The organism is Desulfofustis glycolicus DSM 9705 (assembly GCF_900130015.1).
Lineage (GTDB): Bacteria > Desulfobacterota > Desulfobulbia > Desulfobulbales > Desulfocapsaceae > Desulfofustis > Desulfofustis glycolicus.
The window spans coordinates 1-57,671 of sequence record NZ_FQXS01000017.1; the positions used below are offsets into that span (position 1 = coordinate 1).

At 54.4% G+C, this 57,671-nt stretch carries 44 protein-coding genes and 1 tRNA gene (1 of these 45 running past the window's edge); 18 read left to right on the forward strand and 27 right to left on the reverse strand.

The features are described from left to right. Window positions 1-224: 224 nt before the first annotated feature. The 6 genes from BUC26_RS13610 to BUC26_RS13635 form a co-directional block, all read right to left on the reverse strand. Complete coding sequence (locus BUC26_RS13610; RefSeq protein WP_073376935.1) at window positions 225-1,769, reverse strand: B12-binding domain-containing radical SAM protein; 1,545 nt, start codon at window positions 1,767-1,769, stop codon at window positions 225-227. Beyond that, window positions 1,766-2,371, reverse strand: a complete 606-nt coding sequence (locus tag BUC26_RS23010) for a dCTP deaminase (RefSeq protein WP_143166010.1) — start codon at window positions 2,369-2,371, stop codon at window positions 1,766-1,768. The genes BUC26_RS13610 and BUC26_RS23010 overlap by 4 nt, the downstream gene beginning before the upstream one ends. Continuing rightward, window positions 2,361-3,854, reverse strand: a complete 1,494-nt coding sequence (locus BUC26_RS13620; protein WP_073376939.1) for a hypothetical protein — start codon at window positions 3,852-3,854, stop codon at window positions 2,361-2,363. Before BUC26_RS13620 ends, BUC26_RS23010 begins: the two co-directional genes overlap by 11 nt. A gap of 427 nt (window positions 3,855-4,281) precedes the next feature. After that, window positions 4,282-4,713 carry a hypothetical protein gene (locus BUC26_RS13625; RefSeq protein WP_143166011.1) on the reverse strand — a complete coding sequence of 144 codons (432 nt, stop codon included), beginning with the start codon at window positions 4,711-4,713 and terminating at the stop codon, window positions 4,282-4,284. A 96-nt stretch (window positions 4,714-4,809) separates the two neighbouring features. Further along, window positions 4,810-5,643 (reverse strand): EFR1 family ferrodoxin, encoded by an 834-nt coding sequence (locus tag BUC26_RS13630; RefSeq protein WP_073376943.1) that lies wholly within the window; start codon window positions 5,641-5,643, stop codon window positions 4,810-4,812. 233 nt (window positions 5,644-5,876) lie between these two features. Next, on the reverse strand, window positions 5,877-6,689 hold the full coding sequence (locus BUC26_RS13635; RefSeq protein WP_161949858.1) for a S1 family peptidase: 813 nt from the start codon (window positions 6,687-6,689) through the stop codon (window positions 5,877-5,879). Window positions 6,690-7,053: 364 nt separating this feature from the next. Between BUC26_RS13635 and BUC26_RS13640 the strand changes: the two genes are divergently transcribed. Continuing rightward, window positions 7,054-8,430, forward strand: coding sequence for an integron integrase (locus tag BUC26_RS13640; RefSeq protein WP_073376946.1), 1,377 nt, complete (start codon window positions 7,054-7,056; stop codon window positions 8,428-8,430). Between the two features lie 299 nt (window positions 8,431-8,729). Beyond that, window positions 8,730-9,587 (forward strand): ABC transporter substrate-binding protein, encoded by an 858-nt coding sequence (locus BUC26_RS13645; RefSeq protein WP_073376948.1) that lies wholly within the window; start codon window positions 8,730-8,732, stop codon window positions 9,585-9,587. 39 nt (window positions 9,588-9,626) lie between these two features. On the opposite strand, the gene BUC26_RS13650 is transcribed toward BUC26_RS13645, so the two are convergent. The 7 genes from BUC26_RS13650 to BUC26_RS13680 form a co-directional block, all read right to left on the reverse strand. Further along, complete coding sequence (locus tag BUC26_RS13650; RefSeq protein ID WP_073376950.1) at window positions 9,627-10,418, reverse strand: glycosyltransferase; 792 nt, start codon at window positions 10,416-10,418, stop codon at window positions 9,627-9,629. Continuing rightward, window positions 10,415-13,105: a PAS domain S-box protein gene (locus tag BUC26_RS13655; RefSeq protein WP_073376952.1), complete on the reverse strand. Its 2,691-nt coding sequence runs from the start codon at window positions 13,103-13,105 to the stop codon at window positions 10,415-10,417. The genes BUC26_RS13650 and BUC26_RS13655 overlap by 4 nt, the downstream gene beginning before the upstream one ends. A gap of 40 nt (window positions 13,106-13,145) precedes the next feature. Then, entirely contained in the window at window positions 13,146-14,441 is a 1,296-nt protein-coding gene (locus BUC26_RS13660) for an ABC transporter substrate-binding protein (RefSeq protein WP_073376953.1), read from the reverse strand. A 146-nt stretch (window positions 14,442-14,587) separates the two neighbouring features. After that, window positions 14,588-15,523: an aldo/keto reductase gene (locus BUC26_RS13665; RefSeq protein WP_073376955.1), complete on the reverse strand. Its 936-nt coding sequence runs from the start codon at window positions 15,521-15,523 to the stop codon at window positions 14,588-14,590. 5 nt (window positions 15,524-15,528) lie between these two features. Further along, the gene (locus BUC26_RS13670; protein ID WP_208609797.1) at window positions 15,529-16,899 is read right to left on the reverse strand and encodes an NTP/NDP exchange transporter; all 1,371 of its coding nucleotides are present in this window, start codon (window positions 16,897-16,899) and stop codon (window positions 15,529-15,531) included. Window positions 16,900-17,185: 286 nt separating this feature from the next. Then, on the reverse strand, window positions 17,186-19,534 hold the full coding sequence (locus BUC26_RS13675; RefSeq protein WP_073376956.1) for an SLC13 family permease: 2,349 nt from the start codon (window positions 19,532-19,534) through the stop codon (window positions 17,186-17,188). Between the two features lie 77 nt (window positions 19,535-19,611). Further along, on the reverse strand, window positions 19,612-20,430 hold the full coding sequence (locus tag BUC26_RS13680) for a mechanosensitive ion channel family protein (RefSeq protein ID WP_073376958.1): 819 nt from the start codon (window positions 20,428-20,430) through the stop codon (window positions 19,612-19,614). A 355-nt stretch (window positions 20,431-20,785) separates the two neighbouring features. Between BUC26_RS13680 and BUC26_RS13690 the strand changes: the two genes are divergently transcribed. From BUC26_RS13690 to lpxC, 4 genes are all read left to right on the forward strand, one after another. Further along, window positions 20,786-21,526, forward strand: a complete 741-nt coding sequence (locus BUC26_RS13690) for a sulfite exporter TauE/SafE family protein (protein WP_073376962.1) — start codon at window positions 20,786-20,788, stop codon at window positions 21,524-21,526. A 199-nt stretch (window positions 21,527-21,725) separates the two neighbouring features. Next, window positions 21,726-21,923, forward strand: coding sequence for a rhodanese-like domain-containing protein (locus BUC26_RS13695; protein ID WP_073376964.1), 198 nt, complete (start codon window positions 21,726-21,728; stop codon window positions 21,921-21,923). A 175-nt stretch (window positions 21,924-22,098) separates the two neighbouring features. Next, window positions 22,099-23,238: a cysteine desulfurase family protein gene (locus BUC26_RS13700; RefSeq protein WP_073376966.1), complete on the forward strand. Its 1,140-nt coding sequence runs from the start codon at window positions 22,099-22,101 to the stop codon at window positions 23,236-23,238. A 205-nt stretch (window positions 23,239-23,443) separates the two neighbouring features. Continuing rightward, on the forward strand, window positions 23,444-24,775 hold the full coding sequence (gene lpxC, locus BUC26_RS13705) for a UDP-3-O-acyl-N-acetylglucosamine deacetylase (protein WP_073376968.1): 1,332 nt from the start codon (window positions 23,444-23,446) through the stop codon (window positions 24,773-24,775). Between the two features lie 211 nt (window positions 24,776-24,986). Here lpxC and BUC26_RS13710 read toward each other — a convergent pair whose 3' ends face one another. The 4 genes from BUC26_RS13710 to BUC26_RS13725 all read right to left on the reverse strand — a co-directional run bounded on the left by BUC26_RS13710 (window position 24,987) and on the right by BUC26_RS13725 (window position 29,500). Continuing rightward, the gene (locus BUC26_RS13710; protein WP_073376970.1) at window positions 24,987-25,358 is read right to left on the reverse strand and encodes a cyclophilin-like fold protein; all 372 of its coding nucleotides are present in this window, start codon (window positions 25,356-25,358) and stop codon (window positions 24,987-24,989) included. A 289-nt stretch (window positions 25,359-25,647) separates the two neighbouring features. Continuing rightward, window positions 25,648-26,403, reverse strand: a complete 756-nt coding sequence (locus BUC26_RS13715) for an SdiA-regulated domain-containing protein (protein ID WP_073376979.1) — start codon at window positions 26,401-26,403, stop codon at window positions 25,648-25,650. 316 nt (window positions 26,404-26,719) lie between these two features. Next, window positions 26,720-28,930 carry a catalase/peroxidase HPI gene (gene katG / locus BUC26_RS13720; RefSeq protein WP_073376981.1) on the reverse strand — a complete coding sequence of 737 codons (2,211 nt, stop codon included), beginning with the start codon at window positions 28,928-28,930 and terminating at the stop codon, window positions 26,720-26,722. A 105-nt stretch (window positions 28,931-29,035) separates the two neighbouring features. Continuing rightward, window positions 29,036-29,500 (reverse strand): Fur family transcriptional regulator, encoded by a 465-nt coding sequence (locus BUC26_RS13725; protein ID WP_084540672.1) that lies wholly within the window; start codon window positions 29,498-29,500, stop codon window positions 29,036-29,038. Window positions 29,501-29,857: 357 nt separating this feature from the next. On the opposite strand from BUC26_RS13725, the gene BUC26_RS13730 reads away from it, so the two are divergent. Then, window positions 29,858-30,454 (forward strand): NUDIX hydrolase, encoded by a 597-nt coding sequence (locus tag BUC26_RS13730; protein ID WP_073376983.1) that lies wholly within the window; start codon window positions 29,858-29,860, stop codon window positions 30,452-30,454. 97 nt (window positions 30,455-30,551) lie between these two features. On the opposite strand, the gene BUC26_RS13735 is transcribed toward BUC26_RS13730, so the two are convergent. Further along, a complete protein-coding gene (locus BUC26_RS13735) occupies window positions 30,552-31,643 on the reverse strand; it encodes an AI-2E family transporter (protein WP_073376985.1) in 1,092 nt (363 codons plus the stop codon). Between the two features lie 307 nt (window positions 31,644-31,950). Here BUC26_RS13735 and BUC26_RS13740 point away from each other — a divergent pair, with 307 nt between their 5' ends. The 7 genes from BUC26_RS13740 to BUC26_RS13770 all read left to right on the forward strand — a co-directional run bounded on the left by BUC26_RS13740 (window position 31,951) and on the right by BUC26_RS13770 (window position 38,832). After that, window positions 31,951-32,658, forward strand: a complete 708-nt coding sequence (locus BUC26_RS13740) for a FadR/GntR family transcriptional regulator (RefSeq protein ID WP_073376987.1) — start codon at window positions 31,951-31,953, stop codon at window positions 32,656-32,658. A 136-nt stretch (window positions 32,659-32,794) separates the two neighbouring features. Further along, a complete protein-coding gene (locus BUC26_RS13745; RefSeq protein ID WP_161949859.1) occupies window positions 32,795-33,970 on the forward strand; it encodes a TRAP transporter substrate-binding protein in 1,176 nt (391 codons plus the stop codon). An 82-nt stretch (window positions 33,971-34,052) separates the two neighbouring features. Continuing rightward, window positions 34,053-34,904 carry an MBL fold metallo-hydrolase gene (locus tag BUC26_RS13750; protein WP_073376991.1) on the forward strand — a complete coding sequence of 284 codons (852 nt, stop codon included), beginning with the start codon at window positions 34,053-34,055 and terminating at the stop codon, window positions 34,902-34,904. A gap of 38 nt (window positions 34,905-34,942) precedes the next feature. Further along, complete coding sequence (locus BUC26_RS13755) at window positions 34,943-35,452, forward strand: TRAP transporter small permease subunit (RefSeq protein WP_084540674.1); 510 nt, start codon at window positions 34,943-34,945, stop codon at window positions 35,450-35,452. Continuing rightward, window positions 35,449-36,768: a TRAP transporter large permease gene (locus BUC26_RS13760; RefSeq protein ID WP_073376995.1), complete on the forward strand. Its 1,320-nt coding sequence runs from the start codon at window positions 35,449-35,451 to the stop codon at window positions 36,766-36,768. The genes BUC26_RS13755 and BUC26_RS13760 overlap by 4 nt, the downstream gene beginning before the upstream one ends. Window positions 36,769-37,358: 590 nt before the next feature. Next, the gene (locus BUC26_RS13765; protein WP_073376997.1) at window positions 37,359-37,631 is read left to right on the forward strand and encodes a hypothetical protein; all 273 of its coding nucleotides are present in this window, start codon (window positions 37,359-37,361) and stop codon (window positions 37,629-37,631) included. Further along, window positions 37,618-38,832, forward strand: a complete 1,215-nt coding sequence (locus tag BUC26_RS13770) for a heparinase II/III domain-containing protein (protein WP_073376998.1) — start codon at window positions 37,618-37,620, stop codon at window positions 38,830-38,832. Before BUC26_RS13765 ends, BUC26_RS13770 begins: the two co-directional genes overlap by 14 nt. 29 nt (window positions 38,833-38,861) lie before the next feature. Here BUC26_RS13770 and BUC26_RS13775 read toward each other — a convergent pair whose 3' ends face one another. The 3 genes from BUC26_RS13775 to BUC26_RS13785 all read right to left on the reverse strand — a co-directional run bounded on the left by BUC26_RS13775 (window position 38,862) and on the right by BUC26_RS13785 (window position 42,142). Next, a complete protein-coding gene (locus BUC26_RS13775) occupies window positions 38,862-39,581 on the reverse strand; it encodes an HAD family hydrolase (RefSeq protein WP_073377000.1) in 720 nt (239 codons plus the stop codon). A 188-nt stretch (window positions 39,582-39,769) separates the two neighbouring features. After that, window positions 39,770-41,050, reverse strand: coding sequence for a hydroxyacid-oxoacid transhydrogenase (locus tag BUC26_RS13780; protein ID WP_073377002.1), 1,281 nt, complete (start codon window positions 41,048-41,050; stop codon window positions 39,770-39,772). 204 nt (window positions 41,051-41,254) lie between these two features. After that, complete coding sequence (locus tag BUC26_RS13785; protein WP_161949860.1) at window positions 41,255-42,142, reverse strand: glycerophosphodiester phosphodiesterase; 888 nt, start codon at window positions 42,140-42,142, stop codon at window positions 41,255-41,257. 401 nt (window positions 42,143-42,543) lie between these two features. On the opposite strand from BUC26_RS13785, the gene BUC26_RS13790 reads away from it, so the two are divergent. The 3 genes from BUC26_RS13790 (at window position 42,544) to BUC26_RS13800 (ending at window position 49,606) form a co-directional block, all read left to right on the forward strand. After that, window positions 42,544-42,792, forward strand: a complete 249-nt coding sequence (locus tag BUC26_RS13790) for a hypothetical protein (protein ID WP_073377006.1) — start codon at window positions 42,544-42,546, stop codon at window positions 42,790-42,792. Between the two features lie 248 nt (window positions 42,793-43,040). After that, window positions 43,041-48,209, forward strand: a complete 5,169-nt coding sequence (locus BUC26_RS13795; RefSeq protein WP_073377008.1) for a RecQ family ATP-dependent DNA helicase — start codon at window positions 43,041-43,043, stop codon at window positions 48,207-48,209. Between the two features lie 227 nt (window positions 48,210-48,436). Further along, window positions 48,437-49,606 carry a Fic family protein gene (locus BUC26_RS13800; protein ID WP_073377010.1) on the forward strand — a complete coding sequence of 390 codons (1,170 nt, stop codon included), beginning with the start codon at window positions 48,437-48,439 and terminating at the stop codon, window positions 49,604-49,606. 139 nt (window positions 49,607-49,745) lie between these two features. Here the strand turns inward: BUC26_RS13800 and BUC26_RS13805 are convergent. From BUC26_RS13805 to BUC26_RS13825, 6 genes are all read right to left on the reverse strand, one after another. After that, window positions 49,746-49,821, reverse strand: a tRNA-Phe gene (locus BUC26_RS13805). 100 nt (window positions 49,822-49,921) lie between these two features. Then, window positions 49,922-50,788 (reverse strand): hypothetical protein, encoded by an 867-nt coding sequence (locus tag BUC26_RS13810; protein ID WP_073377012.1) that lies wholly within the window; start codon window positions 50,786-50,788, stop codon window positions 49,922-49,924. A 74-nt stretch (window positions 50,789-50,862) separates the two neighbouring features. Further along, window positions 50,863-51,708 carry a carboxylating nicotinate-nucleotide diphosphorylase gene (gene nadC / locus BUC26_RS13815; RefSeq protein ID WP_073377014.1) on the reverse strand — a complete coding sequence of 282 codons (846 nt, stop codon included), beginning with the start codon at window positions 51,706-51,708 and terminating at the stop codon, window positions 50,863-50,865. 20 nt (window positions 51,709-51,728) lie between these two features. Next, a complete protein-coding gene (locus BUC26_RS13820; protein ID WP_073377016.1) occupies window positions 51,729-54,407 on the reverse strand; it encodes a valine--tRNA ligase in 2,679 nt (892 codons plus the stop codon). Between the two features lie 32 nt (window positions 54,408-54,439). Then, window positions 54,440-54,577: a hypothetical protein gene (locus BUC26_RS23415; protein ID WP_153307082.1), complete on the reverse strand. Its 138-nt coding sequence runs from the start codon at window positions 54,575-54,577 to the stop codon at window positions 54,440-54,442. A 4-nt stretch (window positions 54,578-54,581) separates the two neighbouring features. After that, entirely contained in the window at window positions 54,582-55,679 is a 1,098-nt protein-coding gene (locus BUC26_RS13825) for a deoxyguanosinetriphosphate triphosphohydrolase (RefSeq protein ID WP_073377111.1), read from the reverse strand. Between the two features lie 278 nt (window positions 55,680-55,957). Here BUC26_RS13825 and BUC26_RS13830 point away from each other — a divergent pair, with 278 nt between their 5' ends. Further along, a protein-coding gene (locus tag BUC26_RS13830) for a DUF342 domain-containing protein (protein ID WP_073377017.1) crosses the window boundary here: on the forward strand, window positions 55,958-57,671 show its 5' portion. It continues 17 nt past the right edge of the window; 1,714 of the gene's 1,731 nt are visible here — the first part of the coding sequence; the start codon lies at window positions 55,958-55,960; its stop codon lies off the right edge, out of view.

Here is a 57,671-nt window from a genome sequence, read left to right on the forward strand (position 1 = left end):
GCGCGTATTGTGCGTCTGCCTGAATCCGTTTGTTGTCCCTGAGTTTGTCAGATTCCCAGAATTTTGTAGCGGTGGCGCGCTTATGATCCTGGGCGATGTTCCCGCGCAGCGGGGACATCGTCGTGCATCACCGGCCGGCCGTGGCATCAGCAACTAACTTTGAGCGTGGCAACCAAGCATGAGTAAGCTCAAAAAAACGCGCGTGCTCGCCAGTCCGGTGCATGCTATTGTTGGGCCATTTCAATTTGATATTGTTGAACAAATGTATTGTAAATGTCTTCCAGTTTGTCGTTAACATTGGCACTTCCTTTCTCCGCTTCCCTAACGCATGCATCAAGAAATAAAAGGTTTTCCTCGCGTAACTTGCCAAGCTTTTTGCGCAAGTTAGTACGCTTTTCATCAACTTCAATTTCACCTCTTGATTTACTTTGCAACATATTCGCGATAGATAAGGTGTTATCTTCAAATTTCTTAAAATAATAATGAATCGATGCTACAGTTGAGGATGAAAAATTCGTAACAAGCTCAAGTTCATTTATGTCAAATTTTACATATCCTTTTTGGTCTTCAAAAAATCGCCACCAAAGTTTGGTTTTTGGAACAATTCTCAATCTTTTTGTCATCCGAGCATCATGGGTCTGCAAAGAGTTCTCGGTAAGAAATGTAATGTTTTCTCGAAGTTCATTCACAGTGGTATCTGGATCAAACATTATGAATCCATAATCAACATTAAAGTCAGATAGAAGCCTTATTGCCTTAGTACTTTCCTCGACAGTATGATTTTTGGTATATCTTTTTAGCTGACTTGGGCTACCGGACTCAACGCCTAGAAAAATATCTGTAAATCCTGCTTTTTTCATGTTTGAAAGTATTGTTGACATATTTGTGTCTTTCAATATGGTTAAAACTGATTTGACACTTGTACTGATGAAAAAATTAATATTTTGACGTATTAGACCTGAGGCCTTTTTATCAATAATTTGATGACAAATTTCATAAAATCTTTCTGGATTTGGACCAATAAATTCTTCGTCTGTATAATAAACCATCCTTGGGCTATGTTTTGAAATATCAATTAAGTCTTCAATAACATAACTGATCGGCAAGGGCCGCCAATAGGAGTTGTTGTATTTATACTTTATCGTACAGAAACTACACATATTCCATGGGCAACCTCTGCTTGATTCAGCTCTCACGATACCGTTTGACTTTATAATTTCACCCAAAAAATAACGATTTGGTTTAAGTAGTTGGTTTAGGTCACAAGTTTTTCTATTTGTCTCAAAAAAAGTATTGCCCAACATGAAGAATAAGTTTGGTATATCTTGCTTTGCCAATATATTTTTTACATTCTCTTGATTTTGGTGACCGTGTTTTAGAATGATTTTGACCACGCCAACTAAGGCATCTTCTCCTTCACCAATGACACAAATAACTTCTGGAAATATTTCTAAAATTTCTTTTGAAGCAAATGTAGCGATTACACCTCCAACTATAATTATTGGTCGCGCATTGTTTTCAATTTTCCTTATAGATTCAATGATTTCTTGAAGTCTATCGAAGCTGCCATTTTTTGTCGATATGCCAATCAAACTTGGTTGTTCTTTGAGAAATTCACTACCTTTTACTTTTCGAATTTCATCATAAAACAAAGCTACATCAATATTCTCTTGATGTTGAAAGTTTAAGTTTCCGCATAATAATTCTATTGCAAGAGGCTCATTCAGTTCATTTCTGGGCGACCCTGTATCAATTAACGTAATTTTCATTCTTTATTAGAATCTAGTGTTTGATATTTTTTATAGATTAATGAGCCAATTACTGATTGCTCGCCAGAATGATTCCATGAATTTTTCCCATAGGTTTGCAAAGGTTTGTCGCCCAAGTGGAAAATTAAGACATTACAGATTGTCATACCGCGAAAAAGTCTAATTTGAGGGGAGGAGTGATGTATTATCTCTAAAGTTAATATCCCTGGTTTGCCAAAGCCAAAACCGCAAGAAATGTGTCCAGATAAAACGACAGAAACACCTAGTCGTGCCAAATTGGAGGTTCCATCGATAAAACCTGCAAACTCAGGATTCATCCCAATTTTTTCCTCTGTTGAGGCTAGGTAAACTTCGCCTTTTTTAAGAATAAAACCACCGGATGAATCAGGGTGGATTTTTTTTAATATTGGATAGGTAGATTGATCTTTAATGTCAATTAATGGAGATTTTGAGCATAAATGGTTAATTGAACTTCCAAGGTGGAATTTGACGGAGCAAGGAGCAACATTTTTTTTGTTAAAAGGAGAAATTGTTATATTTCCACTTTCAATGTGGCTAATTATTTTTTTGTCTGTCAAAAGCATTTGCGTATTAACTTTCAAACGAAACTTTTAATTTTTGTAGCAATAATGGATGGTTGACTATAAATTCAAGCAATGCTTTTTTCAAATCTTCAGCTGCGGCATTATTTATACTTATATATTGAGAAATTCTTTTGTTTATTGTTTGAAGGTATGAATCAAGATATTTACACTCGTAAATGTTTCTAGTTCTCCGAAAAGAACCAATTGTTTCACGGAGCACCCAAGGATGAAGGTCATTGAGCAGAGTTCGTGTTATTTGGTCGTGAAGAATTTGGTCAACTGCATATAGTGATGGCAGTTTAAAAGCAATTGCCCACCTAATGCCTTCATTGTTGCATTTAACAATTTCTCGAAGTGCCTCTTTTCTAAGTTCCTTATTACTTATATTAATTATCCCGCTAATCCATTTTACAATTATGCCATATCTTCCTTGTCCTTCTTGGTCAGTAATTGTGCTCACTGTGCCTGGTAAGTCGAAATTAAAGCATGACAAATCGTAGAGTTCGGTAATATTTTTCAGATCCTCAAATCTTGATGGGGATAGAGGGGGAGTAATAAGTAAATTTTTATTTAATTGTCGATTTTTTATTACCCGATATACATTATCAATTTCTTTCGACCCAATATTAAAATGATTATTTTGTAGAAATGATGAACCGAAATTGATGAGCAGCCATCGTGCTAAGAGTAAAAGAAAGCTGTCTCCATAATGTTTTCGTTCTTCTTTGATTATCTTATCAATAACGACGTTAAGGTCTTTATTCTTTTGTTTGTTTCTTGACAGCCATACAAATAGAGAAACTAGAAATTGTCTTCTAATCCAATGATTTTTAATTTTTTCAATTAATGGTGCAAGATTATCGATATTTTCTAACAGAATAGGAATGCTATGATTTTGTTTTATAATCTGCCAAGAAACCTGGGGATGATCCTCAAGTATCAAAGTTCTTAATTGCTCGCGACAAGCAAACAAAACCTTTTGTGATTTGGAGATTGATGTTGCAAAGAAAATCTTTCCTTCGGCTCCTGAATATTTAACATCATGGAAATTATCTACTATATTTGCCAGTTGTCCCTTTGAATCTATATTGCTAAAGGCATCACCTGTAATATGTGATAGCTCTCTTCTCAGTTCCCATGCACCATCATGCAAAATTGAGGGAAATAGTTTTTTGCAAATTATTGCCAATTCAGATGAACTTGGAACTTTTAAGCTGGATATGTTTTCCCATTCAATTATAGTCTTCTCTTTTAGTTCTATTGTATTGCATAGATTAAAGAACTTTTTTAACGGGCCTAAGTGATCTAAATTGAATTGGTTTTTTAAATAGTTGTCTTCTGTTTCTTCTTGAAAGGATTTAGACGAAACGTGGTCAAAAGAATTTATTGGATTTTTAGATGATTCTGAGTGTGCGCCTAAAATAACAACGTAGTCACCATAAACCTTCCCTGGGCTAAAGGCTCCTTTCGTAAAAATTATTTCAGTCTTTTTCGTTTTCACTATTAATGGAGACCCTGTAATTTCCTTTAACAATTCCTGGACTAAAATCGCCTTTTGTTGTGATTTTACGGTAAGTTTTTATGCCAAACACTACCGACAACACAAAAACTCCGAGCCCAGAAAAGAACCAAGTATAGTTATTTGATATCCAGTTAATAATTTGTTCCATCTTGTTATTTTTATGCCTCTAGGTGAAATGTGTTGTAGGCCCAACGTGGAATTCCGGCAACCGACGCTAGGCCACTGAAACTGAATCTTGTATGAATTTTCTTTTGCCGATTCGTTCCATTGCCGCGAGCTTAAGGTTGTCCGTGTTGAATGATTTGTTGCCTGTTCTATTTCTTTTTTCTTAATTTATTCAAGAACATAGAAAGTGATTTTGTGCTTAATATTAACATTAAACCAAATATGAACTCAGCTATTGTTGTTAAAAAGCCTGGGGTATACAAAAAAGATTTAGTTGGCTTCTCAACTTCATAGGCCAGCTATACATTGCTTGGATGAAAGCGATAATGTGGTACAGGATATCAGTTGATGCTCTATAAATGACAAATATTCCAATAGCAGACAGAATTATCTGCTCTAATTGTAGTAGATCAATATCACTCTCGGAGTGTTCTTGTGGATAGTCTTTTTTTGAAAAAAATGTTGTGAGTCTTTCAGCATTGGAAAATAGTGCAGCACCTGCAAGAATTTGCACTAAAACTGGTAAGATAACTCCCAAAATCAAAATTTTTAGGTTCTCTGTTTGATATTGAAGATATGAATTTGTAAGGTAAGCTAAATCATTGATTGATAATATTATGATTAAAGCACCAGATATTTTTATGAGTATGCGGGATAAGTCTCTTGTATTCATTATTTCTTCAGCCAACGCAAAAGTCAGCGGCAATTTGGGCTGGAACGAAGCGGAAGCCCCTAATTTTCCGCTGGACTGCCGGGTTATGCATTTTTATCACTTATATAAAAATAATTCTGGCTCTTTTCTATCCTGGCAGTTTTGTTGTAGTGTCTGTATAGCGGATTGAAAATTTGGTTCGTTCATTTGCCTTGCTTCTTCCGGACAGATTTTCACACATGCAAAGCATATAAGACATTGCCACCTATCTGTTTGAGTTACATCTTCAGGAGAAATTGCTCCGGTAGGACACACTTCAGCACATTGTCCGCACAGTGTGCATTTTGATGCGTCTGTTTCCGGGGTTACGGCTACAAACGATCGGGCTTCTTTTATCATATTTAAGTTTACAGGTTCGATATAGGGAGACTGGCCGGGAATTGTAATAGCTGTTAAATGCCCCGATGATTCCACGTTTTGCAGTTTCTTTCGAATCGCAGCACCAAACTCCTGCGCTTTCCGTATATCACTTTCATCAGGACGATTTGGTGCAATCGGATAAGTTTTTGAGGAATACGAATGCTCGGCAACAAAGGCTCCTCCAGCTGCTGGAATAAATTCAGCATCCACAGCTATATCATGTAATTCTTTGAGGGCATCTTCAAATGCTCTGTTTCCATATACTGCAACAAGCACAACAGGAGTCTGCGTTGCTTTTAATGAAGTTAAGTATGGTAAGATTTCCTCTGGTACACGACCGTAATATACTGGGGTTGCGAGAATAACAATATCGTCTTCACCTAATAATGGTTGACTATTACGTTGCGACCTTTTGGTTATATCAATCATTTCGATAAATTCAGGACTAATGCCCTGAGCAATACTTTCTGCAATTGTTTTTGTTGTTCCAGTTGGAGAGAAGCATACACAACGAACGGATTTGATTTTCATTTAGTTCCTCCATGTTTTAAAAGCATAACGTCCAGGATCATGGGCGCGTATCGTGCGTCTGCCTGAATCCGTTTGTTGTCCCTGAGTTTGTCAGATTCCCAGAATTTTGTAGCGGTGGCGCGCTTATGATCCTGGGCGTTGTTCCCGCGCAGCGGGGACAACATTGCAAATAACCGGTGCAAATGGAGCGCAGCGGAATTTGTATCCGTGTTAATTTGTTGGTTGGGTGATAACTATTCCTTAGTTTTGGGTAAAGGAAAACCAATGGGTTTATTTTTAATTGCCTTTTCGATTTCAGAAAAATGGTACGCAACTACGATACCTGTATTTTCTAAAATATAGTGAACAATCTTCTTTTTCGAATCATTCGTGTTTGATTTTGTGTCTTCAATTAAGGCACTCATAACTTTCGTGGGTTGATTTTTATATCCTGACACAACTCCTGCAATTTGAAGGCGCTCATGCTGCTCATAGTTTGCAAAAATTACTGGGCCACCCGAAAATCCAGGATTATTATGGCCGTCCAGATATATAATATTCCCTGAGTCAGGTCGCGTGTCTACTGCTGATAGAATGGCTTTTTTAATAAATGCAATTCGGGAGGTTGTTGGTTTGTCAAATTGAGTGGCCAAACCAAAAGGGAATCCTAAGAAGTAAACATCTTGACCAACATACATACCACCAGCTCCTATGAGAATTTCCATTTTTGGCGCTACTAATTTGTTGCCTGCTAGAGCTACAATGTCGGTCTTATCATTTTCCGGGAATATTGGAACAACTTCGATATTCCTCCATACTTCGTTAATTAGAATTCGGATAGTATCATGCTCACTAATGCCCGATACGAGATGCCGTGCCGTTATTATGTATTGACGGTCATCATCATCGATAATGAAACAACTGCCAGCATGCTCTCCAAATGCAAAAGGAAAAACCCTATTAAGTATGCCAAAAGGGATAGCTCGTTGAAGTTTCACATTCTCTGCGAAACTAAGCGTATCAAGTAATGATAAGAGAACAAAAAATATTACAACGATTTTACGCATTATAGTCCGCCTTCTCATAAAACACCCAACGCCCAGGATCAGGAGCGCGTATTGTGCGTCTGCCTGAATCCGTTTGTTGTCCCTGAGTTTGTCAGATTCCCAGAATTTTGTAGCGGTGGCGCGCTTATGATCCTGGGCGTTGTTCCCGCGCAGCGGGGACAACCAGTAATTATCCGGAAGACCGACTGACGCGGTCCTCACCGGGTCTCTCATCCTTCAATCAACTCCATCCAGAATGCAAATAGGATGGAAATCTAGATAAATAGATTGTGTTGATCAAAGCAAGCTGTTAGTTTTATACTTCTGGGTAACATTACTAGAAATCACATTATAGGCCTTATTTCCTATGGTGCCGGAGGCTGTCATGCTGGTTGTGCCTGCAGAGACAAGAGTCAGGTATGCTGAGTTTCTCACTCAAAAAGGTGTAGCTCAGATATACGGAGAAAAATGCCAGAAATGGCTTCGTTACTATCTGGATTTTTGCGAGAAATATCGGTACGAGACGGCAACCAGTCGGGGACTGGATGCCTTTCTTGTGAAGTTAACGGTGAAAAAGCAAAATGATGCGGCCAGGAAAGAAGCTCAAAGGGCAGTTCAGCTTTACCTGGATTATTTGATTACCAATAGAAGTGATAACCGTCACTCAAAGAGACCGGAAAAGCGTGATAGCGTATCCGCTGTAGGGAAGAAAACCATCGACAGGATTGGCGGTGGCGACAGAAATGCAAATGTTAAGATCGCACCCACTCCACCATCTATAACCGGCAAAGATCAAGGAAGCTCATGGAAAGCTGAATTCGCCGGTCTTGAGAATGCCATTCGGATGCGGCACTACTCCGACAATACGCTCAAGTCCTACAGGAAATATATCAGGGATTTTCAAACCTATACAAAATCACTGCATCCCGATCAATTGTCGGCTGAACACGTGAAAGCGTATCTCACTCACCTTGCCGTCAATAAAAAGGTGTCCGCCTCTACCCAGAACCTGGCCTTCAATTCCCTCCTCTTTTTCTTCAGACACGTACTGAACAGGGAATTCGGTACCATCGATGGCGTTGTGCGCGCCAAGAAAAGACCGTACATCCCGGTGGTGTTATCACGTGCGGAAATCGACAAGATATTCAAGATGATCGATGAGCGGTATCTGCTCATTGTCAAATTGTTGTACGGTTGCGGATTACGCCTGTTTGAGTGTTTATCGTTGCGTGTTCACTGCCTGAATCTTGAAGAAGGGATTCTCACCGTTCATGATGGAAAAGGGAAAAAAGATCGCAGCGTCCCCTTACCCAACAGCCTGCAAGAAGATCTGCGGAGGCAGTTGGACATGGTTCATGACCAGCACAAAAAGGATATCGCCAAGGGATATGATGGAGTTTTCCTTTTTGACGCCTATGAATGGAAAGCGAAGAATAGTGCCCGTCAATTTATCTGGCAATGGCTCTTTCCCGCCCACAAGCTCACAACGGTAAAGGAAACTGGAGAGGTGAAGCGATTCCATGTCCATGAAACCCATGTGCAAAGGGCCATCCGGCGGGCGGTGGACACGGCTTGCCTCACTAAAAGGGTCACGTCGCACACCTTCAGGCACAGCTTCGCGAGTCATCTTCTTCAAGCAAATTACGATATTCGAACCATTCAGGAGTTACTGGGACATAGCGATGTAAGGACAACCATGATTTACACTCATACAGTGAAGAGGAAGACGAAGAAGGAAGCAAAGAGCCCACTTGATTTTTAATATGTTCACTGGCGATACTGCTGTGAAAAAACTGTACTGATTCCAGATCGGTCAGCGCCGAAATCCTGACGACCTAAAAGAGCATCTCGAATGAGCGTCCGGCATGAACGTTGTTTCTGCCAGCCGGGCGAGTAGTTTGAAAATGAACCTGTTTCACCTCGATCAGGGTCAGTAATCGTCAGATTCTGTCATTTCTGCGTAACCTGTTGACGTGCTTCCGGCAACAGCTAAAGAGATGAGCAGGAATGCCTGTCTTTTCTTTGATTCGGTATCATAATCTTTTTCAGGAGACGAACAGTATGAACAGAAAGGTATGCTTTTCTCTTTTGTGGGTCGCCATTTTCGCTCTGGTTTCGACTACGGCAGCCGCACAACAGTATGCCGCTGTGTATGGGGCCGGCCTGAACAGCTTTTCCCTTGCCACCGGTAGCCCTGGAGAACTCGGCTTGCTCAAGGTTCTTGGAGAAGCCTTCGCCGACCAGGAAGACGCACAGCTCAAGTGGAAAAAGGCGGGATCCGGAGCGTCGTTGAAGCTTTTGCAGGAAAAGCAGGTTGATATGATCATGGTTCACGCTCCCGCCGCCGAAAAAAAGGCGGTCGCCGATGGGTGGGCCAGAAAAAGAACCTTGATCGGGTCTAACGAATTTTTCATCGTCGGCCCGGAAACCGACCCGGCCGGCATCGCCGACGCCCCTGACGTAGCCGACGCCTATGGCCGAATTGCCGCCGCACAGGCAAAATTTTTCTCGCGCGGCGACAACTCCGGCACCCATAAAAAAGAACTGGCCATATGGGCAAAAGCCGGCATCACGCCTGCAGGCGAATGGTATGTCGTTACCAATGATTTCATGACCGCCACGCTCAAACGCGCCAACGATGAAGGCGGCTATTTCATGACCGACAGCAGCACCTGGATTGCCGAGAAGAGCAATATGCCGGGTCTCGGTGTGCTCTTTAAAGGGGACAAGTTCATCGTCAACACCTATCATGCGCTCTGTCAGCCGGAGAATGCGACCCCGGGCGCCAACACTGCGGCACGATTCATTGACTTTGTCGCCTCAGATGCAGGCCAGACCATCATCCGCGAGTTCGGCATGGCCGAGTACGGAGAAGGACTGTACAACGACGCTGCCTACGCACAGCAGTTCGACGATTAACGAGGAGATACACCGGGCCGAAAAGCAGCCGAGCCCTCGTTACCGGCTGCTCCCATGTTTCCGTTGAGGGCGCTCATACCAATACCTGCACAGCCGGCGCGAGAACACGGCAAACGGCATGAGCGCCATGAAAAAGATCCAGCCGACAATCTGCGCATCTGAATACCAGCGCAATTTCCTGGCCGAAGTGGTGACGGGTGGGTCGGTGATGATGACGAATGTCTGTCCGCGGGTTCGTCCCCATTTCCTGAGGTCACGCGACAGCAGGACTTCTTCGGCGGCATACAGCCTGAGGTCAAAGCCGCCGACTGCCTGGAAGGCATCGCGGCGGCAAAAGAAGAAACTGCCTGCCGCGGTACGGGTGAGCAGGGATATCCGCTTCCAGAGACCGAGAGCGAAACGGCCGACACCACTGGTCTCCCCCTCGAAATGAACCACGGCGCCGCCGCCGACGCAGAGTCCGCCACGAAGCAGGTGGAGTGCTTTAGTCAGCAACGGTGGCTCGATTCGGGTGTCCGCATCGACAAAGATCAGAAATTCCGCCTTGCTAGCTGCGACTCCTGCGTTACGGGCCCGGGCGATCTGATTGACCGGCTCATACACGACGCGGTCTGCTCCACCGGCTTTCGCCACCGCAGATGTATCATCGCTTGAATGGTTATCAACCACGATGCACTCGCCGGGGAGACCCTGAGTGGCCATGGCCCGACGCACCGCGACCAGGGTAGCGGGCAGTTCCTGCGCTTCGTTGTAGGCGGGAATGATGATCGCATAAACGGGCGACTGCCTGGATGAGCGGTGGCAGTCAGCCCCATCTCTGGGGCTGGTCATGACGCAGTTCCCAACGTTTTGCCGATGACACGGGCCAGTTCCTCAACAACGTAGGGTTTTGAAAGAGCTGCCGAGAAACCGTATCGGTCGTAACAGGCGATGACCGGGTCGTTGGAATAGCCGCTCGAGACGACCACCTTTACCGACGGGTCGATCCCCCTGATCTCCCGCAGGGTTTCCTCACCGCCTTTGCCGCCGGGAATGGTCAGATCGAGGATGATCAGATCCGGCGGGCTGCCATTGGCGATTGCCTGCCTAAATCTTGCCAGGCACTCGTCCCCGTCCCGAGCGCATTCCACCTGATGACCGAGCGCCTCGAGCATTGAGGTGGTAACGTTGAGGATCATCTCATCATCGTCCATCAGCAGGATACGGGCTGGTTGTGTCTCTCCGGCCAGGAACCTGCTCTTTTCCGAGCAGGCTGCAGGTGATGTGTCGGCCGGCAGAAACAGCGTGAACACCGAACCGACACCGGGGATGGAGGTAACCGTGACGTGTCCGTCATGTTTATTGATGATGGACAGGGTAATTGCCAAGCCGAGGCCGCTGCCCTCCCGTTTGGTGGAAAAATAGGGGTCGAAGATCTTTTCGACAACGGTGGCAGGAATGCCCACGCCGGTATCGGAAATCGATATCTTGACGTAGGACCGCAATGGATCCAATGCCGGATCAGCGGCAGACGGATCGGCAACGTTTTCACAGCTAAGGTCAATAATACCGCCGCCAGGCATCGCCTGGCTGGCGTTGATGACCAGATTCTGGATCACCTGGCTGAGCTGGCCGCGGTCAGCCCTGACCATCCAAAGGCCCTCGGCGAAATGGTAACGACAGGTTGTCGTACTCCCGTGCAAAACGAATTCGGCCGAATCCCTGATCAGCTCTTTCAATGATGTCTGTTCCTTGACCGGCTCCCCGCCCTTGGCAAAGGTGAGTAACTGCTGGGTCAACGCCTGGGCGCGAATAGTCGCTTTTTTCGCAGCGGAAAGGAGGAGTCTCGTTTTCTGGGGCACCTTCACATCGAGCAACGACAGGCTGATATTACCCAGAATGGCAGTCAATATATTGTTAAAATCATGAGCTATTCCCCCTGCCAACACGCCGGTGGACTCAAGTTTCTTGACCTTGAGCGCCTCCTGTTCGAGCCGCAGTTTATCAGTAATATCATCCACCAGGCAGAGCATTCCCACCGTTTCATCGGCCACGTTGGTCAGGGGGGTGTTGTACCAGTTGCAGGTGATTATCCTGCCGGATTTGGTGATGTTGTCGTTTTGGTTGCGGGTCGACCGCCGGCTTTCCAATAGTGTACTGAAAACGGCCTCCACCTCGGCCTTTGCTGAATCGGGCAGAATCATCCGGGCAGGTGCACCGATGGCTTCGTCTCGGTTGAAGCCGAAAATCTTTTCACAACTGTGGTTCCACTCCCGGATCACAAAATCCCGGTCGAAAATAACGATGCCCAACGGCGATTGCGACACAATGTTCATCAGCCGCTCGCTACTGGCGCGCAATGCCTCTTCGGTATCGCGATGCTCGGCAATTTCCCGCTCCAGATTGGCGGTCCGCCGATCTACCAGTTCTTCCAGATGATCACGGTAATTTTCGATATGCCGGAAACTGCCGCGCAATCGTGCAGTCATTTCGTTGAACAGGTGGCCGAGCTTGCCCAGATCATCATCGCCGGTCACGCTCACCGAGGTGTCGAGATTGCCGTCCACAATTTGCTGAGCCGACATGCGCAATGCGTTGACCGGTCGGCTGATCAGGTTGGACAAGGTGATGACGGCTGCTATGCCGACAAGTACCGCAACCACGGAAATAATCGCGGAAACCAGGCGCAGGAAGGAGAGCTGTTCCTCGGTTTGCCGCCGGGACAGGTCGAGAAACCGAGATAAGGAGGAGGAAAACTCGCCGAGCGAAACCGGTACCAGACGGGCGGCTTCGCTCGCCTTCTCCTGTTCGTCGACAAACCGTAAGAAAATATCCAGATAAACACCGGTAGCCCGAGAAATACGAAACGCCTGCAGTTTCTCCGTATTGTTCGATGCACGGTTTTCCATCACCCCGGCCTGGGCAATGATCGTCGTGGCCAGCCCTTGAACCCGTTCGACCGCTTCGCCTGAGTAGCTCAGGAAGTAATCCTTCTCAGCCAACAGCAGTGAGCCGATGGTAAATTGCAGGCGCTTGGCAATGGACGAATCGGACACTGGAACATCTTCCGGATCCAGTCGCGCTCCACCCCGTTTGCCAGCCTCTACCAGGTTCTCGGTATAGGCAAAGAGCCGCTCTGATTCTTTCAGCATCCGGCTTTTCATCGCTTCCATGGCGACCAGCGAACGATTGAACTCGGTGAAATGCTCCTTGTAGTTCGTTAGCGCGGCCAGCAACGAGGTGATGGCTGCCTGCTGCTCCCCCGCAGGCACGGTGCCGTACCGTGCTTCCAGCTGTGCCCTGATGCTGCCGATGGTGTCCCTGACTACCCGCGATTGTTCAAGCGTTTCCATCCTGCGAAATAGCTGCTCGTCATGGACCATCTGGTTGAACTGGCGCTCGAGACGAGTGGTAAATGAAAAGAGCTGATCTTGCTTGGACAGGACCCGATCGACACCCCACCAATTGGTCAGGGCAAGGACGATGATCAGGAATAAAAGAGAAGAGAAAGCGATAGCGAGCTTGGCGCGAAATGACATGGATGACGGCCGTCGTGTCAGCAGTAAGCAGGTGTGCGGGTCACTGCTCGGATAGTTTGGCGGTCTCGCTCGCCAGTTCCCGCAAAATAGCCCGGTATTGGTCGGGGTACGCCAGCAGCTCGATAAAACTGTCCATGCCTTTCTCGGCAACCAGCGGCGACGAGGCCAGATCGTAGTTAAAAACCCACTCCTCGCTCTGTTGAATCGCCGTGAACAGCCGCTGCTTGAACGGTGTATAGAAATCTTGCGGGACATCGCTGCTTGGCGCCAACGCGCCCGATCCCCGGCTCATCTGCTGCTGTGGTTCGTTCTCGGAAAAATAGGTAATGACCTCCTTGGCAAATTCGTGGTTCAGGGACTCCCGGGTAAGCACAATACCATCGATCGGGCCGACCGAACTGTCGGGCAGAGTCGTGTCGATCACTGGAAAAACGAAGAAATCAAAATCCACCTCGGGTTCAAGATGGCACGGGCTGCCGGTGAACGTCTGAATCGCCCAGGTACCCATCAGTGTAGCGGCCGCCTCACCTCGGCAGACACGCTCTGCGGCTTCCGCCCAGTCGATCGAGACGGAATCGGCGTTGAAATACCCCTGCTCGACCAATTCCGACCAGATTCGGTAGGTGTTGACGACTTCGGGATCGGTATACAACGCCTCACCGGCCATCAGCGCGGCACGATAGCGCGGACCGGCAGTACGCAGGAGCAGATAATCAAACCAGAATTGCGCCGGCCAGCGCTCCCTGGCTCCCAGGGCAAAAGCGGTAATGCCCCTGCCCTGCATAACCCCGCACCATGCCAGCAACTCTGTCCAGGTAGTCGGCGGTGTCAGGTCTGCTTGTTCAGCAAGTCGCTTATTATAAAAAAATACTACGAGATGCTGGGTAATCGGCAGGAGATATTTGTTGCCGTTATAGGTGCAGGCCGCATCGGCGATCGACTTGGGGAAGCGCCGGTCGAGTCCTGTTTGCCGCCACAGGTCATCGATCGGCTCGAGTTGTCCCTGATCAACCAGGGCTTGGGTCCGGGCGCCCGCCCAATAGGTAAAGAGCTCGGGGGGACTCCCCTTATCCAGCGTGGAGTGGATCATGGTTTTGAAAGCTTCATGGTCGAGCGGATGCGCAACCAGCCGCCGATTGTGATGGCGTTCGTTGACGGTTGCCACCATGTCGTCCAGTCCGCCGCTCAGTTCCCCGGAAAAATAATGATACAGACTGATCTCCGGTATACTCTGCTGTTCCGGCGGGCTCTGTTCCCGTTCACACCCTGCCAGACAACCGGCCAGAATCGCTGACAGCGCCACACTTATCAGCAATTGGTCACACCAGTGTTTCATTGTTCCATCCTGGTTAAATCCCCCGGTCAAGACCATCCGCTCCACTGTTCAAGCGTATCAAAAAACGCTGGGACAATGAAGGGAAACCTTCGCTGACACCGCTCCCCGTCCGCATAGCGTGGCAACCGGAACAAGACGCCTCTGCTCTAGAGCGAATCGTAATAGGCGATCATTCGCCTGCGCATGGCCTGGTCCGGCAGTCGGCCGAATCCTGCTTCCATGTTGTCCTTCATGTGATGCACCTTGGAAGTGGCTGGAATCAAGCAGGTAACAGCCGGATGAGCGGCAATAAACTTGAGGAAGAACTGTGCCCAACTGCGACATCCCAACTCCTCGCTCCAGTCCGGAAGAGTTGCTCCTTTCACTTTGCGAAATAATTCACCGCGCTGAAACGGCCGATTGATCAGTGTAGCGATACCCGAATCGGCGGCAAGGGGTAACAGCCTTTGTTCGGCAACCCAATCCTCCAGGTTGTAGGTGAACTGTACAAAATCAAACGGTTCCGTTTTTAGAATGTGCTCGAGATCCTGATGAAAGCGACCGTGCGAGGTGGTGATTCCAATGTAGCGGAATCGGCCCTGCTCTTTCCAGTCACGCAGGATCGGCAGGTGGGTTCGCCAGTCGCGCAGATTGTGGATCTGCATCAGGTCCATTACGTCGACCCCGATGCGTTCTATCGACTGCCTCATCTGCTCAATTCCGCTCTGCCGACCGTCGGTCCAGACCTTGGTGGCCGCAAAAACCTCCTTCTGGTTCCCGGTAGTCCGGAGCAACTCGCCCAGCACCGATTCGGAGCGACCATACATCGGCGAAGAGTCTATCAGCCTGCCGCCGTTGTCAAAAAAGGCCTGTATGACCTCGACAAGCTGTTCCTTTTTTGCCGGATCGTTGCCGACGTCAAAGGTTCCCCAGGTCCCCATGCCCATTACAGGCAGCATTTCACCGGAAGAAGGGATGGCCCGCTGAATCAACGGGCTTTTCTGTCCCAACACCTCCATCGGCGGCAGCAACAACGAAGCTGCAAGGACGCCACTTCCCAGAAGAAATGTTCGCCTGGTGAGACATACGGAGCGCGTATTCATATCAATTATCTCCTCTGTTTTCCGCGATCAACGCCGGCGGCGAGCTGTTCCTGACGGGTGCCGAGCCGAAAGGAAATCCAGGCCCACAAGCCGGCGAGCGGGACCGCCGCTAAAGCAATGCCGGCCCCGGAAAGACCGACGGCCAGCAGTCCGGCATAGACCCAGGCGCTGACCGCGTCACCGCCGCGGTAGATCACGGTGTCTATAAAATTCTTGGCTTTATACTTTTCTTCTTTGTTCACAACCACATAAAGCATTTCCCGTCCCGGGCGCATGATCGCGTAATTACCGGCCCGGCGCAGGACCTGGACGGCAACGATGACCCATAATGCGGGAGCTATTGCCAGTACCGTAAATCCTGCCACCAGGCCGAGGGGGATAATGGCCAGGGTCCAGGCGAGACCGATGCGTCCTACAATCCGGCTGGTAAAAAAAACCTGAGTAGCCAGGGTGAGACCGTTGACGGTAAAATCCATGGCGGCAAATAACGCGGTGCGCTGGGCCGGATCCGGGAAATGATCCCGGATAATATGTGCCTGCTGGAAATAAAGAAATGTAGCCAAGGTGGTAAACAGCAGCATCAAACCGCAGATCCCCATGAGATACGGCGATTGCCAGACCAGCCGAACCCCCGCCAGGATACTGCCGCCCAGCGGCTCGCTGCCGGGGTCGGTCATATCGCTCTTTTTCTTGTGCGCATCGGTCTTCGAGCCGGCACAGGTGGATTGGCGCCAGGCTGACAGCCGGTTGATGCAGAGCACCGCCCAGCCGAGAAACAGCATGGACAACAACAATAAATTGTTCGGGCCAAGCGGCAGTACCAGCACCACCGTCAAAGCCGGCCCGGCCAGTGCACCGGCCGTACCCCCGGCGGCGATGACGCCAAAAAGACGCTTGGCCTGGATGTTGGTGAAAATGTCTGCCATAAAACTCCAGAAGACGGAGACGACGAACAGGTTGAAAACGCTTGCCCAGATAAAAAAGGCCCGCGCTACCCAGGCGTGTGTGATATCGGATCGAAACAATAGGAAGAACACCAGCAAGTTGCCGATGAAAAAGAGATAAACGAGGGAAAGAAAGCGGCGAGGGGCAAAATGCCGAGTCAGCCAACCGAAGAGCGGCACCACGGCCAGCATCACCAAAAAGGTGCCGCTGAACAGCCATTGCAGGTGCTCAACCCCTCCGGCAATACCCATTTCATCGCGCATCGGCCGGATGATATAGTAGCTGCAGAGCAACGCGAAGAAATAGCTGAAAGACCACAACAACGGCCGCCACTCTCCGGGTTCGACCGCTACCAGCCGCTGCCACCAAGTCCCTTGGCGATTGGCGGACCTGGCGTCCGTTGCGCCTCCGAGTGCAAAGATATTTTCCACAGGTTCACCTTGGTGCTATTAAACACCTCGCAGGGCCGGATATTCGAGAGTGGAAGAGAAGAAAGGAATAGGAGCAGGATTCCCTAACGCTTTCCGACGTGAGACCGGTATTCTATCCCCCTGCTTTTTGACATGACACGTTCAGGGTGATTGTCGAAAAAATGTGGTGATGATTGGATTGAATGTCAAACAGGACATCGGCAACCGGCGCGCTCTGGAGGATACCGTTCCGGCAAAGGTGGTTCCGACCGGATAGACGGTGCGGCATTCAGTAATCAAACCGTAGTCAGTAAGGCGGCCAGAGGATGGGCAACAGGACCACCGAGACGAGCAAGGCAAGAATTGTGATCGGCACCCCGACTTTCAGATAATCGACAAAGCGATAGCCCCCCGGCCCCATGACCAACAGGTGAGCGGGGTGGGACAGCGGGCTGGCAAAACTCGATGAGGCGGAGATGGCCACCGTCATCATCAGCAGGTGGGGCGAGATACCGAGGGACTCGGCGGCACTGAGGGCCACCGGGGCCATCAGCACCACCAGGGCCGCCGTCGGGATGATCTGGGTGCCGAGCACGGTTACCGTGAACAGAGCGGCAACCACCCAGCGCGGGCCGAGATCGCCGACGGCGGTGACCAGTGCGGTCGCCCCGAGTTGCGCCGCTCCGCTGTTTTCGATGGCCGCACCCAATGGCAGCATTGCCGCAATGAGAAACACCACCTTCCATTCGATGGCCCGATACGCCTCCTCCATGTTCAGACAGCCAAACAGCACCATCAGGGTGGCCCCGGTCAGGGCGGCGATGGAGATCGGCAGCAGGCCGAAAATGGCGCTGAGAATCACGCCGACCATGATGACCACGGAAATTTTGGCCTTCTCCAGGCGCGGCGCCCGGGCTGCCGCCTCGTCGAGTACGAGGAAATCGGGGTCCCGGGACAACGCTTCCAGCTTGCCCCGCTGCCCGTAAACGAGCAACGCGTCGCCAAACTGCAGGGGCAGATCCTGCAACTGGGATCGGTGAGCTTTCCCCTTACGCCAGACGGCAAGCACGCTGATGCCGTAGCGCTCCCGGAACAGCAGGTCGGCCAAGGTCTTGCCGGCCAGCGTGGTGCGCGGCGAGAGCAGGACTTCCGTTACCCCGATCTGCTGGGACTCCAATTCGGCCAGCTGGGCGGAGGACTGTTCGACAATGGCCAGGTCCTGAAGGCCTTCGAGCACCTCAAGATCGCGGGGCGAGCCCTGCAGTATGAGCAGGTCGTCCGGTTTGACGGTCTCATGGGGCGATGGCATGAACATCATCAGCTCTCCCCGGATCAAGCCGATAACGGTAAGTCCGAAAGCGTTGCCCAGCCGGCTCTCGACCAGATCGCGCTCGACCAGTACCGAGCCGGGCGGCACGCGAATCGGCAGCAACTCGGCTCGATCTCCGGCCAGGGAGCGTCGATCCGCCTCGGCAACCACCTGCAACTCGGAGAGCAGGTTGCCCCGGGATAACGCCTCAAGCCGCACCTGCTCACCCTGCAGCAGTAACTGATCGCCGGCAGCCAATCGATGCCTCCGCAGATCTCCGATATCCCGCTCGTCGGCTCCCTGCAGTTTCAATACATGGACGCCGTGTTCCCGGCGCAAACCGCTTTCCGCGAGCGTCTTGCCGATCAGCGGCGAGCCTTCGGCAACCCGGCTGACAGCCATCTCCACCACCTGCCGAACCCGCTCGCGTACCACCTCAGACGATGCCACCTGAAGGTGCTGACTGGCGTGATACCGTTTCAGGTGATCGGGACTGCCATGAACGATCAGCGTGTCACCGCCCTGCAGTAGCTCATCGGGACGGGGAGCCAGCAGCAACACCCCTTTTCTCTCCAGTGCCAGTACCGTTAAATGGAGCGCGGAACCGAGACGGCTCTCTGCAATCGTCCGGCCATCGAGCGGTGATACACTCGGGATTCTCGTCGTAAAGATATGGGTGTCGAGCTGGTATGAGGCGCCAATGGCGTCACTGCCTCCGGCCGTAACGGCGGCGCGGTTGGTGGGCAGCAGATGTCGGCCGAGCACTACCATGAAGGCAATACCGACAACCACAATCGCTGCGGTGATCGGGGTGAAATCGAAAATTGCAAAGGGTTCCAGGCCGGCATTGCGGACGGCGTCGGTCACCAGGATATTGGGCGGTGTTGAGATTCCGGTAAACGGCCCTCCGAGCAGACAACCGAGCGCCAGCGGCAGCAGCAGCCGGGATGGCGGCCGCCCGCTGCGCCGAGCCAGCTCCATGGTCGACGGCAGCAGAATGGCGGCCACGGTAACGGTGTTGATCAATGCCGACAAAAGACTGGCAGAGACCATCAATACCACCATCAGTGTGACCTCGCTGCCCCGGGCAAAGCGCTGCAGCGGTTGGCCGATCTGGTGAGCGATGCCGGTCCGCGTCAAGCCGGCCGACAGGATGAACAAGGCCCAGACCGTTACCACCGCCGGGCTGCTGAATCCGGCCAATGCCTCCGGCGCACTGACCAATCCTGTCAGGGCCAGCGTGGACAGTACCAGCAAACCCACCAGATCAACCCGCAGCCAGCCCCCGACGAAGAGGACCAAAGCCCCGGCGATAATGATCAGCAGTAGGATAATATCAGCGGTCAAGCCCGTGTCCTCCGCAGCGGATCAAGTTCCGAGAGCGGTTGTGATCGGCTGCACTCCACAGTCTCCGGAGTGTTGCATCATGCCTTATGTTCATAAAGATGAACATCCCGCTGCGGGAACGGTATCGAGACCCCCTTGCTGTCGAAGGCTTTCTTGACCGTTTCGATCAGTTCGAAGTGAACGTTCCAGAAGTCGGCGTTTGCAGCCCAGGCACGCAGGGTCAGATTGACGCTGCTGTCGGCCAGTTGCGTGACGAGCACCTGCGGCTGGGGATCGCTGAAAATACGGCTATCCTGCTTGACGAGTTCCATGATCGTCTGGCGGGCGGTATCGATATCATCGCCATAACCGATACCGAAAACCAGATCGAGCCGACGGGTCCCCTTACTGGTGTAATTTACGATATTGTCACCGGCAATTTTCGCATTGGGCACGATAATGACCTGATTGGCCGGCGAGACGAGTTGCGTCGTGAATATTTCTATCGCCTCCACCGTACCCGCCACACCGGCGCCTTCGATATAGTCACCCACCTTGAACGGTTTGAAAATGATCATCAGGATCCCGGCGGCGAAGTTGGACAGGGAGCCCTGCAGCGCCAGGCCGATGGCCAGGCCTGCGGCGGCGAGTACCGCGATGACGGAGGCGGTTTGGATACCCAGTTGGTTCAATGCGGCAATAATGACAAAGGCCAGTAAGGCCAGATAGGTCAAACTGGAGACGAAACTGACCAGCGTTACATCGACCTGTTTCTTGACCATCAACCGTTTGATCAGTCCGGTTACCCCCTTGGCCACCCAGCGTCCGACGATGAAAATGGCGATGGCGCCGACCACCTTGATACCGTAGACCGCCAGCAGTTCGTATATTGTGTCCAGCATAGTTGTCCAGTCCATACGCACCTCCTTGTTTTTATTTGATGATCGAAAGATTCGGCAGCATTGGCAAGAGGGTTATGAGAAGTCAGGCTATCTTTGCGCCGGCCGAGGATAGAGCACGATCAGGTTGGTATGGAAGAGGATAGCCCTGTCGTTCCACACCATATCGTGATAGATAATAACGGCGGCTTTATTTCCGTCAAGTTCCGCGCGGTGCTTTTCCCCAGCGTACCTGTCTGGAACGCACGTTAACATTTTTTTCGACCGGAGCGACATTACGAAACAGTTCATGTTACGAAATGTTTAGATGAGTAACGCCTGCCGGTAAAAGGAATGGAAGAGACGGGAAGTTAGACCTCTTGGCCGGAGAAACATGGACCTGACCGACTACAGTGTTATCTTGACGGCTTATATCATGGCCTCGGCGATCAAGGGGCTGACAGGGCTTGGCTTTTCCACCTCCTGCCTGCCCGTCCTGGCCCTGCATTTTGATCTGAAAATTGCCATCCCCCTGGTTCTCGTGCCATCCATCGTCAGCAATATTACGGTAATTGTCCAGGCGGGCCGTTTCCGTGAAGCGGTGTCACGGTTCTGGCCCCTGTACCTCGCCGCCGTGCCGGGTCTTCTCTTCGGCCTGGCTGTTCTGGCGACCATCAACAGTGATGTCGCCAAGGCGGTTCTCGGGCTGGTATTGATGATATACGCTCTCTGGGCCATGACCAATATGACCGTTTCTCTGCCGACCAAATGGGAACGGGCGCTGCGGGTTCCCATCGGTTTCATGACCGGCATTGTCAACGGCATGACAGGTTCCCAGGTCATGCCGGTTCTTCCCTATCTCTTGTCTCTCAATCTCGAAAAGAATGATTTTGTCCAGGCGATCAACATCTCCTTTACCTTCTCGAGCCTCGTCATGCTGCTCGGCCTGAACCAGCTCGGCTATCTCACCGCAACCACCTTTCTCATTGCCCTTGCAGGCCTGGTGCCGGTACTGCTGACCCTGACCGTGGCCGGCCGGCTGCGCCGCCGTCTCACCACGATAGTGTACCGCAGGCTCGTACTGGGACTTCTGCTTGTTATGGGAATGATACTGCTGCTCCGTAATTTTCTGTAAAAAGATGCAGCACTGCACCGTATGCCACATCGCCCCTATCTCCTCTGTGAAGGACTGCAGAGAGTCACCAGTAGCGTTACGAAAGCGGTTCCTTGCACTGCACGCCTGCAGACCATGATTATAGTATGGTCAACCGCGGTTGCTGCCCTGCATGTGGCACCCGTGTTGAACCCGAATCAATTTCACAGGGAGACATGCCATGTCCGACGTCACCATCATCAGTGCTGCCGAAGCGCACGAACATAGGCGCAGCGGCAAGGCTCTTCTGGTCTGCGCCTATGACAGCGACGACAAGTTTCGCTTATACCAACTGGAAGGAGCTATTCCGCTGAGCGATTTCACGGCACGACTCGATGCGGTCGATAAAGATCAGGAAATCATTTTCTACTGTAACTGATCGGGCGGCGGCTCAGCTGCTGGTCGAGCAGCGCACTACAGAGACAAGGGCTTTGCCAACACCAAAGCAATTGACGGCGGTGTCGATGCCTGGAAGAGCGCCGGACTCCCGATCCGTTCCTGATGATGGTACCGGAAATTCACTCTCACCCACCTCGTGCAAGGAGCTGAACACCATGAGCCGGCCCGTCTATCTCGATTACAACGGCACTACCCCCCACGCCCCGGAAGTAATCGCCGCGATGCGCCCCTTTCTGGAAAGCGATTTCGGCAATCCATCGAGTGGGCACTGGTACGGCATCCGTCCCAAGCAGGCGGTTATCGCAGCTCGAAAGCAGGTGGCTGGGCTGCTGGGCTGCGCACCATCTGAGGTGCTCTTTACCAGTGGCGGAACCGAGGCCAACAACCAGGTGATCAAAAGTATCGCCGGGGCTCGGCACACAACCGGTAGGCACTTGATCACTTCGAGTATCGAGCACCCCGCTATCCTCGAGGTGTGCCGCCACATGGAACGTCATGGTTTTGACGTCACCGTTGTCGAGGTGGACAGCGACGGGCTGGTCGATCCAGCCGACGTGGCAGCAGCCATCCGGACCGACACCATCATGATTTCTATCATGCACGCCAATAACGAAGTGGGGACTATTCAGCCGATCGCCGAGATCGCCACCCTGGCCCGCAGACACGGCATCCTGATGCATACCGATGCGGCCCAGTCGCTCGGCAAGATCCCCGCTCGGGTGGATGAACTGGGGGTCGATCTGCTGTCGATGGCCGGACACAAGCTCTACGCGCCAAAAGGGGTCGGGGCGCTCTATATCCGCAAAACCGTCGAGCCGCAGGTGTTTTGCCATGGCGCCGGCCAGGAAAACGGGCGACGGGCCGGCACGGAGAACGTGTTGGAAATCGTCGGCCTCGGTGCCGCCTGTCAGCTCGCCGGCGCCGACCTGGGCCATCATGCCGCCCACCAGCAGGCAATGCGCGACCGACTGGAGGCAGGCCTGTCCGCGAATCTTACCGAAATCCGCTTCAACGGCCACCGCACCTACCGTTTGCCCAATACCTGCAGTGTCTCCTTTTACGGCTTGGAGGCCAATCGGCTCCTCGAGGAAATCGGCCTCGACGTCGCCGCTTCGGCCGGAGCCGCCTGCCACGCCGACCGGGTGGAGATTTCCCACGTACTCACTGCCATGCAGGTCACCGAGTCATGGGCCGCCGGCACCCTACGCTTCACCACCGGGCGCTATACCACCGCCGAGGACATCGACCGTGCCCTGGCAGCCGTTGTTTCTGCTGTTCAGCGGCTACGGGGATAACCGATGGGAGCATGATCGACTCAGCAGGTCGGGAAGTACACCCGGTCGGTCCGTGCCCGGTTGCCCCTGGCACCCTCATTTCATTTCTTTATTCTCTCATTCAGGTTAGGATAGGGCATTGCGAAGTTACAGACGATGATAATCATCGCGGCGTCCGCTGAGGCAATCGCGTGGTGCCGCATACCGTTTTTTGGACACAAGGAATATGAACCCCATCTGTATCGTAGACGATCAACCGCTTATCTGTTCCACCGTAGCAAATATCCTCGAAGATGAAGGCTATCAGGCCCTTGCCTTCGCCGACGCAGAAAGCTTCTGGCAGCGGCTCGACTCCATGGAACCCGCCCTGGTGATGCTCGATATCTGGCTGCCGGGCACGGACGGACTGCAGTTGCTGCAACGGTTGCATGAACGTTTCCCCGAGCTGCCGGTCATCATGATGAGCGGCCACGCCGGCATCGAAGCGGCCGTTGCCGCCATCAAGTTCGGCGCTGCCGATTTCATGGAAAAACCGTTGCATTTAGAAGTCCTGCTGGACAAGGTCAAGTCGGTCCTGAACCAACAGCCGGTCCGGATCGATGCAAGCCTCCCGCCGGATGCGAGACGTGCCGGCGAAGCGCGCGAAATGCAGCCGATTCCCGGCGCTGTGGAACTGGTCGAATCACCGGAACCGCAGCGAACCTTGAAGGAAAACGTCGTTCTCAATGGGGTTGGACTGCTCAGCGGCAGGAAGACGGGCATCATCTTGAGCCCGCTCGGGGTGGATGAAGGGATCGTTTTTCAAACACTCGACGGTCAGACTATCCGCGGGCACATCACCTCACTGCGCAATTATCATCAACCTGCAGAGGCCAAGACTTTCTCCGCCAACTCAACGACGCTGGACAACGGCAGGCACCAGGTGCGTACCGTCGAGCACCTGATGGCGGTTCTTTCCATGTTCGGCATCACCAATGCCTTGATCAAGGTGGGCGACGAAGTACCGAACATCGACGGCTCTGCAAAAGACTTCTGCGAACTTATTACCCAAGCGGGAATCACCGAACAGCCGGCCACCACCCGCATTGCCGTCATACTCCAAAAAATCGGCTTCGGACCTGAGGGTAAACACGAAAAACACCTCTATGCGGAACCGTTCGACGGTTTTGAAATAGCGATGCGAGTCGATTATCCGCCGCCCATCGGCGAACAGCTTCTCACCTTCAATCCTACACAGAAGTCCTTCGCCGAGGAGATCGCGCCGGCCCGGTCATTCAATACCTTCGAAAATATCGACATGGCCCAGAAACTGGGTACGGTTGGCAGCGGCTACCTCAATTCCCATATCATCATGCACGACGGCAAGGTCATCAATACCGCACTCCGCTATGACGACGAGTTCGTGCGCCACAAGATTCTGGATATGATCGGTGATCTCTCTCTCCTCGGCTACCCCATCCGGGGACGTATCACCGCCAATATGACCTCGCACGGCTATAACCACGCCCTGGTGGAACGGCTCTATCAGGCTCTTAAGAACACTGCCGCGGAAGACTGAAAGGTGGCGTCACGCTTGAGCTCACGGATCCCCTCACCTCTGACCCCGGCGAGCATCCGGTTGTTCCTCTGAAGGACGCCATTTCCGCAGCGCGGTGCTCAAGAAGACGGGTAGCGGCACTCCGGAGTTCAGCTCAAATGTCAGATACTCGCCAAGCACGATAGGATCCGGTAGCTGCAGGGCGTTGACGGTGCTTCCCGGCAAGCCATTATCACACGATATCGACGGTAATTACGTCGCCGCTGCGTACCGTCCGCAGCACCGACGGGTCTCCATCGATCATTCCGACTATGTTGGCGGCACTGATCAGCCGGCACTCGTCGCCCTGAGAAACCGGAGTTGGACCGAACAACAGGGCCAGCGCGTCGCCGTCAAGCCAGAAACATACTGCTCCCTTGTCGACGACCGTTGCGGCATCAGGTTCGGGATCGGCGGAAAACGGCACGGAGAAATAAACCTCATCCCCCCAGACATTGGCCCGCCCTGAGATCGGCAATGAATCCAGCAGACGGCGTGCCGTAGGCGTGTCGCGCAGTACTGCCGTAATCGTCCCGGCAGGCCAGGAAATAGTAATCTGTGGCATACTCACCTCCGCAGTGTTCGTGACAGATCGGGTCGGCACAACTGCCACACCCTCTCCCTGATGAGTATCACAGACCGCCGGGTTGTTCAAACCCCGATCCGCAGCAGCGACTCTGCAGCGACCGGCCGAGTCGCCATCAGTCGGACCGAATCCGGCCGGTAATTGCTGCCTGCCCGGCGCAACCGCAAAACTGCTCACCTGCTTTCTGTTCTGTCGCTATACCGTTTATCCGAACCGGTATGACACCGTGGGCTGCCCGGAAAAAGTTCCCGGTTTTCGTATCGGTCAGCTACCGTTTCTCCCACGGAGCGGGGAAAAAGTAAAGGAGTTGCTCCTTATCACAGACCACCAGCATGGATCCTCCGATAAAAACAATCCCTTCGGGCTTTTTCACCGCTGAAATGTTCCATCTTTCCAGCACTTCGTAGCGATCGGGATCCAGTTTCAGCACTGCCTGCTCCTCATCACTGAGCAGCCAGAGCGCCCCGTCGTGCCAGGTAGCTGCCGAAATGTCACTGGCGGCAGCGAACGGGAGGGCAGCTCGCACCTGAAAGCTATCGTCCAGTTCGAGGATGGTCACCGGATCCTTCTCGGTGATCAGCAGAAACACCTCGCGTACAGGGTTGTAGACAATGCTCTCGTAGCCGCTATTGCGTTTGCCGTCATACGGTATCGAAAATGTCTGCTCCAACACCAGTCCGTCGGGATTGAAGCGATGCACCAGTCGATTGCTCTCATCGGCCACATAGATTTTCCCTGCGTGACTATACACCCCTTCAAAATCGCCCCCCTGAAATGGAGCCCGGGTGAGCACCGTACCGTTTGCATCGGTCTGAAAAAGAGTGCCCTTATCGCTGACGATCAGCAACGACTCCCCGTCCGGGTGCAGACAGATGTCTGACGGTTCAACAATATCGGGTGCCAGTTCGACGACGCGATCGGGGTCGGATGCGGCACATACCGACTGACAGGCGAGCAAGACGAGGGCGACCACGGTCCCGATCAGACACTGCTTCGCTATGGCGATTACTGCCCATTTGTTCATTATTGAACCGCACCCTCTCGTTTTCCCGAGCCGGCATGGCCGGCGCACGGTGATACCTCCGGCGACTGGCGAGTTGGTGACGGGAAAAGCTGCCGGTTCCGGAGAAACGATTATACCACAATGACACCGCACCATCTCAGCTCAAGCTGAAATGGTGCGGTCAACTACCGTCTGGTGAAAGTTAGCGGGGGACAGGTTAAAACCTGTCCCGCCGATTTTCATAAAATGCACTATCCGCCAACGTTTGGCACACAATGCCGCCTCGTCAGCGGATAGGCGCTCATGGTCACGCAGCCAGCTGGCAAGATGTCGCTGATCAGACCAAATCGAAGCGATCGAGGTTCATGACCTTGTCCCACGCCGCAACGAAATCCTGCACGAACTTTTCCTGTGCGTCCGCACAGCCGTAGACTTCCGCCACGGCCCGCAACTGGGAGTTGGAACCGAAGACGAGGTCAACGCGGGAGCCGGTCCACTGCAACTCACCCGTTACCCGATCCCGGCCCTCAAAGACATCTTTGTCGTCTGCGGTTGGCTGCCACGTTGTGCCCATATCGAGCAGATTGACGAAAAAGTCATTGGTCAGAGTCTCGGGCCGTTTGGTGAAGACACCGTGGGGCGACTGCCCGTGGTTGGCACCGAGAACCCGCAGACCGCCGATAAGAACGGTCATCTCTGGGGCGGTCAGCGTCAACAACTGAGCCCGATCAACCAGCAACTCCTCAGCCGAGACGGCGAATTTTGCTTTTTGGAAATTACGGAAACCATCGGCAACCGGCTCAAGGACGGCAAACGCCTCGACGTCGGTCTGTTCTTGCGACGCATCGGTTCGACCCGGCACGAACGGTACGGTTATATCATGACCGGCGTTCTTGGCGGCCTGTTCGACAGCGGCACAGCCACCCAGCACAATCAAGTCGGCAAGTGACACTTTCTTGCCGCCGGACTGCGCGCTGTTGAACTCCTGCTGGATTTTTTCAAGCGTTTGCAGCACCGTCTGCAACTGCTCCGGCTGGTTGGCCTGCCAGTTCTTGTGCGGATCCAGACGAATGCGCCCTCCATTGGCCCCACCACGAAAATCTGAGCCACGGAATGTCGAGGCGGAGGCCCAGGCTGTTGCAACCAGCTGGGAGACAGACAGCCCCGAGGCAAGAATCCTGCCCTTGAGTTCTTTAGTGTCTTGGTCGTCGATCAGCTCGTGATCGACTTCCGGAACCGGGTCCTGCCAGAGCAGGTCCTCGGTCGGAGCCTCCGGACCGAGGTACCGGGACCGGGGGCCCATGTCACGGTGAGTCAGTTTGAACCAGGCTCGGGCGAAGGCATCGGCAAACTCGTCGGGGTTTTCCAGATAGTGCCGGGCAATCGGCTCATAAATCGGGTCATAACGAAGGGAGAGATCCGCCGTGGTCATCATCGGCCGATTTTTTTTCGACGGATCGTGGGCATCGACAACCATGTCCTCCTCGTCCACGTCTTTGGCGAGCCACTGGTTGGCACCGGCGGGGCTCTTGACCAACTCCCACTCATACTTGAACAGCACCTTCAGATAACCCATATCCCAGGTGGTCGGATTCGGCTTCCAAGCACCCTCGATACCGCTGCCGATGGTGTCGCCCCCCTTACCACTTCCGAAACTGCTGCGCCAGCCGAGGCCCAGCTCTTCCATGGGGGCGGCTTCCGGTTCCGGTCCGACATGGGTCGCAGGTCCGGCGCCGTGGCACTTGCCGAAGGTGTGTCCACCGGCAACAAGAGCAACCGTCTCCTCGTCGTTCATGGCCATCCGGGCAAAAGTCTCACGAACGTCATGCCCGGAGGCGACCGGGTCCGGATTGCCGTCAGGCCCCTCCGGGTTCACGTAGATCAGTCCCATCTGCACGGCCGCCAACGGATTTTCCAGGTCACGCTCACCGCTGTAACGGCTCTTGGGTTTATCACTGGTCGCCAGCCATTCCTCTTCGGCCCCCCAGTAAATATCCTCTTCCGGCTCCCAGACATCCACCCGCCCACCGGCAAAGCCGAATGTCTTGAAGCCCATGGACTCAAGGGCGACGTTACCGGTGAGGATCATCAGATCGGCCCAGGATATCTTCTTGCCGTATTTCTGTTTGATCGGCCAGAGCAGACGGCGCGCCTTGTCCAGGTTGACGTTGTCCGGCCAGCTGTTGAGCGGTGCCAGCCGCTGTGATCCGGAACCCGCTCCGCCACGGCCGTCACCCATGCGGTAGGTTCCGGCGCTGTGCCAGGCCATACGGATAAAAAGGCCGCCGTAATGTCCCCAGTCGGCGGGCCACCAGTCCTGGGAGTCGGTCATCAGGGCATGCAGATCTTTCTTGACGGCAGCTAGGTCGAGTTTCTTGAATTCCTCGGCATAGCAAAAGTCTTCTCCCATGGGATTGGATTTGACGGATTGCTGGTGCAAAATCTTCAGGTTCAGTTGGTTCGGCCACCAGTCGCGATTTGAGGGGCCGCCACCTGCTATCTGTTTTCCCGTCCGACCCGTCACCGGGCACTTGCTATTGTCACTCATCGATTTCCTCCTGTTTGTTTTTTGGGGGGCTTTATCAGTTCTTGCATACGGTGCGACAATGCCCGCCATGGCACTGTCGCGTCGTGTCTACTCACAGGCAGCAATTTACAGATCTTCAATTCTCTCTCTGGCAATACATTCCCGGCAAACGCCCCGCACCTCGATGTGCGTCGCCTCAACCTCGCCAAAGGATTGCAGCGATTCCGGGAGCGTCAGGTTGTCCAGTTCAGAGCTAACAAAGTCACGGGTATAACCGCAGTTCTTGCAGATAAAATGATGATGCTTCTCGAGGTTTGCGTCAAATCGAGTCGCCTCACGGCTCGAACCAAGTGTCTTCACCAGCCCAAGGTCGTTGAGCAACCACAGCGTCCGATAAACGGTGTCGAGCGAGACCGTCGGCAATCGGCGTCTGATGCGCTGAAAAATGCGGTCAACATCCGGATGATCACCGGTCTGAGCAATTTCCCGGAAAATCTCCATTCGCTGATGAGTCAGTTTGATACCTGCCTCGCGACAGACTGCCTCGAAGTGGCGCATTCGCTGTTCAACTTCTTTCTTGCCAATGTTCACGTATTGTTCTTTTGTAAGAATGGTTCTTATTTGCATATTAGCTGACAATACGTCAGGAGTCAAGGCCTGTTTTTTTTTGTTTACCTACCCCAAGCAAGAAAAGGACCGCACTCCGAAACTCGGCGAGGAAACCGATCGTCTGTTCAATAAACGCACCGGTGCCATCCCGTGCGCTCCGCACAGCACAAGGCATCGTCCCGGCAGTAGGTTGACGGCGGTTTACCGCTAACCCCGGTAAGAACGCGCCTCTGTTTGAAGCTGCCGGTTCAAACCGAAAAAAGCTGAAAATATCGCCAAGACTGGTATGGTCTGAAGAGTCTTGCTGGTAAAGAAAACGCGTTTGAGTGATGAATCGTCATGAACGAACAATCCAATTTTTCCCCATGGGTGACAGACGGTGAACGGACTCTCGTTTCTACTCGGGTCTTCGATCTCCTCGCCGCAAACGTACATTGCCCTCGTTCCGGACTGCACAAAGAGTTCTACAAGCTCTCCGCCAGTCCATGGGTCAATGTCATCGCCGTTACGCCGCAGGGTCAACTACTTCTCATTCGTCAGTACCGCTTCGGCAGCGACCGCGTGGAGTTGGAAATCCCCGGTGGCATCGTCGATCCGGGTGAAGACCCTCTACAGGCAGGCCTTCGCGAACTTCGCGAGGAAACCGGTTACGGAGGCGGGACGGCCCAACTGATCGGCTGGGTGCGGCCCAACCCGGCCATTCAGGACAACATCTGCTCCACTATCTTGGTTGAACCTGTCGAAAAACTCGGCGATCCGCGCTTCGAGGACATGGAGGATATCGAGGTCTTTGCCGTCCCGGTAAACGAGGCGCTCGCCATGGCGAGCTCAGGAGAAATCCGCCACGGCCTGGTCCTCAACGCACTGACATTCTACACCATGCACCGGGGCATCACTTTTCCCGGTAAGGCCGGCAAAGAAGACTCGACACGTTGAGCCATCGCCAAACTGTTGATCGTCCCGGACGTTCACTTTGGTTCCATTCAGACCGGCAATCAGCATTTCACTGCCGCTGCAACGCGCGGTAAATCTTTCAAGCCTCTGACGCTCCCGAATCCGCTTTCACCGCATTCACGCCATCCTTTCTCGGCCAGGCGTTAATGACGTCCCGGATGAGAATGGCCAGCGGAATTGCAAAAAATACGCCCCAGAATCCCCAGATGCCGCCGAAAAACAGGACGGCAACGATAATGGCGATGGGATGCAGGTTGATCATTTCCGAGAATAAGAGCGGCACCAGAACGTTGCCGTCGAGAACCTGAATAACGCAATATGCGATGACTATCCAGGCCAGCTCGCCGCTCCAGCCAAATTGAAAAAAGGCCACCAGTGCCACCGGAAATGTCATCACGGCTGCACCGATATAGGGAACCAGCACGGAAATACCGACCAGAAATCCGAGGAGCACCGAGAAATTGAGCCCCATGAACAAGAAGGTGAGATAGGCAACCAACCATACCACCAGGATTTCCCAGAATTTGCCCCGGATGAACCGGCCCAGCTGCGCATCCACGCCCTGCCATACCCTGGCGGCCAGGCCTCGTTCCTGCGGGAGATATCGACGAGCCCAACTGAGGATCAAGCCTTTGTCCTTGAGGAAGAAAAACACTAGCAGGGGCATGAGCACGATGTAAACCACCAGGGTGATGATGCCAACCACCGACGAAAGCGTTTGCCGTAGCATGCTGTCGGCAAAATTGATGGCTTCCCGTCTAATCTGGTTCAACACGGTTTCAATCTCCGCTTCGCTTAAAAAAGCCGGGTAATGCTCTGGCAACGTAAGAATCAATCGTTGTCCCTCGGTGAGCATGGCAGGAACTTCCTGCAGGAGTTGCGTGGCCTGGCGGATTAGAATCGGTAAAAGACCGAAGAGCAGCGTCAGCAAAACAAGGAAGAAAAGAGAGAAAACAGCAATCACCGCCACCATTCTCGGAATACCGATCTTGCGCAGGCGATGAATGATGCCATCAAGCACATAGGCGATGATCGCACTGGCGATGACCGGCACCAGATGGTTGCCGGCAAAGAGGACCACGATGAGCCCGGTCAGCAGCAGCCCTGACAGGATTACAACTTGAGGGTCGGAAAAATGCTTTTTGAACCAGTCTTTGATCATCCTCGTCATCACTTCTCATACATTGCACTTTCGTCTCGAACCTGGAAGCGCATTCCCCGTTGATAACAGTCAACATATCGCATGGCAGCACCAATAATCAGTCTGTCGGTCCTCTGCCAAAGACTATGTATCGGCAGCTCGTTTTGTCCAGGGCCGGTTGTCGTCATGGTTCCCGGCAGACGGACGTCCCCAACGTGCACACTATCATTGTTAATGTCAACTTATCAGTTGACAAGCAAGGCAGGAATATACTACATTCTGAGCGGTCTGACCAGTAGACCATCTGATATGTAACCGTCATTTCAAAGAACCGGTCATGAATCTCACCCCCATCTCCCGCAAGCGCTTGTCGGAATCAGCCATCAGCCAGATCAAGGATTTCATCATCCATAACGGGCTTAGACCTGGCGCCAAGCTGCCGTCTGAACGTGAGTTGTGCAGCAAATTACAGATCAGCAGAGCATCATTGCGCGAGGCTGTTCGTATCCTGGAAATTATGGGCTTGGTAGAGGTCCTGCCTGGCAAGGGAATCTATGTCAAGGACCTGACCGGTGACCTGTTCGTGCCGCTGCCGACCTGGGTATCAGATTATCGCGACACCATCCATAAGCACTTCGAGGCCCGCCTCATTCTGGAACCGGAGATTGCCGCGTTGGCTGCACGACGTTCCAGTCCGGCGGACATTGACAAGATCAAGGCCAATATCGAGTTGCAAAACAGCCTACCGGAAAGCGAGATTGCCGCTATCATCCAGGCCGATATCGACTTTCACTGCCTGCTCGCTGAAGCCGCACAGAACGAAACCCTGCTTATGCTCCTCAATTCCATCGCCCGCATGTCCTTTCACGGCTGGAAGGCGGCACTACGCACAGAAAGCCGAAACAAGACTGCAGTGCAGGAGCACTTCGATCTGTTGCAGCGATTGGTTGAACATGATGAAGATGGGGCCCGGACCATGATGCGCGAACACATGCTTGGCTCGATCAAAATGCTCGAACAGCAGGGTCTCGCTCCGAAGTCTTGAAGAATAAGAGGAGTGAGCAAACCGACGAACACAGCCGGGAGCAGATGCCGGCTCGCTTTTTTCCACGGTGAAGGCCGCTTGATGCGGAACAGGTCCTTTGAGTAGGACGGGCAAATCAACGCGAATGGAGGAAAGTATGAGACGATCGGCTAGCGTGGTACTTGTTGGGGCACTGTTTTGCCTCGCGGTGATGGGCGCAGGCCCGGCAATGGCCAAGCAGAAAGTGATCAAGTGGCGGGTCCAAGACACCTTCGCCGCAGGTATTGCCCTGTCCTGGAGTGGCGAGATCCTGGCCCGGACGATCAACGACATTGTCCGAACCGAGAATTATCGCCTGGAAATTGAATACCATTATGGCTCGGAGCTGTTTCCGATGGCCGAGACCTTCGAGGCTGCCCGAACCGGCGCGCTCGACGCCGCCATCGGTTGGCCGGGTTTTCTGAAAGGCCTCAATAGCGCCCTGGTGCTGTTCGGCTCCTTTCCGAACTCCTACACCCCGGAAGACTTCGCCATCTGGTACTACTATGGCGGCGGCCGGCAATTGGCCGACGAGGTCTACGGCAAATACAACATGAAGCCCTTCGCCGCCGGCGGCGGTGGTATCGAAGGCGGTCTTTGGTCCAATGTCAAAGTCACCAAACCCGAGGATTTCAAAGGCCTGAAAATCCGCTGCCCTGGCTTCAGCGAGGACATCCTGACCATGCTCGGCGCCACCACAATGGCCATAAGCCCCGATGAGATCTACCTGGCCATGGACCGTGGCGTCGTCGATGCCGCCGAGTTCTCCTTCCCCGCCGGCGACGTTTCCATCTCGCTGCACGAGGTTGCCGACTACCTGATCGTGCCGGCTTGGTGGCAGACGGCGATGATCACTCTGCTGGCAGTCAACATGGATAGCTACAATAAGCTGCCAGATGAGTTGAAACCGCTGCTTGAATACGCCACCAAGGTCTCCTACATCATGTCCTTTGCCAAGTGGGAATACTCGAACATCGACGCTATCGAGACCTTCACCAAGGCCGGAACGAAGATTACCAAACTCGAAGACGAGACCATCGAGGAACTGGAACGGCTAACGGTACAGCTGGCCGAACAGGAAGCGGGCAAAAACCCGGATTTCCTCAAGGTGGCCAAGTCCCAGTACAACTTCCTCAAAGGCTACGGCCAATGGCGATCTCACTCAAAACCATACGGTCAGGGCAAAGTTCACAAGTACTGGCCGAATTTTGTCGACGAGAATCCGCAATTCCCGTGGATTACAGACAAACGGGATAACGCCTATTTCGGTATCTTCGAAACAGCCGGCAACTAAAAATCAACAACCGGCCTGACCGCCGACCGCCTCTCCCACGGTCGGCGGCCAGGCCCCGGTTTTCCCCGAGCGAGGCACGATCATGAAAATCACCACTGCCACGTTGGCGGAGAATTCCGCCAGTTGGCTGAAACTCCTAGCCGAATGGGGCTTGAGCATCCTGGTGCAGGTGGACGACACAACGGTTCTCATGGACACCGGCCGCAGTTCGGTGGCGGCCCATAACGCCCAGTTGATGAACATTGATCTGAGTGGGCTCGACACCATCGTATTCAGCCACGGCCATGAGGACCATACCGGCGGACTGCTCCACCTGCTGCGGCTGCGCAATCTGCCGGACAAACCGGTGCGGATTATCGCCCATCCCGACGTGTGGTCTTCCAAATGCTGGCGGTCCCCCGACGGCAACCGTTACGAGCCGATCGGCATTCCCTATTCACGGGCCGAGGCAGAAAAATTGGGGGCGAGCTTCGAATTGTCAGCTGAACCGGTGTGGATCACCGAGTCGATCGTCACTAGCGGGGAGGTGCCGATGGTCACTGATTTCGAGGCTATCGACGACAACGCCTGCGTGCAGGATCATCAACACGTTACGCAGGACCTGCTGGCCGACGACCTGTCCCTGTTCATCAAGACGCCAAAAGGATTGTTCGTGGTATCCGGTTGCGCCCATCGCGGCATCGTCAACACCATCGAGCGCGGCTTGACATTGACCGGCTGCACCGAGGTCTTTGCGGTAATCGGCGGTATCCACCTGTTCGGTGCCGACGAGCGACGCCTGGAGCAAACAATTGGTGCGCTCCGCCGCTATGATGTGCAGCGACTCGGCGTCTCGCACTGCACCGGACAGCTTCCGGCGGCGCGGCTGGCCCGGGAATTCGGCGACCGGTTCTTTTTCAACTCGGCCGGAACGACCACGGAGTTCACCGTCTGATCGAGTAGTCAAGGGAACCATCTGTCTGAGAGGATGTCATGAAGCTACTGCTATCTATTGCACGGATGATCGACACCTGCAACGAATGGGTCGGCCGGGTTGCGCAATGGCTGATCGTCGCCCTGGTCCTGGTGTTTATCTATGAATCGGTGATGCGCAAAGGGTTCTCCGCGCCGCAGATCTGGTTCACCGAAGTCTCCTATTTCCTGTTCGGCTACTATATCCTGTTCGGCTCAGCCTACACCTTCCTGCACGGTGGGCATGTGTCGATCGATCTGTTCTCGGAACGGTTGCCCGAGAAATGGCGTCACCGGCTGGCTATCGCCTGCCTGATAGGCTTCACCCTGGTCTTTTCTTTTGCCATGATCAAGGGCGGCCTGCCGATCGCGATCAATTCGTGGCAGGCAGGAGAACTCGGGCACAGCTTCTGGCGGCCACCCATCGCCCACTTCCGCAGTGTCATTCCGGCCGCGTTCCTGCTTATCTTTCTGCAGGGGGTGTCCTTTCTCATCAAACACATTGCGGCACTGCGAGGTGAGCAATCATGACCGATACCCTGTTATTACTTTTTGTCGCGCTGATAACTATCGGCGCCCTGTTTCTCGGTCATTCGGTAGCGCTGACCTTTGGCGGACTGGGTATCATCCTCGGCCTCATTTTTGTCGGCCCAGCAGTACTACCGATCGCGGTCACCAAGACCTACTCGGTGATGGTCAGCTTCCCCTTGATCGCCATCCCCCTGTTCATCTTCATGGCATATATCCTCGAATGCTCCGGGGTGGCGCAGCGGATGTTTAACGGCATCCGCGATCTGGTAGCTCCAATACCGGGCGGACTGGCCATTGCCGTGACCATTGTCTGTACGGTGTTTGCCGCGAGCACCGGCATCATCGGCGCATCCATTGTCAGCATGGGCGTACTGGCCGGACCGTACCTGTTGGAGAACAAGTATGACAAGCGGTTGACGGTAGGCACGATCATGGCGGGGGGAACGCTCGGCATTCTCATACCACCAAGCATGCTGCTCATTGTCCTCGGCGCGGTGGCCGGTATCTCTGTAGGGCAGCTCTTCATCGGGGCGATCATCCCCGGTCTCTTGTTGTCACTGCTGTATGTGATTTATATTTTTGTTATTTGCTGCCGCAACCCGGCATTGGGGCCGCCGGTAGCGCCCGAAGACATGGATGTCCTTCGCGTGCGGCTGGTACGCGGCATGATCAGCGTGACGCCGCCGGTGCTGCTGATGCTGACGGTGCTCGGCTCCATCTTTTTCGGTATCGCCACGCCGTCGGAAGCGGGAGCAATCGGCGCGTTTGCCGCGATTATCCTGATGGTCTGTTACGGTCAATTCAACATGAAAAATATGCGCTACGCGACGACGGCGACCATCAAGACCTCGTGTATGGTGATGTTTATCATCGTCGGAGTCAATATCTTCTCGGCAGTATTCATGGCCATGGGCTGCGGCAAGACGCTCGGTTCGCTGTTCGAGGCGCTCGGCAATCAATGGCTGTTCTTCGCCATGGTTATGCTACTGATCTACCTGCTCGGCATGATCATCGACTGGACCGCCATCCTGATGCTCCTAGTGCCGATCTTTTTCCCTATCGCCAAAGATGTTTACGGGGTTGACCCATTCTGGTTTGGGATGATGGTAGCGATCAACCTGCAGGTGTCGTTTCTGTCACCGCCATTCGGTTATGCCCTGTTTTTCATGAAGTCGCTGCAACTGCCCGGCGTGACTCTCGGCGATATCTATCGTGGCTCGCTCCCGTTCATCGCTTTGCAGGTCGTCGGGCTGATCATTGTGGCACTCTTCCCGCAGACGGTGACCTTCCTTACCGACCTGGCCTTTGCTCAGTAAATGAGGACGGCTCAGCGCATCCCCCCCTTCCCTCGACCGACCATCCGGTAGGATGAGTGGGAGGGGGGGGGAGGCAAGGTGGATATATACGGAAGACAGCAGCGCTAATCAAATAATGATTTCTATTGACCCTGACGTTCAGCACGTAATCCTGATAATCAGTCAATAATAAGGCAAAACAGCCGCTTGTGTTTCGATATCTAGCTGGAAATCGGAAATTAAGTTAAACTTGTATTGCCGGTTTACGGTGTTCATGTTCTTTTAGCACCAAGATCCAACAAAATATCAATAAAAACCGATGCGTTAAAATCCTTGCCCAACCCCAGGGACACATGCTTCTCAGCCCCCTGGAGAGTTTACAGGATTATGATAGTATCAGTTTATAACCGGCGACAGAAAGTCGATACAAAGGGAGAAGTTCATCTCCCCAGGTCATCGAGGTGTGTCCGGTTCCACCTCGTCGTTTTCCTGCTCCTGCTCTTATCATTTGGCTCGGTCCCGAGAATCGAGGCATCCCCCGGTGATATAGATGACAGCCAGATGGTGTCCCCGAGGGATGCGATCCCTCCCACTTCCTGGATACGGCAGAAATGACCCATGCCTTCGCCATCGGCTATGACTGGCTGTTCGATGTATGGACCACCGAGCAGAAAGAGGTGCTACGAAATGCCATTATCGACTATGGCCTCACCCCCTATTTGACCGCCCATGAAGAACAGGCGAGTTGGCTGACAAGCGAATCCAATTGGAACATGGTCACCAACGGGGGTATCGGCTTAGGGGCGCTTGCTATTGCAGAAACGGATACCCAGCCTGTCCTGGGATATCATCAACAAGACCCTGACGAGCATGGAAAATGCTGAATCTATTGCAACTCTGGGGCCCGATGGAGCCTGGCATGAAGGTCCCGGATACTGGTCGTATGCCACCAAATATCTTTTGATTTACGCGGCCGCTCTTGAGTCCGCCGTCGACAGCACCTTCTATATCCTTGACGTTCCCGGCGTTTCGGTAACGGGGAACTTCCCTGTCTATATGACCAGTCCAACCACCAACATCTTCAATTTTGCGGATTGCGGAGACTGGCCGATTCGCGCTCCATGGCTTTACTGGCTGGACATGAAATTTGACAAGCCGCTGTATTCATGGTTTCAAACAAAGTTTTCTCTCGACCACGCCCTTGATCTCATCTGGTACAAACCAGAAAATAGCTCACCTACAGAGCTGGGCCTGGAACTTGATGCGTATTTCAGAAAGACAGAGGCAGTCACCCTGAGAAGTACATGGGGCGACGACAATGCTCTCTTTGCCGGGTTCAAAGCAGGGAATAATAATGTCGGCCACGGCCATCTGGATCTAGGTGAATTTGTTTTTGATGCGCTCGGCGAGCGCTGGATATTCGACTTAGGGCCAGATGACTATAACCTGCCGGGATATTTTTCCCAGTCAGGCGAATTCGACGACCAGCGCTGGCACTACTATCGACTCAGGGCCGAGGGCAATAATACCCTGGTCATCAATCCGGACGCACTGGCAGATCAGGATCCATCTGCCGAGACCGAAATCATGAGGTATACCAGCGATAATGATGGGACCGGTGCGGCCATAGCCGATCTCACCGATGCATACGATGAAATGGGCGCCGGTCGGGTTTGGCGCGGCATTGCCCTGATCAACAACAGAACCCAGATGCTTCTTCAGGATGAGATTGTCACAGACAACCCTTCAGAAATCTGGTGGTTTATGAACATCCACGAAGAAACAGACGTGGAATTCTACGATGGCGGGAAACGCGTTATCCTCATCAAGAATGGCAAAGAGATCGATGTCCGGCTTCTCAACCCCGATATCGGCGGCTTTTTGCTGCAGGATGGATCACCCTTGCCCACATCGCCCCATCCCGCCGGACAGCGTCTGACAGATAAAAAAATGTCAATTCATGTAACAAATGAGACTGATGTAACAATCCCCGTCTTGTTCACCCCCATTACGGAATCCGGGATGGTTGTTGATTTGCCTGAAATTGCTCCCCTGGAAACCCCGACATGGCCGCTGCCAGAGTAACTTGTCCAAAGTGATCATACAAGGCTGCCTCATACCTGCAACCTTGTGCACAGCTCGTCAAAATCTCCGGCCACGATATCAAACGTGGTTTCAGCCGGCACGGTGAACCCTTCTCCGACGTTATCTTCCACCGGAACGACCACATGGGCGGTGCGCATTCCCGCGTTTTGAGCCGCCGCCAAGTCGCCCTCATGGGTGGCGACCATCATCGCCTCTCCCGGGCGCAGCCCAAGGAGGCTGGTGGCCTTGAGATAGGCTTGAATGGACGGTTTGTAATAGCCTAGAAATTCGCAGGACAGGATGCCATCCCACTGCACTCCTGCATATTTTGAACTTCTGACGATGGCTTCCCAACTAAGGATGGTAAGGACAACAACCAGATATCTGGAGCGCAACCTGTTGATCGCTTCAGCAGCACCGGTAAATGCGCGCATATTATGCCACGTCGACGTAACGAGAACCGCCCTGTCTATTTCGCCAAGAAGAGGATATCTGGCCGTGAGGTGATCCAGAGCCTGAAGCAGCATGCTATCAGCATTAATATAGGGGAGGTTTCCATGTCGCACCTGGGTATGAATTTTAAACATCTCATCGCGCCAGTCGACGGCAAAGGACTCGCTATCAATTCCTCTTCCTGCAGTATCAGCCAGTTCCTCAATCCTCTGCCGGGCGGTGTTCTTCCAGTCGAAGATTGTCCCACCAACATCAAAAAACAGCCCTTTAATCGTTTGCATGGCTTCTCCCATCATTCGTTGGCTGCTTGAGCGAGGTGACCTGCAACGAAATCGAAATTTCCTCGTAGATACGACTTCTTTCGTCACAACATCACAGGGTCATCCCGCAACCTGTCAGGCACTGCATCCCATCTTAAACATGCATCCCACCAGAGAGCTGGGCAATAACCGACTGAACCGTGCTTTTCAGCTGCAAGCCTGTCTTACCAGTACCGCATCGCTCCCCTGAACAATTCCGCCAACTCTTCCGGACCGGCAGGACGGGGGGAGAGCTTTGTAACGCGATGCTGGGGCAGCGTCCCTGCAACGAGTTTTGGAATATCGGCCTCGGTAAAGCCGACATCCTTCAGTCCGTTCGGGACGTTGAACCGTTTGAAATAGCCGATCATCGTATCCGCCAGCAACTCGCCTGCCTCTTCCTCCCGGACGCCTATGGTATCGGCGCCAAGGGCAACGGCGGCCTCCATGTGACGCTTGGGATTTGAAGGCCCGGTGAACCTAAAGACCGACGGCGCGTTGATGGCAACGGAGATGCCGTGCGGAATAATCGGGTGGTCGGAGATATAGTCCGGCGCGATATACTCGCGTACCATTCCGGAAACAGGGTAGGACATGCCGTGCGGCAGGGTGACGCCGGCATTGCCGAACCCGACGCCGGCAAACGTAGCCGCCAGGGCCATCATGCCGCGAGCATCGAGGTTGGTTGGATCCTCGACGGCGGTCACGAAGTTGTCGGCCATGATCTCCATTGCCTTGATCGCCCACATGTCGCTGATCGGGTTCGATCCCTGATAGGCGGGTCTCAGCATCGGACGCTCCGGCCTCGGCCGGTTGGTATAATGGATGGCGGTATATGACTCAACCGCATGAGTCAGGATATCAAGTGCGGTCGAGGTGGTGATCATCGGCGGCATGGAAATCATGTTCAACGGATCGACGATACCGAGTGTCGGTTTCAGCGCCCTGTTGGCAATACCGGTTTTGGCATGCATCTCTTCAAGATCGAAAATGGCGACGCCGGTGGTTTCGCTGCCGGTTCCCGCCGTTGTCGGGATTGCATACAGCGGCTTCAAGGGTCCCGGGACCGGTTTGCCTTTGCCGATCGGAGCATTGACATAAGCCAGGAAATCATCTGTCGGGTACGTGGAGTAAAGATTGGCGGCTTTGGCGGTATCGATGACCGAACCGCCGCCGAAAGCGATAAAAGCATCGACATCGTTGTCCACGGCGAACGCTATTGCCTCTTTGAAGGAGGTGTCAGTCGGTTCAACCCGCACCCGGTCATACAAGACATACGGGACGTCTTCATCGTCCAGCGACGCGATCAGGGTTTTGATCATCGGCAATTTGGCGATGTTCGGATCAGTACAGACCATGACTTTTCGGGCGCCAAGATCTTTCATATCCATACCGATTTCGGTGGTAACTCCGGAGCCGAACCTGATACTCGAGGCAGCCATTTCAAAACCAATTTCCTTCTCCATACAGCCCTCCACGGTAAATACGTCAAATTGCCTTACGGCACACAACCATTTCCAAACCCTTCCCTGACAGTAGCACAATTCCTTTCAGGGCTCTACCGATTCGTTTATTTCGAGTTCCGGCAAATGACCGGTCGAAGCCTTGCCTGGACGCGGCGATCGACACATCCTGCCCGATGTCGGCGATTTGTTGAAGACGGTAGTCGACTACCGCCTGAGCAGATTGGCCAGATTAAAACAGAGGCGCCGCCAGATTTCGGATAGAATCGAGGTTCCCCACAGCCGGTCGGCAAGGTCTTTGTGCACCATATACATCCGGTCGTCAAAATCCCAGAACATGATCGTCTTGCCGGGTGGTTTGAGCTTGAGCAGGTCCTCAATATTCCTGAGGTTGGCTACGTGGAGCAGTAGATAATCGGCATCCGTGGCCTTGAACCTGTCGAACAGCCCTTCGGTCAGAGCTTCAAAGTGCAGATAGGTTGACCAGGTCAGCCAGAAAATCTGGCCGGTCTTGATTTCCGGATAGCGTTCACTGAGGTAGCGGACCAACTCGCTGGAGATGGAACTGATCATGACATCTTTTTGCCGGCCGCGCTTTCTGATGTCGGCAATAACCTCATCTGCCAGCCGCTGATCGTCCTGCTGGTGCCCTTGCGATTTGATCTCGAGATTGATTTTTTTGCCTACGATGTTCATTGCCTCGCGATAGAGGACCAGTTCACCGTTTGTGAGATGGAGGAGGTCGGCATAACTGGTCTTGTCGAGCGCATCAATCTTCCCGAAGAGACGGAAGAGCCGACGATCATGAAACAGGACTATCTGCTGATCCCCGGAATACTGCACATCAAATTCGACAAAGGCATAGCCGGCATCCGCCTCAGCCTCTTGGAGCGCCGGCAGGGTATTTTCCCGGTGGCTCACCGAGGCCCCGCGATGGGCGCCGATCGTTAACCGGTAGGAGGGAATTTCCTCTTTCACCGCGGCTATTTCGTGCTTGAGCACTTCTGCAAGACTGGTTGACGAGGGTGGCGACTGGCAGACAAGCATAACCAGGGCAAGGAAGAGAGCGCTGAGTGTAAGGAAAAACCGAACCATGTTGGACATCATCTGTAAAAATTAAGGCTCATCAGGATTGAGACTGGGTATCCCTTCGAAAACGCCCTCACCCTTCTCATGACAGGAGACCATCTGAACAACCCTCGCTCACCTACAGCCGTGCCCCCAGCAGTTTAGCAAGATCGTCGGCACCCCGCTTCATGTTGTCGCCGAGATCATCGGGCGGTTTCTTACCATCCGGTTGTGTACCCAATCAATCCCAACGTAAAATTCCCTTGAAAAGAGACATGTGAAAAGGAACGCTTTCTGGCAAAATAAGGCAAACCAGGAAATCCTGAAAAACCTCCAAGACCATTTTGATTTGATTTCTCTTTGATCACTGCTGCTGAGCACTATCTTTTGATATTAAATAACAAATTAGAAAAAATGGAGCCCCAAAAATGTATATGACTGCGAGCAGAATTGAAATCCAGGGCAAGCCGGTATTAAAGCTTAATATCCATGAGTACGGTGAACGTGATATCGCATTCCTTGATCATCTCGGAATCAATGAGATAGACAGCGACCGTGCAGGTTGCAGATATATACATATCCATAGCAAGGAAGATTTTCTCAGCATCCGGTCGGCACTATTTGAGAAGTATACCGTTACAGAAGAAGGCCCGAAAGCATATCTGAAGGCGAAGTAAGATCTGCAGCCGCTTACTATTCAATACTACAAAAGCCGACAAGTTATCCACTGAGGTGGGCTGAAAATGATGGACACCAAAACGGTCAGATCCGCGCTATTGCTCCTCTCTTCTTGCCGATTCTATTTGTCTTAGCAAATTCAATGTAGTACAAAAATTGATATGATCTTTATAATCGAAGGAAAATACTTCACTAAAACCTGATCTCGGATGAAGGCTGTTCCTTTTTTATAGAGAACAATCCTGCCATGACGCTCTCCTGCCGAGATCTTCTCCGCCACTGCCTGCTGCTCGATATAGAGGTCAACGAAAGAAACGAGATTTACTCGCTCGGGGCAGTGCTCGGCAACGCAACGCTTCAAAGGACAGCTCCAAAAGCCGCCATCGATTCTCGCGTACTCGAGGAGTTGGACAATCTGGCGCGAGATGCGCGGTTCATGCTCGGCCACAACATCATCAACCACGATCTGCCGCGCCTCAAGCAGGTTACACCGAACCTGCAGATCTTCACCAAACCGGCAATCGACACGCTTTTCCTGTCGCCCCTCGCCTACCCGGCCAACCCGTACCATCGCCTGGTCAAGAATTACCAGATCGTTCGCGACAGCATCAACGACCCGGTGCAAGATGCGCTGCTCGCCGCACACGTGTTCACCGAACAATGGGACGCGCTGGTCGCCCAGTTCACGGCAAACTCGGACATTCCCCTGCTCTACCGGAGCTTTCTCGCGGGTGACGAACAGCTCAACGGAACCGCCGAAGCCCTGGCCTGCATGGGTATCCCGCTCTTGTCCGGCGACGACCTGCACGAAGCCTTCTCCTGGTTCGCCCGCAAGCATGCCTGCTCGTCGGCGATCGAGACGGTCATGTTCCAGCTGGCCGATGAGGCACTCCCGTTGCCGCCGCTGGCGTACGTCACTGCCTGGCTTTCCGTGGCAGGGGGGAACTCGGTCCTGCCACCGTGGGTTCGCCACCAGTTCCCGCAGGTGCCCCGTATCCTGCATCAATTGCGGGAATACAATTGCGGCAAGACAGGGTGCGACTATTGCCAGGCGCATCACAGCCCGCTCCGCTACCTCCAGGATTATTACGGTTTCAGTTCCTTTCGCGCCGAACCGGCAACCGCTGACGGCGAAAGCCTACAGGAACAGATCGTTCTCTCCGCCGCCCGCGGCAACTCGATCTTTGCAACGCTTCCCACCGGTGGCGGCAAATCGTTGTGCTACCTGCTGTCGGCATTGATGCGCTACCACCGACGCAACACGCTGACCATCGTCATCTCTCCGCTGCAGGCGCTGATGAAGGACCAGGTGGATAATTTTTCACGCCTCACCGGCACCAAGATCGCCGCCGCCCTCTACGGTATGCTCACCATGCCGGAACGGTCAGACGTGATGGAAGGCGTCCGCCTCGGCGATATTGGCATTCTCCTCGTTTCACCGGAACAACTGCGCAACAATTCATTCACCAGCACCATCAGCCAGCGGGAGATCGGGGCATGGGTCTTTGATGAAGCGCATTGCTTGTCCAAATGGGGCCATGATTTCCGGCCCGACTATCTTTATGCGATCCGCTTCATCCGGGAGTTCGCCGAACAGGCGAAGACCGCCATCCCACCGGTGCAGTGCTTTACGGCCACCGCCAAGAAAGACGTTCGCTCGGAGATCCTCGATATCATGCAGCGCGATCTTGGCATCAAGATGGAACTGTTCGCCGGGGGACACGAGCGCACTAACCTGCACTACGAAGTGTGGGAAGTGGATCGCTACGAAAAAAACCAGACCATTCTCGAACTGCTCCGCTCACGCTATGAAAACAACGGCAGCGCCGTGATCTATTGCGCCACCCGGAACAAGACGGAGCAACTCGCAGAATTCCTGCAACAAAGCGGCTACACCGCCGAGGCCTTTCATGCCGGTTTGGAACCGTCGGTGAAAAAGCGAATCCAGGACAGCTTCATTGCCGGCACCACCCCGATCATCTGTGCGACAAACGCCTTTGGCATGGGTATCGACAAGGAAGACGTGCGCATCGTCATCCACGCCGATATCCCCGGCTCCCTGGAAAACTATCTGCAGGAGGCGGGCCGGGCCGGCAGGGACCGCAACGCTGCCGAGTGCATCCTCATCTTCAACGAGCAGGATATCGAGGGACAATTCCGCCTCAGCTGTAGCTCAATGCTCAGCCAGCGGGAGATCGCCCAATTCCTCAGGGGCATCCGCTATGCGGCCCGGGGTGAAAATTCCGTGGTGCTGACCGCCGGGGACCTGATCCGCCTGGACGTGGTGGAGGTTGACCCGGACCTGCCCAACGCCGACACCAGGGTCAGGACCGCACTGGCCTGGCTGGAACGGGCCGGCTATCTACAGCGCAACGAGAACCAGACCAAGGTCTTCCAGGGCAAACCAACGGCCAAGAGCCTCACCGAGGCGGCCGAAAAAATCGCCACGCTCAACCTCTCCGAGCGCCAGCAGAAACGGTGGTTGGCCATCCTCGGGGCCTTGATGGAGCTCAACCGGCCCAACCAGGCCTTCAGTGCCGATGAACTCGCCGGGCTCGGGGCCTTCACGCCCATGGAAGGCGATACCGTCACCGAGACGGAGACCCAGCGAGTCATCCGCACGCTCCACGACATGGCATCCCAAGGCGTCCTGGAAAAAACCACGCTGCTCAGCGCCTACCTGCGCTACAAGGTGCAGGCTAGCTCGGAAAAATCCCTGCAACAGATCATCACGCTGGAAAATGAATTCCTCTCCATTCTCGTCGGGACGTTTCCCGACATGGAGGTAGACACCCACCTGGAGCTCGATTTGCGCCAGGTAAATCAGAAGATGATAGAAGCGGGCCATGAGAACTGTGCCCCGCACACCCTCAAACTGCTGTTGTATGGCCTGAGCCGTGACGGCAAAGGGTTGGCGGGCGCCAAGGGCAGTGTTTCGTTTACCTCGCGTGGCAACAACCGCTTTTCGGTGTATCTCCATCGGGACTGGCAATCGGTCAAAAATACCGTGACCACGAGACAACTCGCGGCAAACCGCACCCTGGAAGCAATCATAGCGGCGCTGCCACCGGAGGCCAAACCGAGCGCCAACCTGCTCGTTCAATTCAGCCTCGAGCAGATCGTTGCCGCGCTGCGCGCAGACCTGCTCCTCCTTGAAAAGCTGAAAGACCCGCTCGCCGCTGCAGAACGAGCCCTGACGTTCATGCACGAGCAAGGGATCATCGATCTGCAGCAGGGACTCGCCGTCTTCCGCCAGGCCATGACCATCCAGTTACATCCGGAAGCGCGTTCCCGACGCTACTCACAGGCCGATTTCTCGCCCCTGAAAACCCATTACAGCGAGCGGACCTTTCAGATCCATGTAATGAACGAATTCGCCCGCCTGGCCTTGAGCAAGATCAGCGGCGCCTGGCAATACGTCGTCTCTTACTTCAACGACGACAAGGAACAATTCGTTAAACGTTTCTTCCCCGGCAAAGAGAGCTTCCTCGAACGGGCGACCAGCGAGCAATCATACCAGCGCATCGTCGATGACCTTAAAAACCCCAGTCAGGAGAAAATCGTCACCGCCCCCCTGGACCAGAACCTGCTCATCCTTGCCGGCCCCGGAGCCGGCAAGACGCGGGTGGTCGCCCACCGGGTGGCCTACCTCATTCGCGTCAAACGGGTCCCTCCGCGGGCACTGCTCGTACTCTGTTTCAATCGCAGCGCCATCATGAGCCTGCGCCAGCGAGTTCGCGACCTGGTCGGCGAAGACATGGCCGGCGTGACCATGCTGACCTTCCATGGTCTTGCGCTACGGTTCACCGGTCGATCATTGGTGACCAGCTCTCGGCAAAAGGACCGCGAGGATATTGATTTCAGTCATATCATCAAGGACGCCATCGGTTTGCTGAAAGGGGAAAAAGACGTTGCCGGCTTCCAGGATATTCCCCCCGACTACGCCCTGATCGGCAGATTCAGCCACATCCTCGTCGACGAATACCAGGATATCGATGCCGAGCAATATGAGTTGGTCTCTCTCGTCGCCGGGAAAAGCGTTACAGAACATGAACGGAAAATGACCATCCTGGCGGTTGGCGATGACGACCAGAACATCTATCGGTTTCGCGGGGCAAGCGTCGAATTCATCAAAAAGTTCCGACACGACTACGATGCGCACATCCACTACCTGATCGAAAACTACCGCTCGACTGCCCATATCATCGACGCAGCGAACTGTTTGATCGCCCACAACACTGACCGGATGAAGACGAACCACCCGATCCGGATCAACCGGGATCGAAAAAATCTTCTACCCGGTGGCAATTGGCAGGCCAACGACCCGGTTGCGCACGGCAAAGTGCAACTACTTCAGGTGAGCAGCCCCCAGGAACAGGCTGCCGCCCTGCTGACAGAGTTAAAACGGCTGCAGCAGGCAGGCCCCGCGGAACTGAACAAGTGCGCCGTGCTCGCTCGTGAGTGGAAAGACCTCGATCCGGTGCGCAGCGCTCTCGAAGCAGCCGGCATCCCCGTCTGCCTGAGTTGGGGACGGCAAAACGGATTCCCCCGCTTATCCCGAATACGCGAACATACTGATCTGCTCGACCACCTACACACCATGCGTACTGAACTGCTCACCGGCAGCGCGCTGCTGGCTATCCTTGCCAAGCAAACCACCAACAATTCAGTCTGGAGCGACAATCTGAAAACAATCCTCCAGCAATGGCGGGATGAAACCAACGACGCCCCACAGCCGGTGCCTGAGATCCAGGAATACCTCTATGAAACCTTCGCCGAACAAAACAGGGCCAAGACCATCGGCAACGGCCTGTTCCTGGCGACAGCCCATTCGGTGAAAGGCCTCGAATTCGATCATGTCTTCATCCTCGGTGACAACTGGGATCATGGAGCCCAAACAGCCATCGAAGATGAGCGCAGACTCTATTACGTCTCCATGTCGCGGGCCCGGGAAACACTCCATCTCTTTTCAATTCAGACAACGGCCAACCCGCATGCCAGCTTATTGGCAGGTGATTTTCTCACCACCAGAAAACCAACAACAACCGACCCAAGCAGAACCACAAGCCACAGCTACCATGTGTTGGGTATGGAAGATCTATTTCTGGACTACATCGGTATACGAATAGAAACCCATCCTTCCCGCCAAGCCATCAAGAAATTGCAAGCAGGCGATCGGTTGAATTTTAAGAGAGCAGAAGATCATGTAGACTTGATCAATGAAGAATGTATAGAGGTTGCTCGGCTCTCAAAAAAAGCGTTTGCTGAATGGGAGGAAAAACTCGACACCGTCCAGCAAATTCTTGTTCTTGCCTTGGTGAGAAGAACCCGGGAGGATGTCTCCGACAAGGAGTTTCAAGCAAGATGCATTGGGCAAAGCTGGGAAATTCCAATCGTGGAATTCAGGCACGCTTAAACAGAAAGCGAGATTAATTCTGCTGTGACATCTTCCTTGAAAACAGTCTCGGAAAAGTTCCCTAATCATCTAAATGTCAGAGATTTCTGTACAGGCCCTATCTTCCAACGAACACCTCATTTTTACAATAAAATCCAAGCAATCTTTCTTTTCAAGGCGCTTTATTTTATGATATTACTTAAATGTAAAATATGAGTTGATCTTATTTTAGTTTCACGGGAGACAGGATGAAGCGAAAACTCCAAGGCGAATACGTGACCATTTCGACAGTGGGTGATACGGTTCAATCCTTTGTCCCCTCTCCGCTGCCGCCGCTACCACCCATCGAATGGACGCGGGAACTGTGCCGCAGGTTCGATGAGGCGATGCTGGCACTCGGGCGGCTGGATAGCGTCTCGACGCTGTTGCCGGACACCTCACTGTTTCTTTATATGTACGTTCGCAAAGAAGCGGTGCTTTCTTCCATGATCGAGGGAACGCAGTCGTCGTTGTCTGACCTGCTGCTGTTCGAGTTGGACCAGCAGCCAGGTGTACCGCTTGATGACGTACGGGAGGTCAGTAACTATATCGCCGCTCTCGACCATGGTCTTGGTCTGCTGAAGGCAGGCCTGCCGCTATCGCTGCGGCTCTTTCGGGAGATCCACGGTGTGTTATTGACCAAGGGCCGAGGCAGCAATCAGGCTCCGGGTGAATTTCGGCGGTGCCTGAACTGGATCGGCGGTACCAGACCGGGAAACGCTGCCTTTGTTCCACCCCCGGCGGAAGCGGTGCTCGAGTGCATGGGCAAACTGGAACTCTTTCTCCATGACCAGCCGGAACCTACCCCGGTCTTGCTCAAAGTGGCCTTGGCCCATGTGCAGTTTGAGACCATCCACCCCTTTCTCGATGGTAACGGCCGTCTGGGGCGCTTGCTGATCACGCTGCTGCTGTGCGAGAAAAAGGTGCTGCGGGAACCGATGCTCTACCTGAGCCTCTACTTCAAGACGCACCGGCAGTATTATTATGAGTTGCTCAACAACGTCCGCCTGACAGGTGACTGGGAAGCGTGGTTGGATTTCTTCGCCGAGGCGATCATCGTCACTGCCGGCCAGGCGGTGGAAACGGCGCAGCAGCTTCTGGACCTGGCCAAACAGGACCGCGACAAAATAAACGGCCTTGGCCGGGCTGCGGCATCGGCGCTGCAGGTGCACCGGGCACTCATGGAGCATCCCATCGCCACAGCGGGGTCACTGGTTAAGAAGACCGGACTCACTGCGGCAACGATCAACAAGGCACTTGACCACCTGGAACACCTGGGCATCGTGAACGAGCTGACCGCACAGAAGCGCAACCGCCTGTTCAGCTACGCGGGTTATATCGGAATCATGAGTCGCGGTACGGAACTGCCGGGCAGTTAGGAACCATCGGTTCCGGTTCAAGGCTGTCAGGTCTGGTTTAGAAGAATCCTCACACCACAGGCCTTCATGCGTCCTCGCTCCTTCACCAAACGCAAAAAGCGGTTACAGAACAAAACCTGTAACCGCTTTTAATGTCGTGTGGTGCCGAGACCAGGAATCGAACCAGGGACACACGGATTTTCAGTCCGTTGCTCTACCGACTGAGCTATCTCGGCACCGGATAGCGGTGCTGTATTTACAAAACATACCCGGAGGTGTCAACTGTTTTCCTCCGGGCTTGTTTAGTCGAGCCGACTAATGGCGGCCTCGGGACTGCTATTTTTCGTCGTGGATCGACAGGCCGCCCAAATCTAGTTCGAAGTTGAGGTCGTCGTCCATTCGTGATGCCGGTCGGGCGGCTTTTTCAGCGGCAGGTGAAACTTCTTCGGCCAGGGCGGGCTCATCCTCGCCGAGATCGAAGTCCATGTCCATGTTGCTGAAATCGAGATCGTCCGCCGGTTCGGCCGGCAATGCGGCCGGCTCTTCGCTGGCAGCCGGTTCCGGTTCTTCAGCGAAGGCCGCCGGAGTCTCGTCCCCTGTCAACGGTGGGGGAGTGGCACTGCGTGCCTGATCCGGCGGAGAGAGATCGGAGATATCGGACAATTCCTCGGGGATTTCCATGCTCGGTGGCGGCGGTGTATCGTCGGCTTCGCTGTCTTCGAAGGCGAAGGTCTCTTCACCGGAAGTGTCTTCAAACATCCCGAGATCGAGCGCACCTTCGGTGAACTGCTGACTTTCATCTCCCCGCTCGCCCGAACCGAATTCGTCGTCCAGGGCCTGAGCGGCGGCAGTATCATCTTCCTGGTCTTCGGCGAAGGCGAACTCCATGTCTGCATCTTCCTCCGATTCTCCCTCGTCTACGAGAATCTCCAGATCCGGATCGGCGAATTCGATCTCGTCGCTCTCTTCACTTTCGAGAGACATTTCGCCATCATCTTCCAGTGCGGCGAACTTCAGGAAAACCGGGGTGTGAACATTTAACGTACTGCCCTGAAAGGCGTTTGCCGTCTCTGAAATATCCTTGTTACAGCGTAGACAGGTCTCGACATTGTCAAAGGAGATATAGCCACATTTCGGACAGCGCATCAGTACATTCCTCTTTTCGGGTCCAACAGAAAAGGCATGGCTGGCCGCACCATCCATGCCACCCCTCCAGTATGAGCGCAGTATCTCACATTTTTTCGGGAAAAATCAAGAAATAATCGCATTATTGGTGTTTATCCGCCGGTCGAGGACCAATCCATACCGATATCGCAGGCGGGGGCGGAATGTGTCAGGGCGCCCGCCGAGATGATGTCAACACCCGAAGCAGCCACCGCCCGCACCGTTTCCAGGGAGATGCCGCCGGAGGCCTCGACGATCGCCCGGCCGTCGATCTTGGCCACCGCTTCGGCCATGGTGGCGGGCGGCATATTGTCGAGCAGGATGATATCGACACCGCAGTCAAGGCACTGCTCGACCTGTTCCAGGGTATCGGTCTCCACCTCGATCCTGATGGTATGCGGCACCAGGAGCCGCACCCGTTCAACCGCAGCGGCGATGGAACCGCAGGCGGCGATGTGATTATCCTTGATCAGGATGCCGTCGGCCAGATTGAAGCGATGGTTGTGCCCTCCGCCGGCCACCACTGCGTATTTCTCGAGCATCCGTAGTCCCGGCGTGGTCTTCCGGGTATCGCAGATCCGCACCGGATAGCCCTCGACCTGCCTGACGAAGGCGGCGGTCAAGGTGGCGATGCCGGAGAGTCGCTGCAGCAGGTTCAGGGCCACCCGCTCCGCCTTGAGCAGATCGATGGTTGGGCCGTTTACCGTCAGCAGCACATCACCAGGCTCGACCCGGCTGCCGTCGGCCAGGCCGCCGGTGCTTTCAATGCGCGGGTTCTGCAAGGCAAACACCCGGGCGGCGACGGTCTCGATCCCGGCCGCCAGAAAGCTCTCACGGGCCACCAACCGGGCACTGCCAAGCTGGTCCGGCGAAAAAATTGCCTCACTGGTCAGATCACCCCGGCCGATATCTTCCCGGAGAAATGAACGCAGGATCGTATCCAGCAGGTTGTTGTCCATGGTGCTCCTCAGCTGCCTCGTCAATTTCCGGCGATAGCTGCCAGCCGCTGCTCTGCCTCTGAGATGCGGGCCAGTCGCGCTTCCAGCTCACGCTGCTTCTCCTGCTCTTTGGCGACTATCTCGGCCGGCGCATTGGCCAGGAATTTCTCGTTGCCGAGCTTGCCGCTCACCTTCTTCAAGTCGATCTCGACCTTGGCCCGCTCCCGCTGCAACTTGTCACGCTCGCCGGCAATGTCGACGAGTCCTTTGAGCGGCACATAAATTTCGATGTCGTTGTAGATATAGGTAGCCGCATCGGCCGGTTTGGCGCCCGGCGGGGCGATGGTCAGCGAACCGAGCCGGGCCAGTTCGGTAATGGCCGGCGTGTAGGTGGTGATCAGCGCGGCCGCATCCTCACCGACATTGGTAACGAAAGCCTCGAGCTTCTGCGACGGGTGCACGTTGGCTTCGGCCCGAATGTTACGGATACCGCCGATGACCCCCATCAGCAACTCCATATCCCGTTCGGCCGCCTCGTCGAGCCATTCCCGGTGCCGTTCGGGGTAGGGCTGCAGCATCAGCACCGGCCGCTCGCCGGGCAGCACGCTCCATATCTCCTCGGTGACGAACGGGGTAATCGGGTGCATCAGCCCCACAATCGTCTCCAGCACCGTCAGCAGGACGCCGCGGGCCTGATTCCTGGTCTGCTCCTCCCGGCTGAACAGCTCCGATTTGATCCATTCCAGGTACCAGTCGCAGAACTCGTGCCAGATGAACTGGTAATTGGCCGACGCGACGTCGTTGAAATGGTATTCATCGAGGCCACGACGGACCTGGTCGATCGTCCGGGCGGTGCGACTGAGGATCCAGCGATGGGCCAGGCCGAGACGTTCGGGCTGCTCGACCACGGCGGTAATACCGGGATCGCTGGAACCGACGTGCATCAAGGCGAAACGGGCGGCATTCCACAGCTTGTTGATGAAAAAGCGATACCCTTCGATCCGCTCCTCGTCGAGCCGGATCTCCCGGCCCTGGGCGGCAAAAGCGGCGAGCGTGAAACGAACCGCGTCGGTGCCGTAAACGCCCATGACCTGCAGCGGGTCGATGACGTTGCCGGTCGATTTTGACATCTTCTTGCCGTGCTTGTCGCGCACCAGCGCATGCAGGTAGACGTCGTGAAACGGCACCTCCTCCATGAAATGGATGCCCATCATCATCATTCGGGCCACCCAGAAGAAGAGGATATCGAAACTGGTCACCAAAATCGACGTCGGGTAGAAGGTGGCCAGCTCCCTGGTCTTCTCCGGCCAGCCCATCGTCGAAAACGGCCAGAGCGCCGAGGAGAACCAGGTGTCGAGCACGTCGGTTTCCTGCACCAGCTCGGTGGATCCGCAGGACGGGCAGCGTTCGGGGTCGATGGTGTCGACGATCATCTCGCCGCAGGCGGTACAGGTCCAGGCCGGGATGCGGTGTCCCCACCAGATCTGCCGGGAGATGCACCAGTCGCGGATATTGTCCATCCAGCTGTAGAAGGTGTTATACCAGGTTTTCGGGTAGATCTTGATGCGCTCCTCGCGCACCGCGGCCACCGCCGCGTCGGCCAACGGCCGGACAGAGACGAACCACTGCAGCGAGGTGGTCGGCTCAACCACCGTCTTGCAGCGATAGCACTGGCCGACCGCATGCGGATAGTCCTCTACCGTGACCAGGTACCCCTGGCTTTCGAGATCGGCAACGATCTTCTTGCGACAGGCGAACCGGTCCAGCCCGGCGTAGCTGCCGGCCTTTTCGTTCATCACGCCGTGGTCGTCCATCACCTTGCACATCGCCAGGTTATGGCGCCGGCCGATCTCGTAGTCGTCCCGATCATGGGACGGGGTTACCTTCAAGGCCCCGGTACCGAAATCCATCTGCACGTGCTCGTCGAAGACTACCGGGATAACTCGACCGGTCAGCGGCAGTTCCACCTGCTTGCCGGCCAGACCGGCGTAACGGGGATCATTCGGGTTGACCGCGACGCCGGTATCGCCAAGCATGGTTTCCGGTCGAGTGGTGGCCACCACCAACTCGCCGCTGCCGTCAACCAGCGGGTAACGCAGGTGGTAGAGTTTGCCCTGGCTCGGCTCGTGTTCTACTTCATCGTCGGCCAGCGCCGTCAGGCAGCGCGGGCACCAGTTGACGATATAATCGCCCTTGTAGATCAGTCCTTCCTTGTAGAGCCGGACGAAGACTTCACGTACCGCCTGCGACAACCCCTCGTCCATGGTGAAGCGTTCCCGACTCCAGTCGCAGGAACAGCCGAGCCGCTTGAGCTGGTTGATAATAGTGCCGCCCTTTTCCCGGCGCCACTCCCAGACCCGCTCGACAAAAGCGTCTCGCCCGAGATCATGGCGACTGAGGCCCTCGCTGGCGAGCTGTCGTTCGACGACGTTCTGCGTGGCGATGCCGGCATGATCGGTCCCCGGCACCCACAGGGTGTTGTCACCGCACATCCGGTGATAACGGGTCAGGATGTCCTGCATGGTGTTATTCAGGGCGTGGCCGACATGGAGAACGCCGGTCACGTTGGGCGGCGGGATGACAATGGAAAATGACGGCTTATCGGGCTCCATGCGGGCGGCGAAACAGTGCTGCGCCTCCCAGGTGTCCAGCCATTTCTGCTCGACGTCGGTAAATTCGTAGCTCTTGCTCAGTTCCTTCGGTGCGCTGGTTTCGGTCATCGGTTACGTGCCTGTGCTGGTTTGCCGGATCGCTATTCTCCCGCCGGCGTCGCATCGACGCCGGCGGAGAGGAAGATTACCTGCGGATCACCATTTAAGCAACCGTTTTCCGGTCCGTACCGGGCCGAAGCGCCATCGGCCGGGCCCAGCTGCCGCAGTTCGATGATCAACGCGCTACCTGACACTCCACGGCTTGGGCAGAAAGAGATACTCGTAGATACCGAGCGCGTAGCGATCGGTCATGCCGGCGATGTAGTCGCAGACCCGGCGATGCGCGGTCTTCTCGCTTGGCCAGTCACGACTCTGCTCGTCGACCAGCCATTCGTCACCGACCCGCGTGACCAACCCGTTCTCCATGAAATAGCCGTAGAGTTCGCGGATAATTCGCTGGGCCTTGACGAATTCCTGGTGTACCCAGTAGTGACGGTAGACGTTATCGTAGAGAAAGGAGCGCAGCGCGGTAATTGCCCCGAGCATCGCCTCGCTGATATGCAGATCCCCGTCGTCGGCGGTCAGCGTCTCGACGATGATATCACGGACCATACTGCCGATGCGCCGGGAATGCTTTTCGCCGACCACCCGGGTAATCGCTGCCGGCACACTGTTGTCGCCGAGGATGCCGGCGCGCTGGGCATCGTCGAGGTCATGGTTGACGTAGGCGATGATATCGGCCACCCGCACCACCTGGCCTTCCAACGTTACCGCTCGCTCGGTCCGGCGGGCGGGGATCAGCTCCTTGTTGCTGCCCTTGGAGTGGCGGATGATGCCGTTGCGCACTTCGAAGGTCAGATTCAGACCGCGGCCCTTGTTTTCCAGGAAGTCGACCACCCGCAGGCTGTGCACGTAATGACGGAAGCCGCCCGGGTGCAGTTCGTTGAGCGTCGCTTCACCGGCATGGCCGAACGGCGTGTGCCCGAGATCGTGGCCGAGGGCGATCGCCTCGGTGAGCGGCTCGTTGAGGCAGAGCGCAGCGGCGATGGTGCGGGCGATCTGCGAGACCTCAAGCACATGGGTCAGCCGGGTCCGGTAGTGATCACCCATCGGTGCGAGAAAGACCTGGGTCTTGTGCTTGAGTCGGCGAAAGGTCTTGGAATGGATGATTCGGTCCCGGTCGCGCTGGTACGGCAAACGGATATCGCAGAGTTCTTCCGCCTCGGCGATCAGCCGGCCGCGCGAATCGGCATTACGGGCCGCGTACGGGGAAAGGACCAGATCCTCGCGCTCCCCGAGCTGCTTCTTTATCGATCTGCCGATTACCGGGGTAAAGCTCATCGCCATCCGTCGTATTAGTGAGGGAAATCTCCGTAGTTACCTCTGTCCCTTTACCATACCTGCCTATTTGTGCAAGGCAGAAGCGTATCGCTCGCTAGCTCCGGCAGCGCTGCTGGTCTCCGGCGCAGCGCGACGGGCCATCTACACCCGCCTGATAAACCGGTCATTTATCCTTGCTGTCCGGCAGGTTGTCGTTTACAGTCTGACCAGATCTGTCGCGAAGCCAACCCCCGCCAACTCTCTCATAACAACCGGCCCCCGTTGCCCACGATGGTGTCATGACAGCGAAGGACGTGTCCATTCTGGCGGCAAAGATCCTGGAGCCAACCTTTCACTTCACCCGAAAGCGGCTCGGAAAAGACGATGGCGCCAACGAATCGGTGGTTGTTGCCGAACTGGTCCGTCCCGGCCAGGTGCTCGTCGACTTTCCCGACTTCGAGCGATTTGCCGCCAAGGGCTACGAAAAACAGCCGCTCAAGGTCGGCCCGCACTCTGAACTTTCCGCAGATGGGCTGCGCCTGCACGCCGCCGCTTTCGGCTACCCGAAAGTTGAAGAACTGGCGGACAACAGCGGTCGCCCGGTCCTTGCCATATCACTTATCCCGCTGGTCAGAGTCTCGTTCGACAAGCTCCGCGCGATCCTGATCATTCAGCCGACCATCCCCGGTCTGCCCGGTTTGCAGAACCAGGATCTGGCGCAGCTGCTGGCCGAAGCCGGGATCCTTAGCGGACTCGACAATACGGCCCTAGCCGAAGCGCGCCGGATCATCGGTGCCGGGGCGCCGGAAATCAGTGAAATCGTTATTGCCGAAGGCCGGCCGCCCGGCCCCGGCACCGACGCTTCGCTGTCGTTCCGCATCGATATCGGACCGATCGCCGGACAGTTGCGCGACGACGGCAGCATCGACTTCCGGGAGCGCAGAATCATGGTCGGCGTGCAGCGTGATCAGCTGATCGCCGTCAAAGAGCCGGCCGTGCCGGGCAGCCCCGGCAGCAACGTCCTCGGCGAGGAGATCGAACCGAAAAACGGCCGGGACATCACCGTCTTCGTCCAGGGAGACGCCGTCTATTCCTCGGCAACCAACGAGGTCAGGGCCGTCAAGGATGGTGTGTTATCGGTTATCAACAACAATACTATCAAAGTGCTCGCTCACCAGGTGGTGCCCGGCGATGTCGATTTTGCCACCGGCAACATCGAATCCAACGGTGCCCTGACCATCAACGGATCGATCCATCCCGGTTTCAAGGTGTTCTGCGTCGGCGATCTGAAAATCGGCGGCAGCGTCATGTCCGCCTCGGTCACGACAGAGGCCAACGCAGTGATCAAGGGAGGCATCACCGGCAAAAAGAGCCGCATCACCAGCGGCGGCGATCTCGATATCAAGTTCATCGAGCAGGGCGTCATCGATGCCGGCGGCCTGGTCGTCGTCCGCAGCCAGGCCTACTTCAGCCACATTCGCTCGCGCTCCGATATCCGCTGCCACCCGCTCAGCAAGATCATGGGCGGCTCGTTGATCGGTGCCGGCTACCTCAGTGTCGGCACCGTCGGTACATCGAAAAGCGAACCGTCGCTCCTCGGCGCCGGCATTGACCCCGAACGCCTCGATCTCTACGAGGCCACCCAGCAGGAACTGCGGACCAGGCAGGACGAACTCATCCAGTGGCTGCAGATGCACGGCAGCGCCAAATCGAAAAAGGTCCGCTCCATGGAAGCGGCCATCGACGAGACTAAACTGCGCCTTCTGACGCTCAACCTGATCCCCGGAACCGATCTGTACTCCCGCGGCACCAAGGGCGCCAACCGCGACGAGGTCGAGGAGATCAGCCCACTCTATCACCAGGGGATCGACATCGATGCTATCCGGATCATGGTCCTCGGCACGATTCACGCCGGCTGCACGCTGTTGCTCGGCAACCGCTCACTGGTACTACCGCAACCGGTCGCCCGCCGGCAGTTCAAGCTCTCCGCCGACATGAAGCGGATCATCTCCC

Coding starts and splice junctions, on each gene's coding strand:
- BUC26_RS13775 (WP_073377000.1), bottom strand. CDS start 39,581: ATGATGGGAGAAGCCATGCAAACGATTAAAGGGCTGTTTTTTGATGTT.
- BUC26_RS13820 (WP_073377016.1), bottom strand. CDS start 54,407: ATGACCGAAACCAGCGCACCGAAGGAACTGAGCAAGAGCTACGAATTT.
- BUC26_RS13690 (WP_073376962.1), top strand. CDS start 20,786: ATGGACCTGACCGACTACAGTGTTATCTTGACGGCTTATATCATGGCC.
- BUC26_RS13645 (WP_073376948.1), top strand. CDS start 8,730: ATGAACAGAAAGGTATGCTTTTCTCTTTTGTGGGTCGCCATTTTCGCT.
- BUC26_RS13765 (WP_073376997.1), top strand. CDS start 37,359: ATGACCCATGCCTTCGCCATCGGCTATGACTGGCTGTTCGATGTATGG.
- BUC26_RS13790 (WP_073377006.1), top strand. CDS start 42,544: ATGTATATGACTGCGAGCAGAATTGAAATCCAGGGCAAGCCGGTATTA.
- nadC (WP_073377014.1), bottom strand. CDS start 51,708: ATGGACAACAACCTGCTGGATACGATCCTGCGTTCATTTCTCCGGGAA.
- BUC26_RS13800 (WP_073377010.1), top strand. CDS start 48,437: ATGAAGCGAAAACTCCAAGGCGAATACGTGACCATTTCGACAGTGGGT.
- BUC26_RS13735 (WP_073376985.1), bottom strand. CDS start 31,643: ATGACGAGGATGATCAAAGACTGGTTCAAAAAGCATTTTTCCGACCCT.
- BUC26_RS13810 (WP_073377012.1), bottom strand. CDS start 50,788: ATGGATGGTGCGGCCAGCCATGCCTTTTCTGTTGGACCCGAAAAGAGG.
- BUC26_RS13750 (WP_073376991.1), top strand. CDS start 34,053: ATGAAAATCACCACTGCCACGTTGGCGGAGAATTCCGCCAGTTGGCTG.
- BUC26_RS13680 (WP_073376958.1), bottom strand. CDS start 20,430: ATGGACTGGACAACTATGCTGGACACAATATACGAACTGCTGGCGGTC.
- BUC26_RS13655 (WP_073376952.1), bottom strand. CDS start 13,105: ATGTCATTTCGCGCCAAGCTCGCTATCGCTTTCTCTTCTCTTTTATTC.
- BUC26_RS13635 (WP_161949858.1), bottom strand. CDS start 6,689: ATGCGTAAAATCGTTGTAATATTTTTTGTTCTCTTATCATTACTTGAT.
- BUC26_RS13740 (WP_073376987.1), top strand. CDS start 31,951: ATGAATCTCACCCCCATCTCCCGCAAGCGCTTGTCGGAATCAGCCATC.
- katG (WP_073376981.1), bottom strand. CDS start 28,930: ATGAGTGACAATAGCAAGTGCCCGGTGACGGGTCGGACGGGAAAACAG.
- BUC26_RS13745 (WP_161949859.1), top strand. CDS start 32,795: ATGAGACGATCGGCTAGCGTGGTACTTGTTGGGGCACTGTTTTGCCTC.
- BUC26_RS13760 (WP_073376995.1), top strand. CDS start 35,449: ATGACCGATACCCTGTTATTACTTTTTGTCGCGCTGATAACTATCGGC.
- BUC26_RS13625 (WP_143166011.1), bottom strand. CDS start 4,713: ATGAATACAAGAGACTTATCCCGCATACTCATAAAAATATCTGGTGCT.
- BUC26_RS13630 (WP_073376943.1), bottom strand. CDS start 5,643: ATGAAAATCAAATCCGTTCGTTGTGTATGCTTCTCTCCAACTGGAACA.
- BUC26_RS13610 (WP_073376935.1), bottom strand. CDS start 1,769: ATGAAAATTACGTTAATTGATACAGGGTCGCCCAGAAATGAACTGAAT.
- BUC26_RS13780 (WP_073377002.1), bottom strand. CDS start 41,050: ATGGAGAAGGAAATTGGTTTTGAAATGGCTGCCTCGAGTATCAGGTTC.
- BUC26_RS13755 (WP_084540674.1), top strand. CDS start 34,943: ATGAAGCTACTGCTATCTATTGCACGGATGATCGACACCTGCAACGAA.
- BUC26_RS13660 (WP_073376953.1), bottom strand. CDS start 14,441: ATGAAACACTGGTGTGACCAATTGCTGATAAGTGTGGCGCTGTCAGCG.
- BUC26_RS13730 (WP_073376983.1), top strand. CDS start 29,858: ATGAACGAACAATCCAATTTTTCCCCATGGGTGACAGACGGTGAACGG.
- BUC26_RS13700 (WP_073376966.1), top strand. CDS start 22,099: ATGAGCCGGCCCGTCTATCTCGATTACAACGGCACTACCCCCCACGCC.
- BUC26_RS13795 (WP_073377008.1), top strand. CDS start 43,041: ATGACGCTCTCCTGCCGAGATCTTCTCCGCCACTGCCTGCTGCTCGAT.
- BUC26_RS13715 (WP_073376979.1), bottom strand. CDS start 26,403: ATGAACAAATGGGCAGTAATCGCCATAGCGAAGCAGTGTCTGATCGGG.
- BUC26_RS13665 (WP_073376955.1), bottom strand. CDS start 15,523: ATGAATACGCGCTCCGTATGTCTCACCAGGCGAACATTTCTTCTGGGA.
- BUC26_RS13785 (WP_161949860.1), bottom strand. CDS start 42,142: ATGGTTCGGTTTTTCCTTACACTCAGCGCTCTCTTCCTTGCCCTGGTT.
- BUC26_RS13825 (WP_073377111.1), bottom strand. CDS start 55,679: ATGAGCTTTACCCCGGTAATCGGCAGATCGATAAAGAAGCAGCTCGGG.
- BUC26_RS13640 (WP_073376946.1), top strand. CDS start 7,054: ATGCTGGTTGTGCCTGCAGAGACAAGAGTCAGGTATGCTGAGTTTCTC.
- BUC26_RS13770 (WP_073376998.1), top strand. CDS start 37,618: ATGGAAAATGCTGAATCTATTGCAACTCTGGGGCCCGATGGAGCCTGG.
- BUC26_RS13710 (WP_073376970.1), bottom strand. CDS start 25,358: ATGCCACAGATTACTATTTCCTGGCCTGCCGGGACGATTACGGCAGTA.
- BUC26_RS13695 (WP_073376964.1), top strand. CDS start 21,726: ATGTCCGACGTCACCATCATCAGTGCTGCCGAAGCGCACGAACATAGG.
- BUC26_RS13650 (WP_073376950.1), bottom strand. CDS start 10,418: ATGACCAGCCCCAGAGATGGGGCTGACTGCCACCGCTCATCCAGGCAG.
- lpxC (WP_073376968.1), top strand. CDS start 23,444: ATGAACCCCATCTGTATCGTAGACGATCAACCGCTTATCTGTTCCACC.